Consider the following 55,344-nt stretch of genomic DNA (forward strand, 5'->3'; position numbering starts at 1 on the left):
GCTGGCCCGCCACCGCGTCATGACCACGGCCGTCACGGGATCGCCCTGCACGCCGCAATATTACATCAGCGTGGCGGACGTTTACCTGGGTTACGGCGACTACAGAAACCATTTCGAAGGCCTGGCCCCGGCCTCACGGATTGGTTGGTCGCCGCTATGAAGGCATGGGCGGCCCAGGATGGGGGGCGTGAGGCAATGACCGGTAAAATCAGCGACGGCCTACATTTCGAGGCGGATAGATGATGTCATCGCTCTTTTCCGGGTCAAATCCCCGACACTGCTTACCCGCAACGGGCGATCCCAGGCAGTAGTCCGCATACCCCTCATCAAAGCGGCAATTGTTTTCATCCACCGCCTCTCCAATGCCTTCTATTCTTGGGTCATCAGAGAATATGTAAGTATAAAAGCGACGGCCATTAACGGTTCCACAGACGGCGTCATAACCTTTGAACATGTCAATGTCAGATGCAGCGAACTTAATTTTGGCGGTCAAATTGATTTTCGTCGTATGAAAAGGCGGACAAAACTGACCCGTTTGCCCCGTGCTGTCTGATATCAATTGCAACGCATCAGGCCGATTTGCAAACCGGCTCGCAATCTTCTCGTCAGCTATATAGTCAACCGCTTCCTCACACATATCATAACGCAAAAGCGCATAGGCATAATGCCTTTTGTAGACAAATCCCCCATTTTCAGCCATCTTTTTTAGTAAGGACAGCCGATCAGACTTGTCTATTTTTTTCGGGTTGTAATTTATATACATGAACATTTCATCGTAATATTTTAGGTTGCCCTTTAAAATCTCGTTCTTTAAAAAATCAGGCGTATGATTTACATGTCTGCTCCGCGCAGACAGAATAATATAACCCCCTAAAATGGCGAGACTGATCACGGCGATCACAGCCACCGCATACAATCTGATATCTCGCCTCATCATCATTAGGTTGAGCCCCCATCCATCGCGCGCTTCAGTATATCTCAGTTCCGGCTGACCATACTCACATCATTGCTGGGACCGAATGGACTGCTCACATCCGCACTATTGCGCCGGACTTGCCGATGCAAGGGCGCGACCACGCGGCTTGGCCAGGCCCACCGACAAGGCCCAGAAAAACGATAAGGGTCCAGGTAAACCCGTCAAAGGGCCAATACCAAACAGAAACGTAAATAGTTCGAAACCGCCGGCATCCCCACAGTTGTCATATCCCGTCAGCTGGCATTCCGTTCGCGCACTGATGGCACCGGACGCTATGTATAGGGCCACAACAGTCATTACGGCATAAACCGCCAGCAAAAAAATCACATCATCCCCTGGCCTTCCGGCGTCCCTCAGCCTGCGGACATACATGGAAACCTGCTGCGCCAGCAACGGCAAGCGAAACGGCAAAATCGCCAAGGTTGCAGGAACAATCCCCGCACGGTCCACCACCCAGATCCACAAACCGGCAAGGCAGACAGATATGGCCAAAAGCGCAGTCCAATTGAGCCAGAAACCTATTCGGTTAAGCCGGCCTTTCAGGCTGAAAAGACGTAAAATTGACTGCATGGCCCCCATCCATCGCGCGCCGTCGTATATATCTCAGTTATGGGTGACCATACTCAGATCATCATTACTGGGACCGAATGGACTGCTCACCAGCGCGCCTAGAATCGCATGGCCAAAAAAGAAGATGATCCCGATTGCGACTATCGCGCCTACGGCTCCGAACGCATAGCCGGGCAACATATCCCGGGTTATACGGCGTCGGCTGATGGCATTTTCCCCAAAGGCAGCGTTAAGGATCAATCCCCCAACAAACGCGATGCACCAAAGGGGAATATACAGATGCAACGCCGTCGATTGTAGGGCGTTGAAGTAGCTCAGGCCGCCATGATCAACGTGCGCATAGATGAATTCGCCCCCAGGCGCCCTTGGGGCGCTGACCAGCCATTTGTCTACGAAATGAAAAAGTGCGAACCAACTGGCTATAGCGCCCCCGCAAATCAATCCCCCAACGGCAACCAAAAACCGGTTCGGTGCCTTTTCAGATGCCTCCGTCATAGTCCCCCCTCATTCCCCGGCAAGGCTAGCCATCTACGCCTTTTGGGTCGGAGACTTGATGCTCCAGGCCATAAAAAGCGGGCAAACCCAGATCGCCCTCTTCGAGCGCGTCTTTCCAGTGCAAACCCTTATCGCGGTTATTCCTAATCCCGCTAAGCAGCATTTCGATGGTTTTCATGGCATTAAACAGGGCCTCCAACGGGTCTGAACCGGGCGCCCGCCGAACATTTTCATCGCCAATTTTAAACCAACAAAACATGGGTACACTTGACTCATCCGGCGCCCAAATCTTGACAGGCAACTCCCGGCCGTCTCCGTGATGGTACGTCCTTGTAAAGGTTGGCGGTTCTGACCTATTTTCCACTGTCTTCCTCAACCGAATTAGCTGGCTCACGTTCGGGCATCTGGAGGGTCGCAAGCATGAGGGCAGCCGGGAGTGAAGCGATTTCGATCACGCCCAATAGCAGCCAGTCGCCATCCAAATAGGCGTGAGGGCTCAGAATGCCAACGATCGTCAACATCAATAACGCTAAACCTGCCCGGGAATGCAGCCTGACCTTCCCGCCAATCCATCGCGTCAACTTAACAATGCCAAGCGTCAGGCCAAACCCAACGCCGACAACGACCGGGCTTAATACAATTAAGGCTGCCGCGTTGAGTCCATTTAAGCCGCTAAGGCCCGGCGTCTCTTCGAGGGCGATGAACGCCAACGGTGGCAGAGCGCAGGACAGCCAGCGTCCCTTCAAATAGACGGGCGACTGAAAGAATGACCGAGCCGTCGTTTGTTGAGACATTGCCACTCCGAAAGAGAAACGTGAACTGGGTTAGCCGGCGTTAGAAGCCAAGTTCAGGGCGAGATGGCCGGCAAGGTCAATCTATATGCCAATCACATGTTCAATATGTTCGTCCTAAAGATGATCTCGTCAACTGCTTATGCGCGTCCTAGCTAGAGTGGGTTGGCGTACAAAATAGCGACCCGGGACTGGCCTTTTCAGGCAAATCCGCCATACTTGGCACGGGGATGTGGGGGGATTTATGGAAAACAAACTATACCGTTTCCTTGTGACGGCGGCCCTTGGCCTTGCCACACCCGGTGCGGCGATGGCAGCCATGCCGCCCGACTGCACGCCAACGGATATCGCCACCGCCTTTCGGCCCGCCAGCGCCTCGTTTAGAAACGCGCGCTCTCCCGACGACATAGACAGGGCCTTCTCAGAGCTTGAGCCCTCCAGCGAATTTCCGGCTTTAGAAGGGATCATAACGGACCCTGAGATTTACTACCGGTTCGATACGACGACACAATTCGGCTTTCGGGCACAATTGATTGTTGGCGTAAACGGCCGCGTGCGCTGCTTTGCCCTCGCGCCCACATATGGCCAGACCACCCAGCCGGAATTGACGGCGCAGAGACGAACCTGGGCCAACGAGATATCCAGATGGCGATTTCGCCCCCTTGTCATCGACGGCAAGCCGACCGAGGCTATAGCGGACCTTGACGTCCGCGAATACGAGTTGCCGCAACGGGAAATCCCCATGCCCGACGGCGACGTACACCAGGTCACAATCATCCAGGACATGCCCTACTTCGGTTATCGCATAGAGGTCCACGGCGATGGCAGGGCAATCTACTCAGACACAAGCCCCTATTATTTTCTTGGCCCGCAAGCCTACACGGTGGACCCAAAATCGGTCGCACGGCTCCTGCATGAGGCGCAGGCCGCCGACTTCTGGTCCTTGCGGGACGTCTACCCGCCCCACGCCGAAAACAAGGGCCGATACATTTCCCGTATCGAAATCACATTGGGCGGTAAGACCAAATCCTTGACCGAATACGATCAAAAGACAGGCACCGGTCTGCCACCGGACGGTCACTTCCTGGCCTTTGGCGTGCGGCATGTGATCGATATGGGAAGCTGGTGGGTGCCCACGCTCGCGACCATCGACCAACTCAAACAAAATGGATTTGATTTCAAAACCGAGGCTGCCGGCCGTTTTCTGCTCCAAATCGCGGAAAACAAATACGTGAAAGACGAAGTCGTTCTCGCCGTTTTGGCATTGGGAGCGCCGCAAGATGCGTTTGGCATTTCCCAGGAAGACGGCGAGCCTCGCACCCTCCTTGAGGCGGCGCTAAGCGCCGGGAGAATCGATATTGCCGCGAAATTGGTCGCCGATGGCGCCTTGATAAGCGACGGTAAAATCGACCACGCGAAGGTTGACCGGGCGTTTCAGGCGGCGGTCGAATCCGGTGACTTGGTGGCCTTGGACCTAATCCTGCCGTTCCAACCGGATCTCACCTTCGCTGATCCGAATGCCGGGAATATTCCGGTCTCTGTCCTCTTCAAACTCCCGACCCGATATCCGGACGAGTCCGCACCTATTGATGTCGCGCAACGCCTTTTGGACCTGGGCGCCGACATAAATGCGCGCGACGCCGCCGGCCAGACGCTCCTGCACAGACAGCGGGATAATGAAGCCATGATTACCTTCCTTCTCGACCATGGCGCCGATATCAACGCGCTAGACAAAGACGGGGAAACGCCTTTGGTTTCCGTTTGGGACGAAGATATGACGCTTCTTCTCCTTGAACGCGGCGCAAATCCACGCCTGGGGAATACCCCAAAGACACTCCACCAGTTTTTATCGTCGGGCCAATGGCCACGCGTGGCTACCTGGCTGCGGGCGCACGGCTACGCGGATATCGTGAACCCACCCAAGGCAAGTTAGCAGGGGCAATGACCGCGCCAGGCCCAGAGCATACAGCCCCCTCGCAAATCGGGTTGATTTGTGCCTCACAATCTCTTATGAGGCCGGGTAGCCAGTCCCGGCGTGTCCCTGAATTCGGAAAGGAGAAAATCATGCGAGTACTGTTCCTCAATCTCGAAATCGATTTCCCTATCCATACTATTCAGGAACAAATTGCATGGGCAATTTCCTGTCGGGCGCAAACGCACGCCTGACCCTATTTAGCTGCGCACTAAGCGCTGCTTCTTTTCACCCTTCTGACGATCCGCATATGGGCGGCGACCGCGCCCTCCATTCAACCGATGTGCGCCACGCTCACGCGGGAGGCCACGCATGAAAACATGTTGTGAACTCACCCTGATCGGGCGTGACCGGGCGCGCTTCGACCCCATAGCCCTGGATCAGCTCGATGCCACGGCCCGTCTTGACGGCATGGGCCGGGTGGTTGGCCTGCCCGACCTCCATGCCGGCAACGGTATCGCCGTGGGCGCAGCCTTCTGGTCGCCCGACCGCATATGGCCGCACCTGGTCGGCAGCGATATCGGCTGCGGGATGGCGCTGTGGGAAACCAGCCTGGCGGTGCGCAAGTTCCGCGTGGGCCAGGTGGAACGCAAGCTCCATGGCCTCGACGATCCCTGGGACGGATCGGTCGAAGACGCCCTGGCCGCGGCGGGCCTGCCCATCGACCTGGCCAGTCCGGGTCTCGGCACGATCGGCGGCGGCAACCACTTCGTCGAGTTTCAGCGCATCGAGGACATCCTGGCGCCTGAACGGTTTGCGGCCCTCAATCTCAGCGATGACCGCGTCTGGATGATGGTCCATAGCGGTTCGCGCGGCCTAGGCCAGGCGATCCTCCAGGCGCAGATGGCTCTCACCGGCAAGCTGGGCCTGCTGGCCACCCGCCCGGACGCCAGGGCGTACCTGCTGCGGCACGATCAGGCCGTGGCGTGGGCCGTCGTGAACCGAACCATAATCGCGGAGCGGTTCCTGAACGCCATCGGCCTGTCCGGCCGTCGCTGTCTCGACATCGTCCACAACAGCGTGACCGAACACCGCACCGGCTGGCTCCACCGCAAGGGGGCGGCGCCGGCGGATCGCGGCCTCATCGTCATCCCCGGATCGAGAGGCGATTTCAGCTATCTGGCCGAACCCGTTCTGGACAGCGGCGACAAGGCGCTGTTTTCACTGGCCCATGGCGCCGGGCGAAAATGGAGCCGTAACGACGCCCATGCCCGCCTGTCGCGTCGCTTTCGGGTGGCCGACTTGCAGCGCACAAAGCTGTCCAGTCACGTCATCTGCGAAGACCGCCGCCTCATCTACGAAGAAGCCCCTGAGGCTTACAAGGATATAGCCGGCGTCATCGCCGATCTGGAGGACGCAGGCCTTATCCGTGTCATAGCAAGGCTTCGGCCATTGCTCAGCTACAAAACGAGGGCCCAATGACGGATATCATTCTGCATTTAACCTCCGGCAAGGGCCCGGAAGAGTGCCGATGGGTGGTGGCCCGCCTGGCTCAGGCCTTCACGCGCGAAGGGGCCAAGCAAGGGGTGACCTGCGAGGTTCTGGAGGCAGAGGACGACCTGCCGACGTCTCTGCTGTTGCGGGTGAGCGGCGATGAGGCCCAGGCGTTTGCTCGCGACCGCACGGGCACCATCCTGTGGGTGGGCGACAGCCCATTCCGCCCAGGGCACAAACGGCGTAACTGGTTCGTGGGGGTGGCGCCTGCGCCCTCCCCCGACACCGTGCCCGATTTGCGCGAAGACGATATCGCCTTTCAAACCCTGCGGGCCAGTGGACCGGGCGGACAACATGTTAACAAGACCGACAGCGCGGTACGGGCGACCCACCGCCCCACCGGCTTGGTCACGACGGCGCAGGAACAGCGATCCCAGCATGCAAACCGCAAACTGGCGATACTGAAACTGGCCATACGGCTTGAGGAACGACGTGCCGGGGCGCGTAAGGCGGCGCAGCTTGAGCAATGGTCCGCCCACCAAAACCTGGAACGCGGCAACCCGGTGCGCACCTATACCGGCCCGCTTTTCAAGCTTAAGCTGGCCAGATAGCGCACCGGCTGTCGCGGGACGCACCACCGCCCGCGACAGCCGGTTAGCGCCCCAAAGGCGACATGCACTGGCTAACTTAGGTAATTACTCAAAAGCGGAAGCAAAAAGCGATTACTGTAGCCTGAATAAATTTTGATGACGCCTTAAGCGAAGCTTCAAGCCTTATGAAGAGACTTCAGCGTGTTGGACAGCTTGGCCAGCAGACGCGTTAAATCTGCCTTTTCCGCGTTGGACCAGTCGGCAAGAAACCGGATCATCAGCCTTTCCCTCGCAGCGGTCAAAGCGGCCACCGTATCGGCACCTGTAGGAGTCAGCGCGGCCTCGTTGACACGTTTGTCAAGGCCAGGCTGACGAACGACCAGATGCATTGATTCCAAACGGGCGACTTGCCGACTAACGGTCGAATGGTCGCGGCCGACCTGATCGGCCAGGTCAACCACGCCGATAGACCCGGCCCGACCAATGCACGATATGAGAGGGAAAAGGGCGCGGTCCAGTTCAACTCCAGCCTCTTCAACCAACATAGCATCTTGGCGGGGGCTGTTCATGGCACCGACCACACTCAGCAGCGCCAACGCTAGCTCATCATTATGTGCACTATACACGCTTTACATCGCTCCTAAAGTGGCGCATTAATTACGTGTATTATGCACATACTAAGAGGATTCGCAATGACGTCTCCAGTTCTAATCATAATGGGTAGTGTCCGCGCTAACCGGTTATGCCCGCAAATCACTCGTTGGGTGGCCGGTATCGGTCGCGCTTCCACATCGCTTGAGTACGAGATCATCGACCTGACGCAATGGTCGCTACCCATGGATGATGAACCGCATATTCCGGCCGTCGGCCCCTACGCCAGCGCACTGACGCAGGCCTGGAGCGACAAGGTGACTAACGCATCGGCAGTAGTCTTCGTCACGCCGCAATATAATTGGGGCTATCCCGCAGCCCTAAAAAATGCCGTCGACCATCTATACCGCGAGTGGCATGGCAAGCCGGTGCTCATCGTCACCTACGGCGGCCACGGCGGCGGCAAATGCGCGGCGCAACTTAAGCAGGTGATGGATGGGGTAAAGGCGAAGTCTGTAACCCTGATGCCAGGCCTCGAACTCAGCGACGACATCATGCGCGGCGCCGTACTCAACAGCGATGTCCAATTTGCCGCGAAGGTTCCCATTATTGCCGATGCGTTCGCGCAACTTGCATCAATGATCCGCTGACTCACCAAACGAATGCCTGCAGATGGACATTATCCGTCTTCGGCTCAGCGCGCAGGAACCATCTTCGCCTGTGCGCCCAAGGCAGACATTCGTGTTTGGCCAGCTACGCTAGATCAAAGCGGAAATACAGGTTGTCAGAGCATTTAAAGCAAACGGCTTGGAAATATAGGCCGTGCTTCGTAAGGATTATGTTCTGTTACTTTTCACCGAGAGCTGCCCGCCATTCAGGCGCTTAGACTCGCCGAAAAGTGAGGCCGGAATAGATCATGACGCCTTCGTCGGTAAAGTGCACCAACTCACCCGTCGTCTCGGGTCCGAGACCGCCCGTAAACGCCCTGCTGGGACCGTCGATAACCAACGTATATGCGTAAGTTCCGGTATTATAGGCTAGTTTCATACTCAGCAGGCGCTCTTCAAGAATTTCGATTTCACTGAACAGTATCTGCTCAGCTCCCGGTATCTGATAGCCGAAATGATCATAGCGCCCAACGCGCCTTCGCCAAACGTCATTGAGCGGAGGTGTTGTGACCCGGTATCCCGCCTGATAATCGCCCTCCTCCTGCGATTGTACGAATAACACATGGTACGGACCAACATCAGCGAACCGATAGCGCTCACCGCCTTCCGCCTGAGATGGGGCGCTTTGAGTTTGTTGATAAGGCAGGAAGCTTCCATCTGACATCGGCTGAAGTCTGAGCGTACCCTCCGGCTCATGTAGCCACAGCTCGTTTTGCTCAAACGTGACCCTGGCAAACGTACGCTTGCGCGGATAGTCGCCAACGTGACGGACCAGCGCCGAAGGTGGCATACGAACTTCAACCGCCTTGGGGTCTGCCGGCGCCAGGTGGGAAACTGGACGAATGCTCGTCGGCTTAAGTCCATGGTCCTCAAGCACACGGAACGCAAATTCGCTTGCCAGCGCATTGCCGCCAACACTGTTGACCAGAATCGCCGCGGCAATTCCTAATTGAGGCATCAGGAGCAGTGACGCATTGCCAAAACCAGTGCTGCCAGCATGATACATGGCGAAAGCGTTGCCGTCCTTGAACATGAACCAGCCCAACCCCTTCTTATTGCTCTCTACCATGATGTCTTGGTTGGAGAGACGAAACATGGTTTGCACCGATTTAACGTCGAGCACCGGATTGCTTTTGCCTTGCCACGCCCGCATGAGAGCAAGCGCATAATGCGCCAAATCATCGGTGCAAGAATAGAGGCCGCCGGCAGGTTGATCACGCAATTCCAGGGGGGGCGTGAGACGGCCATCTTGATAGTAAAGCCGCGCGCGTGGCCGAAGGGAAGGATCGGTGACAAATCCCGAGCGTGTCATACCCAGTGGCGCAAGGATTCGCTCTTTTACATACTCTGGATAGGCACGCTGACTGACGCGCTGGATGACATTGCCAAGCAGGCTATAGCCAATATTGGAATAGAGGCCAATCGTTTGCGGCCATGCCGCCAGCGCCGTGTCGTTCAGCAAATTAACCACGTCGACGTAATTAGCGTCTTCAAGGCCTGTATCTTTAAAAATATCGCTTGGCAGTCCAGAGGTGTGGTTCATTATTGCGCGTACCGTCACCAGATTGAGGTCCGCACCGCGTGTCTCAATACGCAGGCGCGGCACATAATCGGTTACGGGACGGTCGATATCGAGCAAGCCGTCCGCCTGCAGTTGCATCAGCGCGAGGGCCGTGAAGGTTTTCGTTACAGAGCCGATTGGAACGAGGGTGTCGGACGCCATGGCAAGACCGTTCTCGCGATCAGCATAGCCAAACCCTTCGGACCAGACGACGCCGCCTGCTTGGACGAGTACGGCACTGGCACCGGTTAAGCGATTGCGGCTCATACTCTCACGGATAAGCTTACGGTAGGTCTCGATAAAAGGATTTTCCGACGCATGGACTGCCGATCCGCCGGAGACGCTAGCGGCCCCGGCAAGTGCGCATTTGATGAAGGAACGGCGAAGCATTATTTATCTCCCCTGACCGAAGGAACACGACTTCCCAGCCTGCATGAAACGCGATCGACGAACGCGATGTCAACAGCAGTGTAAATCGGCGCCTAAAACGGACCTCCAGTCCATTTCCCCCCACACTCAAAAGCAGAAAAGAACGTGATCCAACGATTTGGCGAGGTCTGCCCCCAGGTAGGCGCCTGGTCCCTATCTCACACCGACGTGACGGATCATTTTTCTGCGCTTGACCGCACGATTTGATAGGATAGTGGCATATGCCAAGACCCATAGGTCACAACGCAAGACGCCGAAAATGAAAGCTCTTAATCAGTTCATGACCCGTCCGCCACCTTGGCCCGGAACGGGACCTTACAAAGGCGCAGCCCTTAAGGCGGCTACGATCGTTGGCGTATGGGCGATCATTTTCTTGCTGGTGTCGATACAGATCGATATGGCCGCGCGCGTGAACGGCAAAACGCAACCCTTATCTCAAATCCTGCCAAGCAGTTTTCTGTGGTGCGCCCTTTGGGCCCTGCTAACCCCAACGACCCTATGGCTGGGGCGGCGCTTCAACCTGCTTCAGAGACAGGCATGGCCGCGGAATTTGGCTATCCATATTCTCTGCGGCCCCCTGACCGTCGTCGTCAACGCCCTGCTGTTTGTGGTGATCGGTAGCTGGCTTGCTTACGGCCAACCTGACGGTTCCGAAACGATCCATCTGCTGGCGCTCAAGCTATCCGCCAGCATGCACTTTAACCTGATGATCTACGCTCTTATCGTAGGGCTGGTCGCGTTGAAGGACAGCTACACGGCTCTGCGTGAGCGGGAGTCCAGCGACAACCAGCTTCGGACGCAATTGGCAAACTTGCAAAACACTGCGCCGCCCTCCACCAGCCTCATAGCGCGAGCGCACGGACGCACGCGCATTGTGCCTCTGGACGAGATAGACTGGCTGGGTGCCGCCGGCGCCTATGTTGAGGTCCACATGGGCGAGCGGACCGTATTGATCGATGGCTCATTAACCCGAGTGCTTGCCACGCTGCCAGTCGATCAGTTCGCACGAATCCACAGAACGTCGATTGTGCGGCTTGATCGCGTCATCGAGATTACGGGCACCGGGCGTGGGGACGCGTGGCTCGCGCTGCAAAGCGGACAGCGCCTGAAACTGAGCCGGCGATATCGGGACAATCTGGCCGTCTGGCTGAAAACGCGCCCGCCTGTGGCAAATTAAGTCCCGCTCAATAGACCAGAGTTTGCCGGCAAGGGCGCGCGATGGCTACCAAGGCTCCAAATGAAACAGGAAGCCTGCCATGCGTGCGAGACGTAAATTATGACTGGTCTAAACCCCAATCCCCTACCCCGGCCATTCGCCTCTTCTGCCGAAAATGCGGGATCGGACCAAGAGCAGGCCGAGGCCAGAACACTGACCCGGACGGTGATCGAGGAACTTAAGGAAACCGCCGCCGTCATCGCGATCGCCCTTCTTCTTGTTCTTGTCTTACGTTCCCTACTCTTCCAGCCCTTCACCATTCCTTCGGCATCGATGGAGCCCACTCTGTACGAGGGCGACTACATCATCATATCCAAGTGGAACTACGGCTATTCAAAATATTCCCTGCCGGTGACCTTACCCTTCCTCAAGGGGCGCCTGTTTGGCACGGCCCCCACGCGCGGCGACGTGGTGGTGTTCAAGCTTCCCGGTGACAATAAGAAAGACTTGATCAAGCGGGTCATTGGCTTGCCCGGCGACCGCGTTCAAATGCGACACAACCAGTTGTTCGTTAATGACAGTCCGGTGCCCGCCACCCGCGTCGGCCTGGTTCACGCGAATGACGCCAAGTTTTTCAACGGCACGGACACAGCCACCGAATACAGCGAAACGCTGCCGGGCGGGCGTCCTCATTTGATGCAGGACATGGTCGAGGACGGCGCGGTTGACGATACGGAGGTTTTTGTCGTGCCCGCGCATCATTACTTCATGATGGGTGACAACCGAGACAATTCCGAGGATAGCCGTTTCCCAATGTCCACCGGCGGCGTCGATATGGTGCCGGAGGAAAACCTGGAAGGTCCAGCTAAACTTGTGCTGTTGTCATGGAAGCAAGGCGCCAGCCTGTGGAAACCCTGGACCTGGCTCAACGTCCGACCGGATCGCTTCTTTAAGCCAATCAAGTAACCCATACCCACCAAAACCTGGAACGCGGCAACCCGGTGCGCACCTACACCGGACCGCTGTTCAAGCTTAAGCGGGCCAGAAAGCGCACCTCAGGTCGCTAAAACCCAACCCTACTAAACGCATCGTTTAACAATAAAATTGCCGATACAGTCATGTCAGCCAAAATGCGAACTGATATCCAGTTTCCGTGGCGGAGGCTTTAAAATGTCGACGATCAGCGAAAGAACCGACCTTCCCCGTGTCCTGCTCGTGGAGGATACGGCTGGCGAAGCGACGCTTATGAAGCTTGCCTTCCGCCGCTCGGAATTACCCAGCCAGGTGATTGTCGCCACATCGGCGGAACTCGCCCTTTCGATGCTGAAACGCGAAGGGAAATATGAAGCGCTTGACCTGCCCGACCTGATCCTGACAGATCTCAATCTGCCCAGAATGAGCGGTTTGCATCTGTTGAAGCAGGTCAAGGCGGACCCCACCCTGCGCAACATTCCAATCGTGATCCTAAGTACCACCGGCGAGATGGAAGACCTTCAGACGGCTTATAAAGACTGCGCCAACGGCTACGTCATAAAGCCGATAAGCCTGGACGACTATGACAATCTGATCGGGGTCATCCAGGACTATTGGTTCGGATTGGTGCAGACGATTCCGACCGATACGGGTCCCACAGATACGGGTCTTATCGAGTCAGAGGACGCGCCCCCGCACCGGCGCGCGGCTCAAGCTTAAGCGCGCCAGATAGGGGCGCCAAATGGGGGGCGTAGTCAGACGTTGAAAGCGGCCGGTGAATCGTCCACTGTCCGCCGGACGATTTATGGCTCAAAGTGAAATGGTTTGGTTCGCGTGCGTAAACTGAAGGCAGGGCGATGGATGTTGGCGCTTGGCGCCATGCTGCTGACGGGTCTGGCGGCGGACGCGTTCTGGTTCGAGCCGGAAAGCCTGACGGTCGATAGGTTCGACGTGCAGACGCCCTATTGGCCTCAGAGCACAGCCCCTATACGCGCCGTATTTCTCACCGACCTCCACATTGATCCGCTGCATATGACCCCGGCACGCGTTCGCAAGATTGTGCAGCAGGTGAACGCCTTACATCCGGACATCGTGCTGTTGGGGGGCGATTATGTCGGCACCGATTGGCTGACGGTGCACCGAATGCGCCAGCTTTGGGCGCGCTCAAAGGCGGACACGGCGCGCGAAGATGACGGGTTTCAGGCCTTAAGCCGGCTGTCGGCGCCGCTTGGCGTCTACGGCGTCCTGGGAAATCATGACTGTTGGTGGAGCTGCGACGAAGCGGCGCGTCAACTTCAAAAGGCGGGCGTGCATGTCCTGGTCAATCAGTCGGCCCGCGTCCCGCGCCCCGGTGGCGATATGTGGCTGGCGGGCCTGGCCAACCTGACGACCGGCCATCCGGACTTCGCACAGGCTCTGAACGGGGTGCCTAAGGGGGCCGCCGTGATAACGCTCATCCACGAACCGGACCCGTTTGGCGACCATCCGGAAGCCAAGCTGATCCTGGCCGGGCATACCCACGCTGGTCAGGTTCGCTTTCCGTGGATTGGCGCGCCGGTCCGAAACTCACGCTATTTGGAAGAGACCGCCAAAGGGTGGCTTACGCGCGGCGACCGCATTTTGATTGTCTCGCGCGGCTTAGGAGAAAGCGGCGTGCCCGTGCGTTTCGGAGCCCCGCCGCAGATAATGGTGTTAAATATACACGCCGGAAAAGCCGCAGCGGTATCCATAATCGGGCGGTCCTGATCTAGCGTCTGGGACATATCGATGTTTGGGACAACATAGGACGAAAGACGTGTCAAAAATACGGATCTACCAAATTGCAACACTTGGCGCTTTCTTTGCGTACATGATTTTACGTATTTACAACAAATCTATCGATGCAGCAGTAAGCCCCATGATAGTCGTGCCGATTTATACAATAATATGTGGCGCAATTTACTATATACTTATCGGAAGGAAATCGTAAAACTCATCGACAGTAAATTGCTCCAGAAAATATTATGGTGACTGACGCCAAGATCCTATGCTGTTAGGTCAGCAATCGCCTCAAAACGCGTTGCAGACCGGATAGGCAAAATTCAGCACGTTGACGGCCTCGAACGCGAACACGATAAAGGCAATCGCCGCCAGGCTCAGCCCGAGCCACGTTCGGTTGCGCCCCCATGTGGAGCCTTGTTCTTTTTACCGTTTGGATTGCGCACTTTGCTGCGCAAACCTTTTTCGGATGAGTTGGTCGTAGATTTTTTGGCAGGCTTCGCGGGAGGCGCGCCGTCGGCGAAGGCGCCCTTGGCCGTCGCTCTCGACGCCTTCTCCTCTGCATCCTGCTTATCGGCGGCATCGAGGATCGGCTTTATCACGTGTTGAAGCCGGGTCTGAAGGCGATACTTCGACAACTTGCCTGTAAAAGGTAATCGTCTAGTCAATTCGTCTGATACGGCTTTCAACCATGCCCGCTCCGGCGCCAAGGCATGCCGGATGACATCGTTCTCGTATCGCAGTTTCAACGTGTTGAATATATCTACTTGTGCCTCCCCGCCGACCGAAAGTATCTTTTCAACGAAGTCAATCGGCGCGATCCTAGCAAGGACGGGACGGTCGTAATAGAGGGCGTGCTGGAAGTTGTTGAACACCAGCTGCCGCGTGAACTGGCTAAGGTTTGAATCTATAAGCGCCATTAGGCCGTTGGCGACCTCGGTGAGCCGTTCCTCAGAAATCTTCGCCAGGACCACCTGATAATGGCGAACGATCTCGGCAAACTCAGGCGTTTCGCCGTGGGTATATGCGCGCCCTCCATAGCCCATTTCGGGCAGGAATGCGTCGGCAGAAAAGTCAGGTGCCAGATGGCGGTTATCGGAAAGAAAGTCGATATAAGCCTTGCACTCGCGGACGACGTCATCTGCTGTCTGGGAGATAGATCCGACCTTAACAAAGGCGAGCCTCACCCCGAAGACGTGGAACACCACCCCTGTTTCCACATACTCGCGGTTCTGAAAGGCGGCCTCCACTGCTGCACAATCGGCGTCGAAATCGGCGTCATTCATTGTCCAATAATGGTACAACCGCTCCCAAGGCTGTTCGGCACGCGGGCTCCTATAATGAGGACTGTCGTTCAGCTCGGCACGTAGCTCTTCCCAATCGAGACAACCATCACAAATTAGCGTGGCAAAGGTTTTCGTCGAGGGCACAGTGTTACGAAAGGGGAAGGTCGGGTATTTGGTTTTGAGATACTCATAGGTTTTGAAGTCGGGACGTTTCTTGGTGTCCGACAACATCAAGGACCGGATCGCTACGCCATCCAACTTAGCCATTTCACTCCTAGGCAATTTACCAAGCTTATGCTCCGCTACCAGAATGAAACAAGCACGGAATATTTCCATAACCGCTTTCTGGTTTGCCCAGTGGCAGCTTTCAAATGCGCGAGTCATGCGCTCAAACGTCTTCAGGCCATGCTTCAGTGTTCTCAGATTACCTGTTGCCGTTTCACGTTGTAGGTCGAGGATATCAGTTCTGTGCGCTATCAAGAAGTCCCGCGCCATGCCTTTCGGGAAGCTTTCCAGGACTGGGGCGAGCGTTGCTTCCGCATCGGGTTTAATTTCAAGAGTTTGGCCTATTAGCTTTTCTTTGATGGCGTCGAAGGCCTTGTCGGCAGAGGATTTTCCTCCTTCCTTCTCGTCACTTTCTGACTCGTCGCCCACCCCCCGGATTTTCGCGCTGTTTGCCAAAATGATGGCTTTGGAGCCTTGGTGCTCAACAATGTAATTTATATATCCGAGGACGATCGCCAGGTCGAGGCTGCTGCGCTCCAGGTCGTCGAAGATAAGGATGTAGTCCTTCGGTCGTTTAGCGCCCTTGGCGGCCGAATCCAAATCCGGAAGCGCTAGACTTAGGGTCCCATCGTCTTTACCGTCGGCATCAATGTCTATCTTCAGGGCTCCCTTCAAAAACGCCTTGCCAAACTTTGCGGCTAGCTTCATGCCGTCCGACGCCAGTACAGGGTGCAACTGCCTGAAAAATTCAAAATCAATCTGATCAGTTGAAGACATGCCATAGAGACTGACGAAGAGAGTTTCAGTCTTTAGTGAGGCCTTAAGGCGCTCCCTATACTCTTTGATGAGATAGGTTTTGCCCGCGCCCCAGGGGCCGGTGAGCAAAACCGCGTAGTCCGTCTTGTTGTCTGAGTCGCAGTAATAATCGAGGTACTCGAATATGTGAGCGTTGGGGCTGTTAGTAGACGACAACACAAATCTCCCTATGAGCATTGAAAACGTCAAATACTACGTTTAGTTGAACTGCGGGTAAAAAATTTGCTTGGAACACCGTCCCAGAGAAATAACAGCCAACGGCAATGTCCGCTCGCAGGCAAAGCGGACTTGTGCGTGGTCCATCCTTGCCGCAAAGAGCAGCCGAATGAACATCGCGGCGAATAAGGCTGCATAAACGCCTGCTCCAGTTCGTGAGCCAATTTGAAGTTGATATTATCCGGGTGAACGCCGTTTCCGATGAGGCACGCAAGGTCATTCCCAACGATAGCCGATCACGACGAAACTTAAGCATTTGGTTGACTTTTGCGATCGATATGAATACTTAAGCATATGGTTGAGCTTTCGATATCCCTGGACCGCGCCTTTCACGCCCTGTCGGACGCCACGCGGCGCGGCATGTTGGACCGCCTGTCGCGCGGTCCCGCCTCGGTCAGCGAATTGGCCCGGCCCTATAGTTCGTCGCTGGCGGCGATACACCAACACGTCCATGTGCTGGAATCCAGCGGCCTCATCGTCACCGAAAAGCACGGCCGAACCCGCCAATGCCGCCTCTCCCCTGAGGCTGTGCTGACGGTCGAAACCTGGCTAAGCGACCGGCGGCGCCTGTGGGAAGATCGCTTCGATCACCTGGGCAAGCTGCTTGAAACACCGGAAGATCAGACATGACCACGCCTTTTTTCCACGGCACCTTTACGCTCCGGCGCACCTGGGCGGCCACGCCCCAGCGTATTTTCCGCGCGTGGTCCGATCCCGCGATCAAGCTGCAATGGTTCACGGGCCCCATGACAGACTGGACATTGACCCGGCACACCCTGGACTTTCGTGTCGGGGGCACCGAGCTTGTCACCGGGCGTTTCAATACGAGCGGCATGGTGCCGCGTTTCGAGGCGCGTTTCCACCTGATAGAGCCGGACCAACGTCTGGTCTACGCCTACGACCTGCACCACAACGATCGGTTCCATTCCACCACGTTGGCCAGCCTGATACTTGTGCCCCAGGGCGATAAGACCGAGGTCGCCTATACGGAACAGATCGTTTTCTTCGATGGCCAGGACGGAACCGAAAGCCGCCGCCATGGCACCGCCTTGCAATATGATGCGCTTGACACCCTCCTCCACAATGGAGCCATAGGATGACACTGGACCTCTACGGCCACCCCTTTGCCAGCTTCGTTTGGAAGGCACTGATTGCGCTCTATGAACGCGATGTGGCCTTTACCTTTCGCATGATCGATGGCGACCACCCGGAAAATGCCGCGCGCATCGTCGAATTGTCGCCGACGGGTCAGTTCCCGGCGCTGATCGACGGGTTGCGTCCGGTCGTCGAAAGCAACGCCATCATCGAATATCTCGACCTCTATCACGGCGATGCGCCGCCGATGGTGCCGGCCGATCCGCGTGAGGCGCTGGACGCGCGCATGATGGCGGACATTTTCGATGACTATGTCCATAGCCCGATGCAGCGCATCGTCGGCGACAGCTTGCGGAGCGCCGGCGAACGCGATGCGCGCGGCGTGGCCGATTGGCACGCCATGCTCGAAAAGACCTATGGCTGGCTGGAAACGCGCCTGCACGACGCTTGGGCAACCGGCGACCGGTTTACGATAGCCGATTGTGCCGCAGCGCCTGCGCTCTTTTATGCCGACTGGGTCCACCCGATCGGCGACGCCTACCCGGTGCTGAAGGCCTATCGGGCACGCCTTTTGCGCCGCCCGTCGGTCGCCCGTGTTGTGGACGAAGCGCGTCCCTACCGCCACTTTTTCCCTCTGGGCGCCCCGGATCGCGATTGAGGTCAGGTCAAAGGGCGCGGACCTTAAGCCAGGCCGCGTTTGACCGCCTGCAATGTGGCCTCGGCCCGGGTTGAGATATTCAGTTTCTGGTAGATAGTTCTGACATAGCCCGCAACCGTGGGCGGGCTCAGAAGCAGGTGTCTGGCCACCTCCGCGATCGTCAGGCCACGGGCGAGCAGCGCCAGGGTTTCCGTCTCACGCCCGGTCAGATGGATGTCCGGCTGTTCGGTGACGGTATGCGTACGGAAGTGCTTGAGCAATCGCATGGCGACGGAGGGTGACAAGGGCGGCTCGCCCTGTGAAATGCGCTGAAGATAATGCACGATCATTTCGGGTTCCTGGTTTTTCACCAGATAGCCCCTCGCCCCGGCTGACAGGGCATCGAAGAGATGCACATCGTCGTCATAGATGCTGGACACGACGCAGGTGACGCCCGGATGGCTTTTTGCGATGTCGGAAATCAAATCGACGCCCGAACCGTCCGGAAGGCCCAGGTCGATAACCGCCAGTTCAAAGACGTGACCGGTCCTGGGCTTTTCGTCGCACAACCAACGTCTCGCCTCTTTCAGACTGCCCACAACCACGACCCGGATGCCGGGAAAGGCCGCCGTGAGCGCATGGGTCATCCGCACCTGGTTTGGGGTCTGGTCTTCGACAAGCAGACAAACGGATTGGGGCGTCATGCGTGTGCTTCCCTTTTGGTGGCGGGTACGGAGGTGAGCGGAATATCGAATGCGACGGACGCGCCGACGGTGAGCGTCTCGAAACGGACCTTGCCGCCCATCTGGCCAATCCGGTCCACCATGCTTTTCAGCCCCTGGCCGCCGCCCTGTCCGTCCAGGGCCGCCTTAGGAAATCCGGCGCCGTCGTCGGTCACACAGGCCGCCAACACCTGCCCGTCCAGCCGGAATGCCGCCGTCACGCCGGTTGCGCCCGAATGTTTGATGATGTTGGTGATTGCCTCCCGAACCGTCGAGGCCAGCGCCTTTTTCTGCAAGGCCGTCAGCTCAACAAAGGCTTCGTCTTCCGGCCATAACGGCCAGTCGAGCGCGATGTTCGCCGCATCGAGGCGCCGGACGGTCTCGTGACGCATCTCGGCAAGCGTGCGATCCAAGGGGGCCCGTTCGTTGACAAGGGCCGCCGCTATTTCACGAATGTCGTTCAGGGCGCCATAGATGAAGGGGCGCGACGCCTCGTCCGCCACGATCAGGCCGGAGACCAGCTTGGCGCCGACGTCGTCATGAAGATCCTGGGCCAGTCTTTGACGCTGCTCGGCCGCCCCGCGCTCATAGGCCGTCAGCCCCAACGCCGCCTTATGGGACAAACGCAACAGGTGATCCACCAGCGCGATATGGCGTGGCGCGAAAAGGCCGCGCCCGGACTGAGGATAAGAGATTTGCAGCGACGGCGTGTCGAGATGGGCCGGCACAAACAGGTGGAGGTTGTCCGGGTCGATACAGGTGGCACTGACCGGGACGGGAGACGGGGAGATGCTGAGCGGGACAAAGAGTTTTTGCAGCAAATCGCGCCACTGACCCTGACGTTTCGACATTTCCGGCTCGAACGCCATCTCCAGGACGTGCCCCATAAGTTCGGTGTCGCTAAGCGTTTTCGACCGCACGAACCGGCGCCACAACATGTCGCGAAAGGGCAGATAGCCGAAAGCGGTGATCAGCAAGGCCAAGGCCATGGCGGAGGTGTGCGCCATGCCGGCCAGATAGATGAGCCCCGCATCGAGACAGATGAAAAGAAGCGCCGCGGCCGTAAAGAAAAACACGCGTAACGCCCATTCGCCGACATCGAACAGGCGAAACCGGGCGACGCCCACGGCGATGCCGACGTACAGGATCAGAAAGCTCAGAAATATGAAGCTTTCGGGCATGGTGTCGAACTGCCCCTGAATCGCATAGGCCGCAATGGTTACGCACCAGATGCCGCCGCTGGCAATCACCGCAAGCCCCATCCATATCAGCGATGCCCGTAAATGCGGCGCACCCCGGGTGTTGTGAAACTGAATGGCGACGAGCCCGACAGCCGCAATGACCACCAGAAAGCAAAAGATGAAAAGCCCGGTGGGGATGCCCAGAAGGCGAAGCTGATCCAGGACCAGGAGGGGCACGCCGGCGGCCAGAAAGACCGCGTATTGACGGTCGGAGATGAGCGGCTTTGGAAAGAGGAGGAAGATGCCGAGCAGTGTCAGCCCGAAAAGAACCGTAGCCAGATGGTTGAGCGTAGTGAGTGCGGAAATCAGACCCGACGGCAAAGCCAGCGGCTTGGCAAAGGTCGCACTGCTTGACACCGCCGCGATGAGCATGCCGAACCCATTGACGGCCAGCCCCTGAGTCACCTTCTCGTCCGGCTTGAGACACCACACCCACCCGCCGACCAGAAAGGCCGTCAGGCCGACACAGAGAGACACCCAAAAGCTGCTGTCGAGGTCGGATAGGCACAGCGTTCTGACCGCAACTGCGGTTTCGAAGGCCGGTCTGCCCGCGGTTTGAAGCCCCACCAGGACGGACGGCCCTTTGAGGATATTCACGATCTCGTCCTGGCGTTTGAGATGCGCATCGACCTGCGCATAGGTTTCCAGCCCGTCGATTTGCGTCACCAGATCGGACGGCAGCACGACGAACGGCGTGGCCTGCCCCGCCGCCCTGAGGCTGATCACCGGCAATGGAGGATGGCCCGGCACCGCCAGGCTTAGCGTGTCGGTGCCGCGGATGAGGCCGTCAAGCGTCTTGCCCTGAAAGGCCAATCCGAAACTTAACGCCGCACTGAGAAGGGTGATCGCCAGAACCAGCCATAGTCTCCACGCGCGCGGCCTGCGGGACGCCGGAACGCCGGTCAGGTTCGATATCGAAAAGCGTTGCAAGCTCAGTTCCTGTTTCAGTGGCCCCACCCTCATAACCCTGTTTTTTATTTCATTCATCCCCTCTGTTCAGAGGGTGACGCTGAAAAAGTCCGCCCATAGTGTGCCGCCAATCTTACGGCGGACACCGCTTACGCACATCTATGGGGAACACACTATGAAACGAAGCTGCCAGATGAAACCAAGCGGCTTGCCCGCCCTGGCCGTCCTCACCCTTGCCCTGGCAATGGCCGCCTGCCAGCCGGCCCTGGCGGAAAAAGCCGTCTCGATCCAGAAGCCCGTCGATTTCGACCCCAATGCCTCACACGCCCAGGACGGCAACGCCTTGTTCTGGATGTCTCAGGATAATGGCGCCAGGGGGGTGAAAAAAGTCATCATTCCCTTCTTCCAGATCCAGTTCGTCGTGGATGCACAGGCCAATGCCACCGGCGCCGGCGGCGCCCACGCCAAGACCGTCGTCCATCTCGACGGCCCGACACCGGCGCAGATGCAGGCCATAACCGACGAGCTATATGCCAGCTTTGTCGCCGATCTTAAGGCCGCCGGGCTTGAGGTCGTCTCGCCGGAAGAGGCGCGCACCTACAGCGCCTTCAACGACATCATGGCCGCATCCAAGCCGTCGGGCGAAACCGTCAAGGGGATGAATTCGGTCCGCTCGCTGTTTTTTGCCCCCACCGGCATGAACTATTACTTCCTGCCGACCATGCTGCCTGACCTTGCCGGCGGCGGCTCGATGACGGCGATTGGCAATACCCAGATCGTTCGTAAGGAGGCTGACCTGATGAGCCAGTCGGGCGCGGCGGTGGCCGGGTTCAGAGCTGTCGTCGATTTTGCCTCGCTGTCGGCCAGCGATCGCCGGGGCTTACGCGCCCTCGCCCGCAATGCCAAGACCAAGGCCGAGTTCGGTCTGGTAATCAAACCGGCGGCGACCCAGGTCTTCCTGATTACGCCCAACGCAAAGGCGACCATGATCGACCCGCAAAACCGCCTGCGTCTTGAATTGCAGGCGCCCCTGATGATCGACAGCGACGCAATTCTGGCCGCCGACGACAATCGCACCAAAGGGCAGAAGACCGGCGAAATTCTGGGCAATGCGATAAGCCTTATGGGCGGCGTGGGCATGAGCAAGACCCAGTCTTTCGACGTCGTCGTCGATCCCGCCCTGTGGCAGAAAGATGTAACGGGCGCGCTCAAGGGCGTCTCCCAGGCCGCCACCGCCAGGCTTAAGGCCGGCCTGTGAAACCCTTAGCACGAGCAAATGTCATGCGCTTTTTCGCCCCCGTCCCCGTCATGTTTTTTGTCGCGGCTCTGATCGCCCCAGCCACCCCAACGGCCGCTCAGGACGTCAAGGCGCCACTGGACACACCCGAAGCCCGATCGCGCTGTTTAGGTCTGTCGTATGAAGTCAGCGCGATGATGGATCAAATGGAAAAGGATCTGGCGGCGGCGAGCAAGGCGGCCGGCGAAAACCCGACGCCTGAACAGGCCCAGAAGCTGAAAGACCTTGAGAGAAACTATGAAGGCCTGGCCTATGTATGGGCCAATCTGGCGGATCATTTCGAGGATGCGAAAGAGCCAAGTGACGATGTCAGAGTCGATCTGGCTCTAGCGACGAGTGACGAGCTGTTTGAGGACCTCGATATTTGCGACGCCCTCATGGAGGAAATCGATAAGGCAAGCGACACCAAAGCATCGCCAAACTAACCGCCTGATTTTGCACACGCGCAAAAGCCAGGACAGGTTTCGCCCCCCCCAAAGCTATGTCTTGAAACTGGCGGCAAGGCTTTGCAAAGGCCGCTTGATCAGCTCCGGCAAAACGATGCAGCCAAAGCCGACGACAATGACGTTATTGTTCATATCGCCAATCGACAGATGCTTGAAGGCGTACAGGCACCCAAGAAATATGGCGTAGAGCAATATCTGTTTGACAATAGGATTCATATCTTTTCCCGCCCGTAAAATATCACCCTGTTCGCGACACCCCAAGACCGGGTTTTCTCGATGCGGTGGTCAGATCGCCCAGCCGCACCTAAACGGGACGCGGAATAGGCAGTCAGGCCACATTCAGAGGTTTCAAATTGAAGGTATTGCATTGAATTACTGTTTGTTCTGCGATCGAACAGTTGTTGCATCACAGGTCCAGGTCAGCCAGCAGTTGACCATGGCTACGGATATCCTCGCTCTTAACGCTTGAAGATGCTGCCCCGTAACGACAATCCGAACGCCCGGCATATCGTCCGGCAATTGCTCCGGCCGGGATAAAGCATCGGCATCCCCTTGTATAGTCAGTGTGCCAAGGCCGAAAGGCGGATGATCGTAACTACTGGCTAGCCAATTTGGAAAGCGGTCCTCACCGAGGCTTTCCGAACCCAAAAGATAATACCGTTCAAAAAGCTTGGAATAGGTGGTGGCCGTATCCTTATCACGCATATCTGGTGGCAAATAACGCACCAATGGCGCAGCCAATGCGACACGCCCCGGCTTGTGCTTTAGATGGCGATAGAGTGATGGTGCCCAAGCGCCACCGAAGCTTTCAGCGAGTAGCGAGACACGAGGGTATTTTTTCGATAGCCGATCAATCTGAATGGCGGCTAGACGCGCATCCTTTTCAAGAGAGCGACCGCCCATCCCACTTAATCGACGCGCTTGCGCCACCGAGTTTGTCGAACCGCTAGGATCCACCGTAACGACATCGTAGCCTTGGTCTAACAATTCATTGAGACTTTCCCAAGCGGGATCAAATGATGAGCTGGAGGCTGGCCCACCGTGCAGAAAGACAATAAGGCCATTGGCGCCTGAGCCGTGATAGAGGCGCATGGGAAGCGCCCAGCCTTTTTCCCCACCATCCCAGATAACGGGCGCAGCCGCGCTATGCGAAGAAATATCGGTACAACTTTGCGCCACTGCCAAAGCATCCCCCCCGGAAGTCGCGTCATAAATCTCCGAAGTAATACCCCGACCCAACTGACGCAGGGCAAACGCGGCACGCCCGGAGTGGGAAGAAATACTGATGCTGGCGATCGCGCCATGCAGCCTGTTTACCTCAGACAGGACTTTCTTTTGAATGGCGCGCGACACAGGATCAACGGCAAAAAGTAACACCGTCGTTTCGCTGTGAATGCCGACAAGCAGGCCGGTATCGGTATCTATGATCGGCCAACTGCCATTTTCAAACCGCTCTATTATCCTGCGTTCGGGATCGTTCGCCGGCGCGTCCTGCAATAGTGACACATTGTTTTGGCCAATAAGCCATCGATTTCCTGAGGCTGACCTTAAAACAAATGGTAATGACCCGCCTTCTTGTCCTGTGAACGTCGACAGTATGTCGGCATTTGCCGTGGGCTGATCTTGTGACAAAACAAATAGGCCAAGGTTTTCAGGGCTTTCTCCCACCAAAGTCGGATGGTTGGAGCGATCAACGACGAAATTTGTCTTGCGGAATTCCTGTGCAAATAATCGTGGTCTGGAGAATATTCCCGTCAGCCGTTCAAGTTCGGCGGCTGGCTCTGTCGTGGTGCTGGACGTTGCAATGGTAAAGCTGTGAGGTCCCATCAGGTTATCCGCAACCTTGCCGACGAGCTGCTTCTCCAAGACTTCCCCCGCTGCGATGCGGAACGAAAACAATAGACCGTCACCATTGATGACAAAGAGCGTCTGGCCATCCCCACTCCAATAGACCGAATGGACGGTCGGGCTCGTGACGTAAAACTGGGTACTTTTGCACCCTGCCGTTCTCTTAAGCAGGCAATCGGCGTCAAGCGCGGCTATGGTAAAGTCATCGGCGAGCTCACGCGGGCTGAGGCCTATGTGAGGGTTCGTCGGATGCCAGGCAATGAGGCTATGTCCGCCCGGCGATAAGGCGACGGCATACTTTGCGCAGCTGTGATCGGGCGGCACAATATAGATACCGCCTGATTGCAGAATCGGGCTCCCGATATCTTGCGCGCTCCCGGTAACCACAGAGCCGGATAAGCACAGCGCTCCCACAAAGGCGAAAAGCAATCTACGCATGTTCTCCCCCGTAAGCGCTTCCCAGACCCAAGTTTTCTTACGTCACCCCCATCGCTCTTTCAACCCTGGAGAGAGCCGGCCGTCTGTTGTGCGCCCAAGCCAGACATGTCTACGCCCCCAAGCGTACCGGCACCCAGGCCTTTCGTTGAAGACCATCAGGCGCCCCGAAAATCACGCACCCTGAAAAGACGTCCCCGTAAGCGCTTCGGACATATCCCACAGGCGAGCAGCCGCGGCGAGGTCCAGCCCCTGTGGCGGCACCTTGGCCAGAGTTGGATAGCCGCGCGTTTCGCCCAGGCTATCGGGGCCGTAATAAGCGCCTGACCTGGCCGCAGGAGACGTCGCCGCAAACAGGGTCGGCAGCGCGCCCTGCCACACCGGCTGGAATAAAAACCACAATAGGGAGCGGATGAGCCCCATCGCGCTGCCGCGTCCCGGCGCGTTATGCAGCAATTCCGTGCGGGCAATTCCGGGATGTGCAGCGATGCTGGTGACGCCCCAGCTTTCGGCAACCGAACGTCTGTGCAGTTCGATGGCAAACATCAGGCAGGCCAGCTTGGACTGGCAATAGACCGGCATAGGGCGGTACGTCTGTCTCGCATTAAGGTCGTCAAAGTCGATTTTCCCCTGACGGGCCGCTATGCTGGACAGCGTAACGACACGCCCCCCACCCGTCCTGAGCAAGGGCATAAGTTGGCCGGTCAGGGCAAAATGTCCGAGGTAGTTGGTGCCAATCTGCATCTCAAAGCCATCCTCGGTTTCCTGGCGTTTCGGCGGCACCATGACGCCGGCATTGTTGATGAGTATATCAACCTTATCCGTCTGGTCATGCAGGCGACGGGCAAATGCCGCGACCGAGGCCAGGCTGGCAAGATCGAGCGTTTCATAACGAATCTGGGCCGATGGCACGGATGCGTGAATGCGGGCTACGGCCTCAACCCCTTTCTGCGGATTGCGTCCGGCAATAATCACCTCGGCGCCGGCGCGCGCCAAGGCAAGGGCGTCTTCAAACCCCAGCCCGCCCGTTCCCGTGACAATCGCCAGCCGCCCACGTTGTTGCGGCATGTCAGACGCCATCCACTTAGCCATGATCTCATCCTTTGCAAAAAAGTCGCACTTGGTGTAAAATTAATATTACACTGAGTGTAATTTTACAACCGATAAAATAATGAGCAAAAACAGTACGGCGACGGCAAAGGCCCCGGGTTTGCGTGAACGCAAACGTCGTGAGACCTTGCAACGCATTACGGATGCCGGAATGCGCCTGTTTATCGAAAAGGGGTACGAGGCCACTACCCTTGACGATATCGCGACGGCGGCGGGCATTTCGCGACGAACCTTTTTCTATTATTTCGATTCCAAGGACGAGATCCTGCTGTCGATGCAAAGCACGATGGGGGACATGATCGTTGCGGCCCTACGCAAGCAGCCGGACAATATACGGCCAATCGAGGCCGTACGTAATGCGGTCATCGAAATCTGCGCCCCGTTCTCATCGCAGGAAATGATGGCCATTGACCGGCTGATGCGCGCAAACGCGGTGGTTCAGGCGCGCAAACAGGCGAGCTATATCCACCACGAACGCACACTTTTTGACGCCCTTTGCGAGAAGTGGCCCGGCAAGGACCGTGAGACGGGGCTGCGGATCGTGGCCATGCTGTCGATCGGCGCCATCCGCCTGTCAACGGAGGCCTTGAACCGCGAGGAGGGCAAGCGCAGCCTGGCGGAATTGCTGGCAGACACATTCCATGCCCTGGAGAGGGAGCTTTAATATCGGGCCGATAGCCCGGCAGGCCATAGCCTCTCCCCCTCCAGACCTCGGCCCCATTATGGTGTCAGAAAGCTGATAAGCGCTTCGATTTTGGCGACGTTGCGCCGGTGCGCCGGCACCACCGCCGTGATCGGAATGAGCTTCGTGGTCCAGTGCGGAAGCAGGACGACCATCTCACCGCTGGCGATTTCGGGCGCGAACAACCAATCGGGAACGTAACAAATGCCCATGCCTGCCAGGGCCGCGGCGCGGATGGCTTCCGAACTGTTCGATTGCAGATTTCCGGCGATGCGGACAGGAACGGCCCCACCGTCGGGACCGACAAATTCCCAGCTATTGTTGGTCGGAAGCTCGGTATAGCCAATGCAATTATGGTGTTTCATATCCTGGGGCTGACCCAGTTCGGGCAAGGTGACGCCGATCCGCTCGGCATAGGATCGCGCGCACAGCAGAAGGCGGCGGCTTGAGCCGATACGGCGCGCGATCAGGCTGCTGTCGGACAGGTCGCCCAGTCGTATGGCAAGGTCGATCCCGCTTTCGATCAGATCGATAAAGCCGTCATTCAGGTTGAGGTCGATCTTGACCGCCGGATTGGCCTCAAGGAACGCCGTGACGCGCGGCATAAGAACCCGCCGCCCATAGCCCACGGAGGTCGCAACCCTGAGCCATCCGGTGAGTTGCCGTGTGCCGCTTCGCACCAATTCCTCGGCCGCGCCCAATTCGGCGACCAAACGGCGGGCTTCCTCGAAATAACGCTCCCCGCCCTCCGTCAAGGACAAGGCCCGCGTGGAGCGGCTGAGGAGCTTGACGCCCAGATAGTCTTCGAGGGCCGCGATCTGTTTGCTAATCGTACTCTGCGTCGTCGATCGCTCGCGCGCCACCGCCGAAAATGAGCCGGATTCGACGACCCGGACGAAAACCTGCATCGCGCTCAATCGGTCCATGACCCGCTCATTCATTCTATTTAGGCATATATCTTAGTCGAAAAGATAGGCTACATTCCATTGTGGCACAAGCTATCTTCGTGGCGAGCTTCAGCACAGGAGAGCCCACAATGACAATCTTCACCGTTCCAACCCGCGATGCCGTTTCCCCCGCCAACCAGGCCATATTCGACCAGTTGCAAAAGTCGCTGACCTTCGTTCCCAACCTCTTCGCCACGTTCGCCCTGTCGGAGACGGCATTGGGGACATATCTGACCCTGCAAAATGCCAAATCGTCGCTCAGCGGCAAGGCGCGTGAAGTGGTCAATCTGGTCGTGAGCCAGGTCAATGACTGCGAATATTGCCTGGCCGCGCACACCATGCTGGGCAAGATGGCCGGCTTCAGCGATGCGCAGATTCTCGAAATCCGCCAAGGCCGGGTGTCATTCGACGCCAAGCTTGACGCGCTCGCTCTCTTTGTCCGCGAGACAGCGCTCAAGCGCGGCCATACGGATGCGGCCACGACGCAGGCCTTCCTGGACGCAGGCTGGAGCCAGGGCAACCTGGTCGATGTCGTGATGGCGATTGGCGACAAGACCATCAGCAACTATTTGCACGCGGTCACTCAGATTCCGGTCGACTTCCCCGCCGCTCCGGCCCTCTAAAACCACCCTTGCGGCTCGGTTGCGGCCGCGATAGCCCTGAGTGGCGGCGCGGGCGCGCAAACCGCCGGCATGGATCAATGCCTATGCCAAAGCGGGTTAGGGTCCGGCCTTTCGCGGCGACGGCGAACCTAAATGTGTCCGCGCCTTGCCGGGGGTGACGATCCCTGCAATAGTCGGAGGAATAGACACGTCGCGACACAAATGGACGGCGAAAAATTTGGGGGGATATCCGATGAAATCACTCATACTGTCCGTCGCCGTGGCGCTGGCGGGCGCGGCCAGCCTTCCGGCATTGGCGGCGCCGGCGCCCGGCGTCGCCGCAGACACCGCCCGGCATCGGGTTATCATTCTCACCGACATCGAGAACGAACCGGACGACAGCGAGTCGATGGTGCGCCTCCTGCTCTATGCCAACCAGCTCGATATCGAAGCCCTGATCGCCACGACCTCCGTGCACCTGAAAACGCGGGTCGCGCCCGAAACGCTTCAGGCCGTCATCGCCGCCTATGGCAAGGTTCAGCCCAATCTGCTCAAACACGAAACCGGCTTTCCCGACGCCAAAACCCTTTCGGCGCGCGTGACGCAAGGCCTGCCGGTCTACGGCATGGCGGGGGTTGGAGCGGGTAAGGATTCCGGCGGCTCTGAGCGCATCATCGCCCTGCTCGACGCCCCCGATCCCCGCCCGATCTATGTGTCGGTCTGGGGCGGCGCCAACGTCCTGGCCCAGGCGCTCTATAAGATAAAGGCGACCCGCAGTCCGGCCGAAACCGCGCGCCTGATCGCCAAATTGCGCGTCTATACCATCTCCGACCAGGACGACACCGGCATCTGGATGCGAAAGACCTTCCCCGACCTGTTTTACATCGTAAGCCCCGGCGGCTACGGCAATGCGACATGGGGCGGGATGATGGCGGTCGAACCCGGTCAGGACAATAGCGAGATCAGCAATGCCTGGCTGGCCGAACACATTCAGCAAGGCCACGGTCCGCTCGGCGCCATGTATCCGGACGTCGCCTACGGCATGGAAGGCGACACGCCGTCCTTCCTGTCGCTCATTCCCAACGGGCTCGACGCGCCGGAACACCCCGATTGGGGTGGCTGGGGCGGCCGCTACACCCTCTATACGCCCGACCGGGCCACCACCGATCCGACCGGCTTTACCGGCGGCGTGCCGGTCGAACAGGAGCCGCGGCCCATCTGGACCAATGCGGTGGACGATTACACGCCGACGCTGGCCAATCCCTACGGCCGCACGACCAAAGCCGCCGAAAAGACAGCGACCGGCTACAAAATAACGATCTGGCGCTGGCGCAAAGAGTTCCAGAACGACTTTGCCGCGCGCATGGACTGGACCACCAAACCCTATACCGAAGCCAATCACCCGCCCGTCGCCCGGTTGGGCCACGCCGACCACCTTACCGTAAAGTCCGGCCAGACCTTTGGCCTGAGCGCAAAGGGCAGCAGCGACCCGGATGGCGACAGCCTCAGCTATCAATGGTTCCACTACCCCGAAATCGGCGACTGGAAGACACCCATCCCCATCTCCGGCGCAGACAATACCTACGCCGTCTGGGTCACCGCCCCCACCGTCACCGAACCGAAGACGGCGCATTTCATCCTGAAGGTCACCGACAAAGGCACGCCACCGCTCACCCGCTACAAACGGGTGATCGTTACCATCACGCCCTGAGGGTAAACCCGTCTACACGCGCCGCCCCAAACATTGTCGAGAATGCAGAAAGGTTTTACTACGAAGACTCTATACGGTTTGGGGGCGCTGATGACCGATAATTACGTGACCGTTTTCGATCTTGTCAGTCATCCCGAACGTATCAATCCATCATACGTTTTCTTCGCTTTATTCATCTCAGCTGGCCTTGTCTGTCTCGGGATCACCATCTCTAAAAGCCGTCATGAACGGAAGATTTACTGGGTTTGGGGTATTTTCAGCGTCTTCTTTCTGACTTTCTCCTCAATCGCGGCGATTTATGATGCATCCTGGGCTTTCGATGCGCGTCATAGGGTTGAGAACAAAACATTTCACGAGGTTGAAGGATGCCTGGATGTCTTTCATCCGGGTTCTGAATATTCGTCCCGTTCGGAGGACGGACGTGAATACTGGGCCATAGGCGGACAGCGCTTCGAATACAGTGTGGGCGATGTTCGCAACGGCTATCACAGGCCTGAAGCGGCAGACGGATTTGTACATGCCGATAGCCGAATCCGTGTCGCTTTTGTGCCAAGCTATTTAAGCGGTGGTAAGGAAATCGTCCGACTGGACGTCATTCAGCACGCCTGCCCCGCCGCGCCCGATCCCGGCCCCCCAGGCATTTGAGGTTCTCTGGCATAATCTAATCCGCGCCGTCTGGGTCGTCGCGCTTGACGTGCACACTCCCTGCCAACATTTCCAAAAATACCATGCAGAGAGGCCTATCTCAAGGTCAATTAATTCTCGCGTCCTCCGTCGCGCGGTTGACCAAACTGCAACTTATGATACTCAATGCAGATTGTTCGGGGGAAATATGACAGCTCTTCAAGATCACAGATTAGACGCACAGGCGATCACCGCTTGGATAACCTGCATGACAGCGGCGAGCATTTTAGCGAGTATTGTATTTGAGGTTGGATATTTGAAGGGTCTCCATTTGGATACTAATCAGGTTTCCCTGAGCTTCAGTGATCTGTCGATTGGTACTTTGATCTGGCTGCCTCGAGTCGTTCCTTATGCGATTGTCATATCAAGTACGCTAGCCGACGATCTGACGGGCCGCGCTTCTTCAGGGCTGAGCCGGAAATCTAAAATTATTTTCGTGGCGATCGTGGGCGTGACCATGCTTTTGATTTACGCTGCGCTTGGATCGCAAGCGGACCCCTTCGTGACCTTGTGTTATTTCGTTTTTTTCGTCTTCGCCTTCAATATACTCCTCAATAGCGCATCAGTCGTTGAATTGCTGCCGAAAGGAGTGCGAGTGTTGCTGAATACATTCGTTCCGCTTCTCTGCATGCTCTACATTTTCGCATACAATTCAGCACCCAAGGTGCCAGCCCCACTGACATATTCAACGGTAAGGCTTGAAAAGGGAGAGCTCAAAGGAGCGGTCCTGAGGTCGTATGAGCGGGGCTATATTGTCTACGACGGCACTGCGCATTTCGTTTCCCGAGACAAGGTAACTTCAATCGATTTGACACATCACACATCTGATTTGGTAGGCATTCCATGTCGGTACTTCAATGTATTGTGTCCAGCACGCCACAAGACGCAGAAATGAAAAAGTAAATTTGCTCTTCTTCACCTTTAGCCGGCTGGCTATAGCGACCGCTAACCCCGTAAAGCTTGAAAAGGGATGAACCGCCCAAGATTTTCTAAAGACCAGTTTATAAAAGTTACGCGGCCATCTGTTCAGTGTCGAGAACAAAATAGCACATTTGTTCGGCCTCAGCGGGAGGTGTATTGCCTATAGGCTAAATAAATTTTCGGTTATTTTTTCGCACTCAAACTTCAGATGATAAAAGCATAGATTTCTAGGCATGGATAAATGATAAGACTGCGCATTCGTCGGGCACTGATTAACTTTGGTGCGGCGGTTTTAGCCAAGCTGCCAAAATTGAGTGTTTCTGCGTGGCTGACATTTGTTGTGCCATTCGCCTTAGCGACCAGTTTTATCATTTCCACGGGCCCGTACTTCCAACAAGCGATCCTGTCTTCCGTTAGCAACAAGTCGGCAAATATTTACGCGGCCGTAAATGGAAATGCTATCGCGCTTTCCGCATCGCTGTCAGATTGGCTTCAAGGAGGTTTTTACTGGCCTTATCTAATTTGCGCCGGAGCAGTATCGTTTATTTCAATTTACGCCGGAATTGTAAAACGTTGGCTTTTTCTAATATTCATTTCTGCATTTGTGTCATTAAACATTATGGACGCACTGTCGTCCCTATTGCCCAATCCTCCCGACGTCGAATTTTCGATGAATGTAATATGTAATCTCGTCGGCAGCATACTTATTTCGTTTTTGGCGGGAGCGAATTTCTGGCTCTACCGCCTCGTCAGGCTTCATTCCTCCAGCGTCAAAATTATTTCTCAGTTCGCCGGAGCTGCCTCGCTCATAGCTTTTGGCGTACTCATATCTGCCGGTTGCTATCTTGGCTACGAACAGTTTTTTGCCAATTTACCCATTCAATTCGAGTTTTTGGCTAAGGCGCCGGTGAGCGGGTGGATCGTCGAACCAACAAACGGTAAACCATTTAATAGCCTCATCCCAGGCGTCAAATTCGATGGATACTCTCGCACATCAAGTACCAAAGGAGGTATAGCTGGTAGTTGGACTAGAGCAGCCGCTTCGCGAGACTATCGACTGGAGGCCACGCTATTCTTAGATTGTGCTCAAGACGAACTTTTAAAACTACCGGCTGGCCGTCCTGGCTTTGTGACGGACAATGTTAAATCGTTTCGCTTCGACATTGATAGCGGGACAACTGAAATTGTCGCCAAGCCCGAAGGTCTGTCCAAATTCAATTTAAAAGCCGAAAAAGCGGCTTCATATACGCTTAATCAGGAGGAAGGCGGGAGTCTTGGTATTATCCACTTCTCCGGTGACAGCAGTGAATACGTAGTAGCGGGAAATGATAAACTTCAGCTCTGGGCTCAGGTCTCCCTGTTCGGTCCTAAAAATAAGAGCTTTACAGTGGTTCCCAGGGATATCTCATTTACGAGCAACAGCAGGACCACCAAATTTCGATTCCATAGAACGGGCAAGTGGAACGGAAGTGCTCCGTTAAGGTGCCGGAGGGGGGACGACGAGGATTTGTTTAATGCCTCAAACAAAAATGAGTACGTTAACATATATGTGCCGGACGCAATTCTGGTGACAATAATGTTTAATCTAATACCAGACAATACAATCCCCGTTATGTATTCGGAACCAGAATATAATCTAAAATATAGCGGCTTCGATGGCTGGACGGAGGTTTACATCAAAAAGCCTCAAAATTTGCAGAATGATGGGGAAAAACCGATCGGAACTGTCTCGGCAACTGGAAACATCAATAATCTCTATTTAGATGACATCCAACTCCAAGTGACACCTGCGGACACATTGTTTTTTATTGGCGACTCGAACGCACAACTATTGAAAACGGGAGAATTACATGTCGCGGGCAAAGCAAAGGCGGCCTGGAAAAACAACTCGCGCCTAAACAAAACTAAATGGGAGAAATTACCCACGGAGTGGCAGTTGGCCATAGGGGGAGTTTTGGCGACGCTATTGAGTTGGATCGCTGCTGTAGTGTGGTTTCAACGGGCTAAAATTCTCTTGTTCCTAAATGCTAACCCGAAGCAAATTTTCCAATAGCCGCAAACATCACTAGCCTTCACCTCATTCTACATTCCGACAGACAACTTCACACAGAGCGTTTCGGTGATGACGTGGATGGCTCCACTTCCTGCATTCAGGCGCACCGCACCTCAACCTAGCCGTAAGAAAAGTCAGAGACATATTCTTGCTCGAATGGCATCCAAGGATGAATATGATGAAGCATCACCTCATCGGCCGCATGACCTTCTTCGTAGTTTGATACTACTACTGCCAGCCAGCGCCCCCCCACAACACCGCTTGACTCTATTTCGATGTTTAGCTAAATACAAATCATGAGCCTCGTTTTCAAAGCCCTGTCCGATCCGACCCGCCGCCGTGTGCTGGAGCTGCTCAAGTCCGGCCCGATGAGCGCCGGTGAGTTGGCCGGTCACTTCACCGTGGCCAAGCCGACCCTGTCCGCCCATTTCGCCGTCCTGCGCGAAGCCCGCCTGATCACCTCCGAAAAGAGCGGCAATTCCGTCATCTACCAGATCCAGATGTCGGTGCTGGAAGAAGCCCTGCTCGGCTTCGCCCAGGCCTTCGGCTGGCAACTGAACACACCTGAAACGCCTACCCCCGAAACACCCATAAAGGCGCCCCGCCCATGAGCCCGAACCGTCCTGCCGACACCGCCGTGTGCCACCCTCTCGTAAAGCCCCTCACCCTTGCCTCCGCCCTCGTCGGCCTGACCGTCCTGGGCGTCGGGATCGCCAGCAAGCTCGGTGTCATCGAGGCCGACATGGCCAAACGCATCTGCGGCATCGCCTTTGGCGTCCTGCTCGTGGTGCTCGGCAACTTCCTGCCCAAGGTCGCCCGCCCCATCGGCGCCGATGCCGATCCGCGCCCGATCCGCACCGCCGAACGGATGGCCGGATGGTTGTTCGTCCTGGGCGGGCTGGCCTATATCGCCGCCTGGGTTTTCGTGCCCCCCGGGCTGAACCTTATGGCGTCGTCCGTTGTCGGCCTGGGGGTTTTCGCGGCGGCTTCGGCGGTGTGGCTCACCCTGGCGGGCCTGCCGCGTCACCGCCCCTCCTCGGGAAATCCCCGCGCCTATGCCGCCCGCCGCAGCATGTTCGTCATGCTGCACGCCGTCTTCTGGGCCTTCGCCATGTTCCTGGCTGCCGGTGTATGGGCTCAGCCGGTCGTGACCTACATGATGCTCGGTTTCGTAGCGGCCAATGGCGTGCTGCTGAGCTGCCTGCGCCGCCCGCGCCTCCCCCAAGAGCCTGAATCAGCAGCCTGAAACCTTTCGGTAGACAGCCGCCACAAGTCCACATAAGTTTGGCCGCATAAGCTTCCCTTAGGACAGACCCACGCAGGACCACGATCATGCCCGTAACCGGTATAGGCGGCTTCTTCTTTCGCTCAGACGACCCGGCCCCGCTTTCGGCCTGGTATCAAACCCACCTGGGCATCACGGCCGGGTATGAAGGCTGGCAACAATCGGCGGGGACGACCATCTTCGCCCCCTTCCCCAAGGCCACGGACTATTTCCCGGCGGACAAGAGCTTCATGCTCAATCTGCGGGTCGATGACATCGATGCCCTGATCACCTCGCTTACGGCGGCGGGCATCGCGGTCACCACCAATCCCGAATGGGATACGCCGGAAACCGGCCGCTTCGCCCGCCTCTATGACCCCGAAGGCAACGCCATCGAGCTTTGGCAACCGCCAGAAGACTAAACCTCCCGAGCGGTCATGACACGCATCTCCTTGCCATAAGAAAGAACTTTACAAAATAAAGCTCTTTATGTAGAACCCAGCCATTGCATTGGACCAAGGGAGAGATCGTCATGCGTAACGGAGTCATTGTCCTGAGTGTGTTCGCCGCCATATGGGCGTTCATGGGGCTGCATATAGCGGGTCAGCCGCTGTGGGCGCAGTTCGCACCGCTTGTCGCGTCGTTCATGCTGATCCTTCTGGCCGTGACGGCGGGCCGCAATGTCCCGGCCCCGTCGCCGGAAGAGCGCAAGCGCGTCGGCCGCACGGTCATGATCTGGAGCGCCATCGAAGGCGTGGCCATCTTCGGCGGCATCAATGTGCTGGTCAATATGGGCCACGCCGAATGGGAGGTCGCCTTCATCGCCCTCATCGTCGGCCTGCACTTCTTCCCGCTGGCCATCGGCCTGCGCGCGCCGCTCTATTGGCTGACCGGCCTGGGCCTGATCGGTGCGGCGGCGGCGGGCGTGGCCTTGATGCCGTTCGGCCCGGCCCAAGACACGGCCATCAGCCTCGGTTGCGCGGCGGTGCTGTACGTGACGGCGGTTATCGTCACCGCCCGGATGCGACAGAAGGAGATAGCGGCGAACGGATAAAGCCGCCCGCCCCTGGCCTCGGGGACGCACGTCAGAATGTCACCAGGTCTCCATTCAGCGGCAAGGCATCACGTACCGGCCGCGCCGCTGTCGGCGTCAGATGGAGGTCGGTATCGCGGTTGAGGACATCGCTTTCCGTGCTGCGGCCTTTGAGCGTGAACCCGTCGAATACGAACGGCAGCCCCTGAGATTGGCCAAAGCCCGCTGTGTCCGAGACATGCATATGAAGGTGTGGCGCGCCAGCCCCGCCGGTAAAGCTGAGGTGGCCGAGCACGTCGCCCCGGTGGACTGTGGCGCCGATTTTGACGGTGACGCTGCCCGGCCGCATATGGGCGTAATGCACAAAGACATGCGGCGCGATCTCCAGGATAACGAAATTGCCGTAAAGGGCCTTCGGCGTCATCTCGCTGGCCACCTGTGGCGCCAGCATCTTGTGTTCGGGCACCCCGTCCTGGGCGCCACGTACCACGCCATCGGCCACGGCAAGAATTTCGGCATCGTAGCCCGCCCAATCCGCCGGCTGGCTATCCCCGAGTTTGTCGATGGGCACGGACACGGCGTGGCCGCGTGAATCCAGGCCGAAAAAGTCGATAGCGTAGCGTTGGGGAATGGTCAGCACGCCATTTTCAGCGACCAGACTGCCCCAGTGATGCGACTGGGCATTGCCCGGGCCTTCGTCCGCCAGCCAGAGGCCGCCGCGCAGAGGCGCCCCAAGCCTCACCGGCGGTCGCGTTTCGACGGCCACGGGCACACCATCGACCGTGTCCACGGCACCCGTCGCGGTCCTGAATTCGAGGTGATGATAAAGCCTGGCCGGGACGGGCGTCCCTTTGGGAAGGGTCAGCCAGACAAGAACAAAGGCGTGGCCGCCGCCATTAATCGCAAGCGTCTTGTCGTCGGCCAAAGCTGTCCCCGGCGGCAGAAGGGAGGCCAGCTCATCTCCGGCGAAGCGCGCCAGGGTCCGCCGCCCGTCCGCATCCATCACGTCCACGGCGGCGAGCTTCAGCACACCCGTCGACGTGTAGACATTGGTGATGTCGAGTTCGTAGGCCAGGTGCTGGGCCCCATCGCTGCCGGTAACGGCCTGCGGCGTCGCCAAGGCATGCACTTCCACCTCGGCCGGCGCAGCGAACGCCATCGGGGCGCACATCGCCAGACAGGCGCTCACAACCAGTGACATCACACATCCAGGCTTTGCCATCGCGCCTCGCTTTCACGCCCGACCTTATACACTGGCGCGATCAACGCAAGCCGGCTTACGCCTTCCGTCACCCTCGGTTGCGCGGCAGCGATGCGTCTGGGGCGATGCGTCTGGGGCGATACACTCTCGCTAAAAAAAGGACAGAATTGCGTGCGTCTATGCGCATCATGTGAAGGGTCGGATGAGCCAGATGGCAAATCTCTTTAAGACATGCGCGGCACTCGTCGCCCTGCCCCTGGCCTTCGGCGCCGCCCAGGCAACCCCTGCCATTCCCGGTTCAGATGCGGGCGTCGCCGAACAATGCCTGAAGACGGCGGAGAGCCGTCTCGCTCCCGCCGATCTGCTCCAACGACTGGACGATTTTCGCGACAGCTTATCCGGTGATAAGCGGGCCAAGCTGGACCAGGCCCTGCCCCGCGCCGCCGATGGCGGGATTGCGCGCTGTTCCGCGACAGATACCAGCCGGGCGTCGTGCGAGAACGGCGCGTACCTCAAGGCATTGAAAGTCACGGGCCTGTTGCCTGACTTCGCCACGACAATTTGCCCTGTTCAAACGCATTAGACTACTGAACCTCGCTGTTTGTTGACATCAACCATCGCCTAAGCGCCTGCTCGTCCCACCCTTCACTCTGCGGAATCTGCGCAATCTCTCGGCCCTTAGGACTGAAGATGTAAAAAGGGTAGCCGCACCCTGACGTCTCGTGACACGCATGCTGTCGCGTCAAGATATTGTCGCGATAAGGACCGCTGATGAACACGCGGAGATCTCCGCCGCCGTACGCGATAAAGCGCTCCTTGCCGGTTCGCACATTCACTCTATGGACCGCGCCATCTGTAGGCGTCGCTGACGTAGAAAAGTAGACGAACCGGCCATCACGTGAAAAATGCGGAGCGCCCGGATCACCAAGGTTTCCGCTGGCAGGCTCTAAAGAAAATACCGAAGGCACCAATACGCGCGTCTTAAGATCGCGACAATCGCCCAACCATAGGGCAGACCGCTTGGTGAACATTTCATAGGGCACTTGTTGAACAAGGACACGAACGAAGACCACTGTATGCCCATCCGGAGACAATACCGGCTCTTCGTCTTTTCCCTCACGGGACAAGGTGGACGATTTCGCTCCGTTCGCGCAAACAATATTGCCGTGGACCGCAGAGACGCTCGCCCTACCGCCAGCCTGAGCGCTTCCGGCGATTACCAGCATCCAAGCCAGTCCAACACCTGAGCACCATCGACCAACTATCTGGCGGCAAGCGGCCTCTCTTTTCATGCTAACGCTCCCAGCCCAAAAATCGGCTTTCGCAAGAAACACGGTAATTTTAGGCTGTAAACTCATAAAGGGCCAACGGCAGGGATCGAACCTGCACCCAAGCGCTTGCTTGAGATCGCTGTAGCGATCTGTCTACCAATTCCATCACGCTGGCCGGTTCATTATATTCGGATTTCACCCAAAGAAAAGATTCCGCCGTAAGCTCTTCGCACATCGCTTCCCCGCACAGCATTGCGACCTCCGTTTCATTGCGGCATTCTCAGCCGACGAACCCAGACCCGACAAAACGGACACCCAATGACGAATGACCGCTCCAGATTCATCCCCCGTGGGACGCCTGAATCGGCGGCCATGGTGGCGGCCGTAAGCCGGGCCTGGCAATTGACGGCAGCCATCAATCGGCTGCCTTATGACGATACGGACCAGGTTCGCGCCCTGTTTGGCGAACTGATAGGCACGGAGCTGGATAAGACCGTAACCCTCGTCCCGCCCCTGTACGCGACCGGCGGAGGCAACACCCGCATCGGTCGCAATGTCTTTATCAATCAGAACTGCACGATGTACGACCTGGGCGGCATCGAGATTGCGGATGACGTGATGATCGGCCCGAATGTCAGCCTCATAACCTCAGGCCATCCCGTCGCGCCGTCACAGCGCCGAGCGGGCGTGACGGCCAGCCCCATCGTCATTCAGCGCAATGTATGGATCGCCGCCAACGTGACGATCATAGGCGGCGTGACAATCGGCGAGAATGCCATGGTCGCCGCCGGTTCCGTCGTCACCAAAGACGTAGCGCCAGACACATTGGTCGGCGGCAATCCGGCTCAGCGCATCCGCTCGATCGCCGAAGATTGACCAAGGGGGCGAGACTCAATCATCTGCATCCGTTTTTACCGGCAGGCGTTCTCGGGCAATAGATATTGCCCACTCCACGACTTCGAGCGGCACATCCGGCCCGTAAAGCGTGACAGTCATTTTGTGACTGGCATCCGAATAAAAGATTTCAAGAATTGCGTTAGCGCCATCCGGTTCGTCGCTAACCTCAACATACATCCCATCGCGGATGACATCGCTACCGACGACATAAGCGTATTCTCGACCGTCGTGTTTCACTAGCGGTTCCTCAAATCCAAAAAACCAAGACTGTTCGCCGGAAGTTCTTGAGACGACAGAAACCGCCCCACCACCGTCGGTGGCGTGGCGGTGCAGCACCTGACGGCGGTTATAGTCACCGCCCGGGCTACCAAAGACAGACTGGCTGAAGCCTTATTAGGCTGATTTAAACGGTATGCCGATAATTCCATCAAATTCAATTTATACGAGAGTGTCAATGATGAGAATTTCCGACGCGACTTTGATGAAAGTCATAACAATTTCCGCAAAGTCAACCGATCCACTGACGGATGAAGAGTTGGCGGAAATTAGCGGTCTGGATGGCAAAGGGCTGTCTAACATTTTAGAGACCCATACCGATCAAATAGCACACTATAGAAAGCCCAAAGGTGGTCAGCCATTTATCATTGACGACCAGATGTTTTCTCCAAACCGCGAGGAAGACGACGACTAAATTCTGCCGAAAGTCATTTTCGGGCGGCATCGTAGTGCAAGTCATCCGCACTGGGTTATGTCCTCAAATATGCCGCGTTTGACGCAACGGTTTTGACCTACTCCCTAACGCCAAATTTTTTTATGAGCCTCGCCCTTTCACGCCCAACAAACCAGCATCTTAACAACGAAGATAAGCATATAGCTGAAGTCCCTATAATTAAATAAAGACGAGAATCAGCGGTTAAAGATAGATTTCTGATCAGGACTAAAAAAGCTCCAGATAAAAGGAAACCCCCTACCCCCACCATATTCTGCAACCTATTATTTTCCATCCGCTTGTAAAATTCAGGCCCTGCATTATCGACATTATAATTGATATCTTTACTAAGCTTTATCGCAGCAGCCATGAAAATGATGCCAACCGCAGTAACAATCGGCCCAAATATTATCCCAGACACCCCAAATATAGATGCCACGATACCCAATAAAGCAATTATACAAGACAGAAAGGCTAATGAAATCGAATACCTATTGTGCTCTTTTATGATCATCGTACCTCAGAACGCGCTATATTTATTTTCGATTTGCCAAACGCTCCATCGTACATTGCGTCTAGGGCATTGTCATTTGCAACACCCAAAAGGTCGTTGATAAGGTCTTTCCCAGATGAAACAATAAGATAGGCACTCAGCCAGCGAGTGCGTTTGAAAAATAATAAGACACCGCTCGCGCAGACGATCACAAACCAAACGGGGACGATGAGAAAAAAGATCATGGGTCCACCCTGCCGTGCGAAGCGTGTGTCGTCAACGTGACGATCATAGGCGGCGCGACAATTGGCGAGAACGCCGTAGTCGCCGCCGGTTCCGTCGTCACCAAAGACGTAGCGCCAGACACATTGGTCGGTGGCAACCCGGCTCAGCTCATCCGCTCGATCGCCGAGGACTGACCAAGGGGCAAAGCGCCGATCAGCCTCGGTTGCGCGGCGGTGCGGTATCTTTCGGCGGTTATCTGGATAAACTGACTCAGATTGTTCGTTACTCGGATTGGACCGTGAATTATGGCAAGAGGCTTTAGGGTTGTTTGTTCTCAAAGAAGAAAAATATGAATTTTGAGATTAAGGTAAAGGGTGTCTTGAAGGATAACCTAAAAACGGCCTTTGGTCCAAACGGTGAGTTTACCATAGGGCTTATCAGGTCACAGGTACGTACCGACAATAGAATATACTTCTATATTGATAATAATATTCAATTTTTCTTTGGAACTCATGAATTTCTGGCGGAAGACGGGAGGTGGCACATTTCGTTTACTAGTGCTTCCTATGAGCTTGATGGGGTCTATATCTCAGCATTCCCTCCTAAATACGGCAAAATAGTTCAAAGCAATTTAGAGTGGGCCGCCGACAAGAGGTTTCTTGAGGCTGTAGATGTAGAACGGCCTGACAACACCCAAGAAGTCGAATACGATTTTTTCTATAAGTTCGTGAAATGACAACTATCGCAGCCTCACAAATAGCAGATATTCAGGCTAGTTATAACTCTACTGGTGGCGGCAAGTCCGAGCGGACTGGGACTCATTGGTGCGACGGCGGCGGGGTGGCGGCCGCCTTATGCGCCTTCAGGTAACAAGCATCCATTTCGGCAAAAATACATACGGCCGTTCACAAAACTATACGGCGGCGGGCATCTCGCCTGTAATTCAAAAACAACAATATTATATCGGCTCACGAATAAACGATGAACCTGTACCGAGTCTCAGATGAATGGTGCTGGGGGGACGGGAAAAACCCTTTTGCTCGCGAGAGCCCCAGCTTTTCGCCTTGCCAAGTCATACCTCCCGGCTCGGCTAAGACAGCTTTATGATAACAGCGTCGAGACAGGGCCGCAATTTATGAAGTTTCGGCCGAACACAATCTCATGAAGAAACCATAGGATCTTTCTCACATGCTGGACAACAGTCAACAACGGAAAGAGGTATTACAGGAATATCAAATATAACAGGCACCATGTTTTTGGGTTGAAGTAATCGCTCACCACAATTCTTACATTTCGCCAACAATGCAGGAATACCTAGACACGCACCTAATAATATATAAATCTCCGGCAGCTTAGGCATATTCTGGACATACGATATGAAAAAAATGAATGGAAATCCAACAATTGCTACGTAAGACAAAATTATCGAACATTTAATGATCAAGCGCATCATTATCATCCCAGGCCATCATCAGGCGGTTCATCTACCACAAATACTGGCATTACGTTGACATTACCAGTAGTATTTGGGCCAAATTTTGGGGTTTATGTTCTTTGCGATTATGATTGCGATGGGGGGAGTCATTGAGCGACTTGGCCGCGTCTGTGTTTAGCGCAATGTATGGATCGCCGCCAATGTGACGATCATAGGCGGCGTGACGATTGGCGAGAACGCCGTGGTCGCCGCCGGTTCCGTCGTCACCAAAGACGTAGCGCCGGACACATTGGTCGGCGGCAATCCGGCTCAGCGCATCCGCTCGATAGCCGAGGACTGACCAAGGGGCAAAGCCCGGCCATCGCCTTCGGTTGAGCGGCGGTGCGGTATCTTTCGGCGGTTATCTGGATAAACTGACTTAGATTGTTCGTTACTCGGATTGGACCGTGAATTATGGCAAGAGGCTTTTAGGGTTGTTTGTTCTCAGAGAAGAAAAATATGAATTTTGAGATTAAGGTAAAGGGTGTCTTGAAGGATAAACTAAAGACGGCCGTTGGTCCAAACGGTGAGTTTGGTATAGCGTTTATCAAATCTCATGGAAGCACTGACTACAAGACATACTTTTATATTGATGAGAACACTCAATTTTTCTTTGGAACTCGTGAATATTTGACAGAAGATGAGGTGTGGCACATCTCATTTACAAGCGCGTCCTATGAGTTGGATGGTGGCCATATTTCTGTTTTCCCTCCCCAATGTGGCAAGATGATTAAGAGTAATCTCGAATGGGCCGTGACTAAAAGATTTCTTGACGGCCTAGATTTAGAGCGCCCTGATAATTCACTCAAATTAGAATACGATTTTTTCTATAAGTTCGTGAAATGACGACTATCACAGCTTCGCAAATAGCAGATATTCAGGCTATTTATAATTCTACTGGTGGCGGCAAGGCCGAGCGGACTGGGACTCATTGGTGCGACGACGGCGGGGTGCCGGCCGCCTTGTGCGCCTTCAGGTAACCAGCATCCATTTCGGCAAAAAGACATACAGCCGTTCGCCGGAAGTCCTTGAGACGACAGAAAGCGCCGCCGCGTATCAATTAATGCGAATATTATGGCAGCGTATCGAAGGCTATGGCGCCGGCGTGGCCGTATATTGTAAACAGCCCGTCAGCCTCGACATATGGAACACGGAGGCGCCTGAGAATTGAACCGAACTGATCCGAACAATCGTTTAAGCGCTATATCATTGTCGTGTAATGTAACGGTGAATGACGCTTAACCACAACCATTAGCTGTTACCACACGCTTTCATCGCATACTGCCCGAAATTGATTGGAGGGCTACATGTTCAGCTTCATGCGTAAGGTGAAGGAAAGTTATGAACGCCAGCAAGCTGAACAGCGCGCGGTGCTGACTGAAGACCTGACAACCATCCTTGTGAACGCTACCTACCGAGGCGCAATCACCAATGATCTCAACGAAGATCATCCAGACACACCAGCGCTGATGGAAAAACAAGGTAAGATTGTCATCGGATTTGAGATGTTCAACGCTGGAAAGCACCCGCGTGAAATTCCAGATCATGAACCGATCATCAAAGCCGCAACGGCTTTGGCGTATGATGCCAACAACCAATTGACATTGCGAAAATACGACAAGAGCCAAGCCACCCAAAGAATCCTATTCCTGTTGGGTTTCTCCGAGTAAAGGCTGGTTTAATCACCCCACCAGCGCTTCCAACATGCCCTAAATCCGACTTCGTAACGATGCCGCTGGGATTTGGCGAAGTCGTACAACTCTAGCATTTATAGTTTAAGGCTTATCCTCTTTTAGTCAGCTGTTCCTAGATATTGCGTGCAGTTCGACATTCGGCAACCAAAAGAGGTCTTTAATTAGCAGCCCCCCCAGGAACAACACATGATTAGCGACATCCGTAAAAGCGAAAAAGGCGGTAACACCGCCTATCTCAATGTCGGCGTCTGGTACAACAAAGAAACCGGCCAAATCCACATGACCCTACCTCACTCGGGTTGGTTCCACACAACCGTCAAGGAAGACGAGAAAAGTAAAAGAGGGCATCCCAATCTTTACGGGAAACTGGCCCGTGCCTTAAAGCAGGCAGGCGTACCTGCACCTGAAATAGCCGACTCCGAATAGGCGTAACTCGTAACACCCCGATTCATATCTTAGGATATCAAAGGATTGTTATTGTTTCGCGCGGCGACTCCCGCAAAGCGGTTTGTGCTTGCTGACGAAGTGTTCGACCAAATGCCTTTGCCTGCAACCGAAAGCAAAACTATCACTGCTGGGATATCGACGCCATCGTGGTCAGACTGACGTCGGCGGATCTCGCCTTGCAGTTCAAAAACAACAAGGTCATATCGGCTCACGAATAAATGATGAACCTGTACCGAGTCTAACATGAATGGTGCTGGGGGGACGGGAGAAACCCTTTTGCTCGCGAGAGCCCCAGCTTTTCGCCTCGCCAAGTCATACCTCCCGGCTCGGCTAAGGCATCTTTACGATAACAGCGTCGAGACAAGACCGCAATTATGAGGTCACGGCCGAAGTAGAGCAAGTGCGCCCCTTACGCCGCCTTGTACACCTCCCGCACGGCTTGCGCTCCCTCCGCCAGAAAAGCGATTATATACTGCGCAAACCCGCGGAAAATTCTATCGCCCCTGGGCTACGCCGGAAACGGACTGTTGAGGCCCCCTAGGAGCGCTTCCGTTGAAGGAGTGCACCTAGCAATATTCCCAATGGCCAAATCACCATCATACTGGTTTCCCATACCTTGAATTGGCGGAACTCCGCTTCTGTGTGATTCTGGCCCTGCTTCCCGCAGTATCCATCGGGGTGATTTTTGTAAAAATAATCGTTGTCGCTATCGCATTTTTGTATTGGGGCGTCCGGATATAAAACGACGCCGCCGAATAACATCGCGGACATCACAAAAACAACCGTCCCACCCAAAATAGGCCGCACCAAACCCATTTCTATCCCCCTATTCGTTTGAATGAATCCCTGAGCATTAAGTAGCCGACTCTTCCTCCGGCGGCAAATCAAGCACCGGCTTTGGCGTTGCGATCTTCTGTAGCTTTGCCCCCCTCACGCCGCCTCATACACCTCCCGCACGGCCTTGCGGGCGCGGGGGATGGCGTCGATAAGCTCTTCGCACATCACCTGAAAGCGCACGGTCTGTTTGGCCGGGTCGGCCACCGCCAGTTCGCGTTCGACCAGGGTGCGCCAATCGGGCGGGCGGTCGTCTTCGACCAGAGCCTGCGCAAAGGCCTCGGCCAATTGCCGCGACTTGGCCGTCAGCCGCTCCGCCACCGCCGCCAGCAGGCGCACATAAAAGCGGTGGCGGTCTTCGTGGCTCCAGCCCGCGTCCGGATCGGCAGGTGCGATGCGGCCTTCTTCCGGTGGCCCGTCGAGCCGGTGCGCCGCGGCGTAGATGCCGAGCCAATCCATGCCCGCATGACCTTCGTCACGGCCGATCGTGCCGCGCGTCACCAACACGGTGAAGGGATTGGCCCGCCACACCCCGCGCGGTTTGCCCGCCGCGTCGCGCGTCATCCGCGTGCCGACATGGCGTTTGTAATCGTAGAGCCCGCCGTCGCCATTGAGGCCCCAGTTTTCGACCTTTCGCCCTTCCGCTGCCTGCGCCAAGGCCCGGTCGGCGGCGCGCGCCTGCTGAGCGGCGTCGATGGTGGCGCGGCGGGCGCGCATCTCTTCCGGCGACAACAGGGTGATACGCGCCTTCTTGTTTCGTTTCTTCATCGCGAACTCCGTTGATTTTCCGTGGCGGCCAAAAACCGCGCGGCCTTGCGGGCCAGGGCGCGGCGATAACCGCCGATTTCTTCGCACAGCCCCAGCACGTCGCCCGGCTGAGGCACAAAGGCCGCCTTGGGCCCATTGAGCCAGCGTTGCGCGGCGGCGTGCAACACATCGGCCGGCCATCCGCCCAGGCTGTGCCGCCATTGCGCCACCACCATGGTCTTCACCTGCTCGCCACGCCGTTCGAACCCTTCGTACATGACCAGAAGCCCGAAGATGATCCGCCCGATTTCCGCTTCCGTCGCCGCCGTTTCGGCCAGGATCAGCGCCTGCGCATCGGCGGTCAGGCCTGCCCGCGACTCGGCATTGGCGTCAGCGTCGGCCAGCATCTCAGTCAGGCTCAGCCGCGCCAGGGCCAGGCGGGGCAAAGACGTGGCGGAAAGCCGCGACTGTGCTGTCCTGATGGCGGTCTGATGCGGTTTTTCGGGTACGGCTGCCATGTCGGGTCTCATGAGGCGGGCTGGGTTGCGTGCGGTCGGCGCGGGCGCGGGCGATGGCGGGCGCGAAATAGCGCCAGCTTTGCGGCGGATCGCGCATACGGTGCACGGTGGCGGTAATGCCGGCCACGACATCGCGCCATTCGAAGCGGTCGGTTTCATGCCATCCGGTCAAAATCCCCGCCCCCAGCATGGGCCAGGCGTGGCGGCTGAGGTCGGCGCAGTGCGTCAGCGCAATCAGATCGCCGATCCACCGCCGCCGGTCGGCAGGCCAGCCCAGGCTATCCCGCAAATCATCTCGCAAATCGGGCGCGCTATCATCACCATCTACTGGATTCTGGATTATGGATTCTGGATGGCATGGCTGGGGCATAGGCGCTGGCATAGGCTCTGGCATGGGTTCGGCTATGCTTGGAGCATCGCTTTCAGACGTGTCCGATGCGGTATTCCAACGCAGGCCGGCGGCGCGGCGGGCCTTTGCCTGGTTACGGTTTGACGCCATTTCGATGCGCGCCACCCGGCCATTGATTCCGCCGTGGATATAGCCCGTTTCCGTGACACCGAACTTGGCCGCCAAAACGGCCCTTACCGTGGCCTTTTCGGTGCGCGTTACGGCGCCGCAGATGCGCAGGCACTCCGCTTCGGTCCAGCCGATGCCGCCATCCAGGTAGTATTGGTTGCATAGCCGCAGGTAAGCCCCCTCCTCGGCCAGGCTCATGCGCACCGTGCCGGAGCGCCAGTCGCCGATATGCAACGGATAGGCGTGGATCTTCATGCCACCTCTCCTGCGGCCTCACGCACGGCCTCGCGCACGGCGTGGGGTCCATAGGCCGCGACCAGCCGACCGATCTCGACGCGGACCGGATCGATGACGGTAATCCCGTGGGCGCGGCGCGGATCGCGCACCACCCGCCCCTGCCGTTCCAACCCTTCGACCAACCGCGCCACCCCGGACCGCGACACAATGCCGATGGCCGCGCCGATGGCGGCATAGGACGGCGACAGGCCATCGCGGCTCAATTGGCGGATGGCGCTTAGGCAATCGCGTTCGCGCGGGGTCATAACGCCCCCCGCATCGGACGGCGGCCGCGCAAACCGCGCACAATGATGGGCAAGGCGGCATCGTCGAAATCGGGATCGACGCCGCCCTGGACCTCGGCCCGGGGATAGGGCCCCAGATCGCGGCCATAGGGGTCATTGTACCCTCTGGTATTGGCATAGGGCTCGCCGTATGTGCGGTTAGGTGTGGGTAAGGCGGGACGGTAGGTCATGTTCGGCTCCGGGAAAGTGTCCGATTCCGAAGTTACGTAAGATCGTAACGATTTGCAAGGAATATTACGATACTTAGCAATACGAAATTTCGTAATCGATGCGATAAATAGGCCCATGACCGACTCCGCATTTACCCAGCGCCAGCTCAATTTCGAAAAATGGCGCCAGATGAACGGCCTGACCTTCGTTCAGATCGCCGATGCCTCAGGCGTGCCCTATTCGACGCTCAAATCCTTTACCACCAAGCCGGGGCAAGGGATGATCGATCGCAATATCGAAAAGCTGACCCTGGCCTATCGCATATCGGCGGACGATATCTTCGTCGAACCGCGCCTGATCCGCGACACGCCGCTGACGCCCCTGACGTCTTCTATGACGGCCCAATCCGACGCGCCAAAGGTTACGACCTCGGACGGGCTGGTGCGCATTCCCGCCTACGATATCCGGCTGGCGGCGGGCGGCGGCACGGTGATCGACCGCGAAGAGGTGAAGGAACATTGGGCCGTGCCCCTGCGGTTCATCACCGACGAACTGGGCCTGTCGCCCAGCACCCTGTCCATGGCCGAAGTCACCGGCGACAGCATGTATCCGTTGCTGTGGCACCGCGACCGCATCCTGATCAACCACGCCGACATCAATCCGTCGCCGCCGGGCGTCTTCGCCCTGTGGGACGGCTACGGCCTGGTGGTCAAAAAGGTCCAGCGCATCCACCGTTCCGACCCGGAAAAGGCGATGCTGATCTCCGAAAACCCGACCTATCCGCCGTATGAGGTCTTCCTCGACGAAATCAACATCATCGGCCGCGTCGTGTGGTTTAACCGCCGGATGTAGGGGGCGGGCTTAAGCCAGATGCCCACCACGACGTCACCGCCGCCGAAGCCTGCGCCCCCCTGGGCAACGACAGGTCATTGGGCACGGAGGTCATCCTTCCGCTCTCTGTTGACCGGTCGGAAAGCAGCGCCAATATCAGTCAAATCCCTGCGGTCCATGCGGCGGCAAATCGCGTCTAATCGTCTTCGTGTGGGCGTAACCAAGCACTCGTTGTGGAGTATTTCTCTGCCACAGTATAGACACTCTCGTGATCTGACCGACGTAGCTTACCAGTGTAGCGGTACCCTTTCTTCTTAGCTTGGGTTACCAGAGCATCATAATGTGCAGGTAACACTCTTTCGAATGTGACTTTAATCTTGGGCAACCAGGTTGCATCGCGGATATTGGGATCGACCTTATCTGCAATAATCGCGTCACACATTTTTCCAACTTGAGTAAAGTAGCTATCGCCAGAAGAAGCGAGAGCCAGAAACTCGTCAAAGCTCGGGTCCTGCGATTTTGAATATGTGCTGAGGGCAGCGACATAAGATTTATAGGCATCATCAACTGGAGCGGTCGCGGCTACCGCATTCTCATAGTTTTTTTGAGATACATCGGCACGCTCCTTTTTTGACATGGAAAATCTTCCGAGGAAAATTCCCCCTATGCCACTCGAAAGTGCAGCCACGACGGGCACCCAGACCGGCACATCCGTCATTTGTCCTTGACCTGCCTTAGTAGAAACTCAATCGTGTCGCCTGCTGACGCGTAAGCGCGCGTGCGATAGTCCGAAAACAACTCCTTGGCGGCACCTTCGCCAGCTTGGTCTATACGGAATCCTAGGCGAACCAGTTCCTCGACGCGATCTGCCCAACGTCTTTGAAGTGCAAGAGAGGGATTGGCCGCTAGCCCGAACTTGATCCTTAAATTGTTGCCCGCGTCAGCCACTGGATTTTCTCCGCTCCATGTTGATTCTCAGAACGTTATATCGTGATGATGCAATTACAGATAGTCCTCAGCGTGATGCTTCGTTACAAATTACGTGGATTCACCACCCAAGAGTGCCAACGGCACGGCAACGGTGGGAAGTGGCTGGCGCGGGACTGCATGATGCCCAGCGGCTTTGCGCTTTAGTCTGCACAGGTTCGTCTGCACAGGGGGGGGACAGCCATGACGATAGAGGTCACATACGACGACGACACCATCACCATTGCCGAGCGCCTGGAGGCAGGCAGCAAGGTTTGGGGCGTCCTGTCTCAACTGGTGTTCGCCGCGCTGTGCTGCGGCCTGTTGATGGATATCTGGCACAGGGGACAGTGGCGTCATCCGTCGGTTGATCCGGACGGGCTCGGTGATGCCTTTATGGCGCTACTCTTTCTCGTTTCCCTTATCCTGGCGCCCTTCAGTATTAGAAACACCTTGGGCTACAAGCCCGTTGTCTGGCGGTTCAGCCACGACCGGATCGACTACAGCGGCGGCTATAGCTGGCGGCCGGTTGAGAAAACCTTCGACGGCACAGAGGTGATCGCCATCAAAACCCAGGTGCGCCGTAGCGGCTTCCCGGACTATTTCCGCATCCGATTAGAACTGTCCAAGGCCGGAACGGTAGAATTCCCGTGGAGCCCGAACAAGGCCCGTCATGACGACCTGGTCATGCGCCTGATGGACATGTTTCCGACGGCCAAAACCCATATCGCCAAATGAGGCAATCGCTGCGCCAACCTTAAGCCAGATGCCCCACCACCCCGCCCTTCGGGCGCGGTCCCCCTCCCCACCGTAGGTGGGGAGGTACAAGATATCGTACTTCCCCAACTTATAGTACCTCCCCACCTACGGTGGGGAGGGGGACCGCACGAAACGCGAAGCGTTGAGATGTGGTGGTGGGGGTTCTGGCTTTTCCCCTCACCCCGCTTGCGAAGGTTGACGCAATACGCAAGCAATAATTGTGAACGACATACGCAACTACCGCCCCACTTTCGCCTTGCCACCGCTGCGTGCATCTGGTTCAAGCAAATGACACCACGATTCCTTAGGGGGGACTTATGAAAACGCTGCTGATCACCGCCGCCGTTGCGGCCTTATCTGTCACCGCTGCGCACGCCGCTGATCCGTATGCCGCGCTGGACGCCATGGCCCCCTTCATGGCCGCCACCAACCATTGCGAAGACTTTGATTACGCCGTCGATCTCGACGCCACCACCGCCGAAGTCATGCGCCGCGCCCAGGCTGTGGCCGCCGGCGGCGTCGACCAATCCGCCATCCTCCCGCATTTCCGCGCGACCATGCAAACCGCGACCGATAAGGCCGAAGCGGCCGGCACACTCGGCGCGCTGCGCCAACTGGACGCCAAACCGCAATACGAAGGCATCGAAAAGCTGTTCGGCTATTGGTCGCCCATATGCAGCCGCTACGCCGCCAGCCCCGAATTTGCCTCGCTGATCACCGCGCCCGCCTATGCCAAATCCGGCCAGCCCCAATCCTATTTCGGCCTGATTGAGTTCAAGGCCGCGCACGGCGACGTTTCGGCCATGAAAAATGCCGCCTCCATGTACGACAACGGCTTCCGCCCCGATCCGAACAACGGCAAGGCGCACGCCTGGTGGCTGAAGGCCGCTGAGGCCGGAGACGCCACCGCCGCCGACGCCGTGGCCAGCGACTTTTTCACCGCCCATGGCGCGCCGAAAAACTATGTCGAAGCCGTGAAGTGGGCCGCCATTTCCGCCGCGCGCGGGGGCGATGGCAAGACGCTGAAAACCTTGGAAGAGGTGATCCCCGCCGCCGACCTCAGCAAGGGCAAGGCCGCCGCGCAGGCCTGGCTGGCCCAACATAAATAGACGGCCGAAAACGCGCTCGCCTCCTAATTTGGCGTAAACCTGTTTCGGTATCGACAAACGGCAAGGAGATGAAATGAACATACGCGCAGCGACGATTTGTAGTTTTGCCTGTAGTTTTGCGGTTCTGCTGTTTACAGCGCCGCACGCCTTCGCGGCCGGCTGGACACTCAGCCCACCCCATGACGGCCATCTGGTTCAACTGTCCCTTGGGGCGCCTGAGGCCCCCACCTATCTGTTCAGTTGCACCCCTTCGAACGTCCGCATCACCTATTTCGGCGCGACGGAATTACTCGACATACAGACCGGTCAAAAGATCGACGACGCTCCGGGTGCCACCATCACACCGGGCGCGTCGGTCATGGCGCTTTACACCGGAAAGGGCTCGCCTGACTTTATGGCGGCCGAGGCCGTAGCGAACGCCACGAAAGGCTGGAACCTGACCATAACCCTCGCCAAAGATGACAAGCAGTTGCGCCAGATCGAGAAAAGCAAGATGCTGTCGCTGTTCACAACGGGCACGACCATGGCGGTCGAGTTGTCCAGCGACGACCGCGCCCTTGTCCGCGATTTTCTGAAACAGTGCAGCGCGACTTAGCCGAAACGCGCCCATCAACGCGCCGTAAGGGTGAGACAGGGTCGGGGTTCAGGCGGCGCTGTGCGCCTTAACGATGGCGTCCAATGTGCGTCGCACCTTAAGCCAGATACCCCACCACCCCGCCCTGCGGGCGCGGTCCCCCTACAAGATTGACCTTTAGGTTGGCCCCGCGGCCGTCGCTGGGGCCTACCCCATTGCTGAAATAGGGCTGGCGCCTGTATTACAGATGAAATACACTCATCGCCGAAAGAGAGGTCCGTCATGGCTTCAAGTGAGATGGTTCAGGCACGCATCGATGGTGATATCAAAGAGCGCGCCGGTCTGGTCCTCGGCAAAATGGGGCTGACCGTTTCGGATGCGGTGCGCATTCTTCTGACCCGCATTGCGAACGAAGGGGCCTTACCCGCTGGCCTGACGGTCGATCAGGACGCTTACGATGCCTGGTTTCGCGCAAAGGTGCAGGACGCATTGGATGATCCGCGCCCGCCTATCCCGCACGCAGACGTGAAAGCGCGTATGGCGGAAATCAAGGCCAAAGCTTTGCGTGCGGCGGCGGGGGATGCGTGAAACTTGACTGGACGCCGCTCGCCCTCGAAGACCGGATAAATACCTTTAATCACATCGCTGAAGAGAGCGTGCAGATCGCCGTCAAAATCGACGATGCCATTGACGCGCAAACCGAACGGTTAGTGGATTTTCCAGAAAGCGGCAGACCCGGTCGCTTTCCGGGTACGCGCGAACTGATCGTGACGGGTTATCCCTTCACCGTGGTGTATCGTATTGTCGAGGACACAATCCGCATTATTCGGGTGCTCCATCAGGCGCAGCAATGGCCGGACGATCTTCCCCATTAGAGCGGGTTCCGATCTGATGTTTACGCGCCTTAACGATCGCGTCCAATTTCGCCAAAACCTGAAAGCCGGGGTAATCCGCCTTATCAAACGCGTCCCGGTAATAACAGTCCCAGTAACTCATCACCCGTGCGCGCGTGACTTCGTAAAAATCGGGGTTCTCGGCAATGAGGCGCGCAATGAGCACCGGATCGATGTGCGGCATAGCAGTGTTGATATCGTCGATGATCTGGACGACATAGTCGCCTATCAGCGCGATGACGAACGGAATAGCCCACGGGGTATGTATCGTCAGCACGTCTTGCAATGCGGCCTGGCGCTCGAACCCGTTCGCGCTGCGCGTCAGTATGCAACGGGCCAGTTGGCGGTGCACCGGCGTTTGCCCGCCCAGCGTCGGATTCAACACAGGCGGATATACGCGATACGGTATCGTCACCGGCTCGCCGCAAACCTGTACGTGAAAATATCCCGGCACATGATCCGTGGGCAGACGCAGTGCCCGGATCACCTCTTCGGCAACGCTTCCCAACGCCGCCGGAAACGCCTTGACGAATGCAGAGGTCATGCGGCTTTGCTTTGACATAAACGGATCAGTATCGCTCAACTCCATTACCCATCGCAATAGTTGCGCCGACCTTAAGTCAGATACCCCACCACCCCGCCCTGCGGGCGCGGTCCCCCTCCCCACCGTAGGTGGGGAGGTACAAGATTATAGCACCTCCCTGGCTTGCTTGGGGTTTGGCGTAGCCGAACGTATAGCGTTCGACAAGCCATGGGACCGCACGAAACGCGAAGCGTTGAGATGTGGGGGTGGGGGTTCTTACTTTTTCCCCCGCCCCTACTCTCTTACCCACCGCACAAGACGCGCCGACGCGCCATAGCTGGATAACCAGATCAAACAGTCGGTCGCCGTGGTGACACCCCAATCCAACGCTTTTTGCCAGGCCGTTTGCGCGATGCCGCCGTGCGCTTCGGCAAAGTCCAGATGGGCCAGCTCCTCAACCTGAATGGCGGTAATGGCCTCGGCCACGGCGGCATCGCGGGCCCTTAGCCAGTGAATCTGCTCTTCGAGATGACGATGAACGCAGCGTTCGACGCTGGCGGTGCATAGCAGAATGGCCCGCCGCCCCATCACTGCCGTGACGAAGCCAAGCACCGCCCCGCCCAGTCCCCACGCGCCAAGCAGGCGGCAAGGCCTGACGCCACGCGCCGTCATCAGGGCGTTGAACCGGTCGCGGTGCCCGATTTCGTCGGCCAGGGTACGACTAAGAAAATCGTCAAGGTCCGGCGCGCGCCACCTGGCCACCCAGAGTTGGGCCTGATAGATGCGTATGGCGCCACATTCGCCGGCATGATCGACGCGCAATATGTCCGCAACAATATCACGGTCCAGCGGACGGGCACGCCGGAGGCCGGGCCATTGCCACCCTGACCGCTCCGTGGTGATGTCCTTGCGCGATATGTCCATTGTCCCCCGCATACCCTTTTGTATACCGCAAGTCGAACGGCAAGCGTACCCCTTTCGCCCAAGCTGCGCCGACCTTAAGTCAGATACCCCACCACCCCGCCCTGCGGGCGCGGTCCCATGGCTTGTCGAACGCTATACGTTCGCCTGCGCCAAACCCCAAACAAGTTGGGGAGGTGCTATAATTTTGTACCTCCCCACCTACGGTGGGGAGGGGGACCGCACGAAACGCGAAGCGTTGAGATGCGGTGGTGGGGGTTCTCACTTTCATGCGCTCAAAAATTACGATATGTCGTAATTTATCTTGCGAATTACGATTTAACGTAATATCGTAATCTCACCCTCAGGAGATTACGATGCTGACCAAGCTGATCGAACACACCGCGCCCGCCGACCCTGCCCGCCGTTTCGTGGCCTCGGCCTATACCGTCTTTGACCGCTGGTTCGAAGTGGCCGCGGGCGAAACCCGTGACGCCGCCGAAGCGGGCCTGCGCGCCTGGCTGAGCGCACGCGGCGATCCCTCCGCGCCCATGCCGAACGAAGTCCCTACAGCCCCGTCGCCCGATTTCACCCGCGACATGACGCGCCGCGCCATCGACCGCCTCAACGACGCCGAACGCTATCTGAAGGACGGCGATGCCGATACCGCCGGCGAATGCCTGCAAAGCGCGCGGGACTGGCTGGCGGCGCTGCTCCCTCACGCGGCGGTAGCAGCATGAGCGACCTCCTCCCCTTCCCGTCCATCCGTGAGCCGCGCTTTCGCTGCGTCGGCGACGCCATGGCCCAGCGCACGCCCTTCGGCTGGGAGCACCTGAGCGATCAAGACGCCCTGGATCTCAATCATATTCTGCGATTGCGAGCAGACCG

Annotated in this window: 64 protein-coding genes and 2 pseudogenes (1 of these 66 only partly in view); 40 read left to right on the forward strand and 26 right to left on the reverse strand. The window is 57.1% G+C overall.

Annotation, left to right across the window (positions count from 1 at the left end; translation table 11 throughout):
* Positions 1-208: 208 nt before the first annotated feature.
* From AEAC466_RS40905 to AEAC466_RS40925, 5 genes are all read right to left on the reverse strand, one after another.
* Positions 209-901, reverse strand: coding sequence for a hypothetical protein (locus AEAC466_RS40905; RefSeq protein ID WP_155913821.1), 693 nt, complete (start codon positions 899-901; stop codon positions 209-211).
* Between the two features lie 138 nt (positions 902-1,039).
* Positions 1,040-1,546: a DUF805 domain-containing protein gene (locus AEAC466_RS40910; RefSeq protein WP_162148975.1), complete on the reverse strand. Its 507-nt coding sequence runs from the start codon at positions 1,544-1,546 to the stop codon at positions 1,040-1,042.
* Between the two features lie 33 nt (positions 1,547-1,579).
* Positions 1,580-2,041 (reverse strand): hypothetical protein, encoded by a 462-nt coding sequence (locus tag AEAC466_RS40915; RefSeq protein WP_023459768.1) that lies wholly within the window; start codon positions 2,039-2,041, stop codon positions 1,580-1,582.
* 25 nt (positions 2,042-2,066) lie between these two features.
* Positions 2,067-2,435: a DUF6968 family protein gene (locus AEAC466_RS45315; protein ID WP_444826223.1), complete on the reverse strand. Its 369-nt coding sequence runs from the start codon at positions 2,433-2,435 to the stop codon at positions 2,067-2,069.
* The gene (locus tag AEAC466_RS40925) at positions 2,395-2,835 is read right to left on the reverse strand and encodes a hypothetical protein (RefSeq protein WP_155913825.1); all 441 of its coding nucleotides are present in this window, start codon (positions 2,833-2,835) and stop codon (positions 2,395-2,397) included. The genes AEAC466_RS45315 and AEAC466_RS40925 overlap by 41 nt, the downstream gene beginning before the upstream one ends.
* A gap of 241 nt (positions 2,836-3,076) precedes the next feature.
* Between AEAC466_RS40925 and AEAC466_RS40930 the strand changes: the two genes are divergently transcribed.
* The 3 genes from AEAC466_RS40930 (at position 3,077) to prfH (ending at position 6,849) form a co-directional block, all read left to right on the forward strand.
* Entirely contained in the window at positions 3,077-4,765 is a 1,689-nt protein-coding gene (locus tag AEAC466_RS40930) for an ankyrin repeat domain-containing protein (RefSeq protein WP_023459772.1), read from the forward strand.
* Positions 4,766-5,116: 351 nt separating this feature from the next.
* Complete coding sequence (locus tag AEAC466_RS40935) at positions 5,117-6,226, forward strand: RNA ligase RtcB family protein (protein ID WP_023459774.1); 1,110 nt, start codon at positions 5,117-5,119, stop codon at positions 6,224-6,226.
* Entirely contained in the window at positions 6,223-6,849 is a 627-nt protein-coding gene (gene prfH, locus AEAC466_RS40940) for a peptide chain release factor H (protein ID WP_023459775.1), read from the forward strand. The genes AEAC466_RS40935 and prfH overlap by 4 nt, the downstream gene beginning before the upstream one ends.
* Positions 6,850-7,004: 155 nt before the next feature.
* Here prfH and AEAC466_RS40945 read toward each other — a convergent pair whose 3' ends face one another.
* Positions 7,005-7,454 (reverse strand): MarR family winged helix-turn-helix transcriptional regulator, encoded by a 450-nt coding sequence (locus AEAC466_RS40945; protein WP_031239444.1) that lies wholly within the window; start codon positions 7,452-7,454, stop codon positions 7,005-7,007.
* 66 nt (positions 7,455-7,520) lie between these two features.
* On the opposite strand from AEAC466_RS40945, the gene AEAC466_RS0122825 reads away from it, so the two are divergent.
* Entirely contained in the window at positions 7,521-8,069 is a 549-nt protein-coding gene (locus tag AEAC466_RS0122825) for an NADPH-dependent FMN reductase (RefSeq protein WP_035430401.1), read from the forward strand.
* A 232-nt stretch (positions 8,070-8,301) separates the two neighbouring features.
* Here the strand turns inward: AEAC466_RS0122825 and AEAC466_RS40950 are convergent, their stop codons facing one another.
* On the reverse strand, positions 8,302-10,038 hold the full coding sequence (locus AEAC466_RS40950; protein ID WP_023459778.1) for a serine hydrolase domain-containing protein: 1,737 nt from the start codon (positions 10,036-10,038) through the stop codon (positions 8,302-8,304).
* Between the two features lie 298 nt (positions 10,039-10,336).
* On the opposite strand from AEAC466_RS40950, the gene AEAC466_RS43970 reads away from it, so the two are divergent.
* From AEAC466_RS43970 to AEAC466_RS40965, 4 genes are all read left to right on the forward strand, one after another.
* Entirely contained in the window at positions 10,337-11,254 is a 918-nt protein-coding gene (locus AEAC466_RS43970; protein WP_023459779.1) for a LytR/AlgR family response regulator transcription factor, read from the forward strand.
* 99 nt (positions 11,255-11,353) lie between these two features.
* The gene (gene lepB, locus AEAC466_RS40955) at positions 11,354-12,199 is read left to right on the forward strand and encodes a signal peptidase I (RefSeq protein ID WP_023459780.1); all 846 of its coding nucleotides are present in this window, start codon (positions 11,354-11,356) and stop codon (positions 12,197-12,199) included.
* A gap of 204 nt (positions 12,200-12,403) precedes the next feature.
* Positions 12,404-12,925 (forward strand): response regulator, encoded by a 522-nt coding sequence (locus AEAC466_RS40960; RefSeq protein ID WP_023459781.1) that lies wholly within the window; start codon positions 12,404-12,406, stop codon positions 12,923-12,925.
* A gap of 114 nt (positions 12,926-13,039) precedes the next feature.
* The gene (locus AEAC466_RS40965; RefSeq protein ID WP_235074344.1) at positions 13,040-13,951 is read left to right on the forward strand and encodes a metallophosphoesterase; all 912 of its coding nucleotides are present in this window, start codon (positions 13,040-13,042) and stop codon (positions 13,949-13,951) included.
* A 389-nt stretch (positions 13,952-14,340) separates the two neighbouring features.
* On the opposite strand, the gene AEAC466_RS40970 is transcribed toward AEAC466_RS40965, so the two are convergent.
* Positions 14,341-16,446 carry a P-loop NTPase fold protein gene (locus AEAC466_RS40970; RefSeq protein ID WP_162148976.1) on the reverse strand — a complete coding sequence of 702 codons (2,106 nt, stop codon included), beginning with the start codon at positions 16,444-16,446 and terminating at the stop codon, positions 14,341-14,343.
* A 354-nt stretch (positions 16,447-16,800) separates the two neighbouring features.
* On the opposite strand from AEAC466_RS40970, the gene AEAC466_RS40975 reads away from it, so the two are divergent.
* Genes AEAC466_RS40975 through AEAC466_RS40985 form a run of 3 tightly spaced genes read left to right on the forward strand, consistent with a single transcriptional unit; the run spans position 16,801 to position 18,259 of the window.
* A complete protein-coding gene (locus AEAC466_RS40975) occupies positions 16,801-17,136 on the forward strand; it encodes an ArsR/SmtB family transcription factor (protein ID WP_023459784.1) in 336 nt (111 codons plus the stop codon).
* Positions 17,133-17,606 (forward strand): SRPBCC family protein, encoded by a 474-nt coding sequence (locus tag AEAC466_RS40980; protein WP_023459785.1) that lies wholly within the window; start codon positions 17,133-17,135, stop codon positions 17,604-17,606. The genes AEAC466_RS40975 and AEAC466_RS40980 overlap by 4 nt, the downstream gene beginning before the upstream one ends.
* The gene (locus tag AEAC466_RS40985; protein WP_023459786.1) at positions 17,603-18,259 is read left to right on the forward strand and encodes a glutathione S-transferase family protein; all 657 of its coding nucleotides are present in this window, start codon (positions 17,603-17,605) and stop codon (positions 18,257-18,259) included. The genes AEAC466_RS40980 and AEAC466_RS40985 overlap by 4 nt, the downstream gene beginning before the upstream one ends.
* A 23-nt stretch (positions 18,260-18,282) precedes the next feature.
* Here the strand turns inward: AEAC466_RS40985 and AEAC466_RS40990 are convergent, their stop codons facing one another.
* Positions 18,283-18,942, reverse strand: coding sequence for a response regulator transcription factor (locus AEAC466_RS40990; RefSeq protein ID WP_023459787.1), 660 nt, complete (start codon positions 18,940-18,942; stop codon positions 18,283-18,285).
* Complete coding sequence (locus AEAC466_RS40995; RefSeq protein ID WP_235074346.1) at positions 18,939-21,158, reverse strand: sensor histidine kinase; 2,220 nt, start codon at positions 21,156-21,158, stop codon at positions 18,939-18,941. The genes AEAC466_RS40990 and AEAC466_RS40995 overlap by 4 nt, the downstream gene beginning before the upstream one ends.
* 127 nt (positions 21,159-21,285) lie before the next feature.
* On the opposite strand from AEAC466_RS40995, the gene AEAC466_RS41000 reads away from it, so the two are divergent.
* Both AEAC466_RS41000 and AEAC466_RS41005 read left to right on the forward strand, forming a co-directional pair.
* Positions 21,286-22,368, forward strand: a complete 1,083-nt coding sequence (locus tag AEAC466_RS41000) for a hypothetical protein (protein WP_155913829.1) — start codon at positions 21,286-21,288, stop codon at positions 22,366-22,368.
* Positions 22,369-22,391: 23 nt separating this feature from the next.
* Entirely contained in the window at positions 22,392-22,832 is a 441-nt protein-coding gene (locus tag AEAC466_RS41005; RefSeq protein ID WP_023459790.1) for a hypothetical protein, read from the forward strand.
* Between the two features lie 54 nt (positions 22,833-22,886).
* On the opposite strand, the gene AEAC466_RS41010 is transcribed toward AEAC466_RS41005, so the two are convergent.
* The 3 genes from AEAC466_RS41010 to AEAC466_RS41020 form a co-directional block, all read right to left on the reverse strand.
* Positions 22,887-23,069, reverse strand: a complete 183-nt coding sequence (locus AEAC466_RS41010; protein ID WP_023459791.1) for a hypothetical protein — start codon at positions 23,067-23,069, stop codon at positions 22,887-22,889.
* Between the two features lie 156 nt (positions 23,070-23,225).
* A complete protein-coding gene (locus AEAC466_RS41015) occupies positions 23,226-25,139 on the reverse strand; it encodes an alpha/beta fold hydrolase (protein ID WP_023459792.1) in 1,914 nt (637 codons plus the stop codon).
* Between the two features lie 171 nt (positions 25,140-25,310).
* Positions 25,311-26,228: an SDR family oxidoreductase gene (locus tag AEAC466_RS41020; RefSeq protein ID WP_023459793.1), complete on the reverse strand. Its 918-nt coding sequence runs from the start codon at positions 26,226-26,228 to the stop codon at positions 25,311-25,313.
* 79 nt (positions 26,229-26,307) lie between these two features.
* On the opposite strand from AEAC466_RS41020, the gene AEAC466_RS41025 reads away from it, so the two are divergent.
* Positions 26,308-26,910 (forward strand): TetR/AcrR family transcriptional regulator, encoded by a 603-nt coding sequence (locus AEAC466_RS41025; protein ID WP_023459794.1) that lies wholly within the window; start codon positions 26,308-26,310, stop codon positions 26,908-26,910.
* 56 nt (positions 26,911-26,966) lie between these two features.
* On the opposite strand, the gene AEAC466_RS41030 is transcribed toward AEAC466_RS41025, so the two are convergent.
* On the reverse strand, positions 26,967-27,854 hold the full coding sequence (locus AEAC466_RS41030; protein WP_031239457.1) for a LysR family transcriptional regulator: 888 nt from the start codon (positions 27,852-27,854) through the stop codon (positions 26,967-26,969).
* A gap of 110 nt (positions 27,855-27,964) precedes the next feature.
* Between AEAC466_RS41030 and AEAC466_RS41035 the strand changes: the two genes are divergently transcribed.
* From AEAC466_RS41035 to AEAC466_RS43975, 9 genes are all read left to right on the forward strand, one after another.
* Positions 27,965-28,498 carry a carboxymuconolactone decarboxylase family protein gene (locus AEAC466_RS41035; RefSeq protein WP_023459796.1) on the forward strand — a complete coding sequence of 178 codons (534 nt, stop codon included), beginning with the start codon at positions 27,965-27,967 and terminating at the stop codon, positions 28,496-28,498.
* A gap of 232 nt (positions 28,499-28,730) precedes the next feature.
* Positions 28,731-30,188, forward strand: coding sequence for a DUF1593 domain-containing protein (locus AEAC466_RS41040; protein WP_023459797.1), 1,458 nt, complete (start codon positions 28,731-28,733; stop codon positions 30,186-30,188).
* Between the two features lie 90 nt (positions 30,189-30,278).
* Positions 30,279-30,833 carry a hypothetical protein gene (locus tag AEAC466_RS41045; protein WP_023459798.1) on the forward strand — a complete coding sequence of 185 codons (555 nt, stop codon included), beginning with the start codon at positions 30,279-30,281 and terminating at the stop codon, positions 30,831-30,833.
* Positions 30,834-31,020: 187 nt separating this feature from the next.
* A complete protein-coding gene (locus tag AEAC466_RS41050) occupies positions 31,021-31,767 on the forward strand; it encodes a hypothetical protein (RefSeq protein WP_023459799.1) in 747 nt (248 codons plus the stop codon).
* Positions 31,768-32,034: 267 nt separating this feature from the next.
* Positions 32,035-33,846, forward strand: a complete 1,812-nt coding sequence (locus AEAC466_RS41055) for a hypothetical protein (protein ID WP_023459800.1) — start codon at positions 32,035-32,037, stop codon at positions 33,844-33,846.
* A 296-nt stretch (positions 33,847-34,142) separates the two neighbouring features.
* Entirely contained in the window at positions 34,143-34,457 is a 315-nt protein-coding gene (locus tag AEAC466_RS41060) for an autorepressor SdpR family transcription factor (RefSeq protein ID WP_023459801.1), read from the forward strand.
* Positions 34,454-35,092: a hypothetical protein gene (locus AEAC466_RS41065; RefSeq protein ID WP_023459802.1), complete on the forward strand. Its 639-nt coding sequence runs from the start codon at positions 34,454-34,456 to the stop codon at positions 35,090-35,092. Before AEAC466_RS41060 ends, AEAC466_RS41065 begins: the two co-directional genes overlap by 4 nt.
* 86 nt (positions 35,093-35,178) lie before the next feature.
* Positions 35,179-35,532 carry a VOC family protein gene (locus AEAC466_RS41070; RefSeq protein ID WP_023459803.1) on the forward strand — a complete coding sequence of 118 codons (354 nt, stop codon included), beginning with the start codon at positions 35,179-35,181 and terminating at the stop codon, positions 35,530-35,532.
* 110 nt (positions 35,533-35,642) lie between these two features.
* Positions 35,643-36,164 (forward strand): hypothetical protein, encoded by a 522-nt coding sequence (locus AEAC466_RS43975; protein ID WP_052025191.1) that lies wholly within the window; start codon positions 35,643-35,645, stop codon positions 36,162-36,164.
* A gap of 31 nt (positions 36,165-36,195) precedes the next feature.
* On the opposite strand, the gene AEAC466_RS41075 is transcribed toward AEAC466_RS43975, so the two are convergent.
* Positions 36,196-37,344, reverse strand: a complete 1,149-nt coding sequence (locus tag AEAC466_RS41075; protein WP_023459805.1) for a M23 family metallopeptidase — start codon at positions 37,342-37,344, stop codon at positions 36,196-36,198.
* Positions 37,345-37,555: 211 nt separating this feature from the next.
* On the opposite strand from AEAC466_RS41075, the gene AEAC466_RS43980 reads away from it, so the two are divergent.
* Positions 37,556-37,927, forward strand: a complete 372-nt coding sequence (locus tag AEAC466_RS43980) for a hypothetical protein (protein ID WP_155913831.1) — start codon at positions 37,556-37,558, stop codon at positions 37,925-37,927.
* Position 37,928: 1 nt separating this feature from the next.
* Here AEAC466_RS43980 and AEAC466_RS41080 read toward each other — a convergent pair whose 3' ends face one another.
* A complete protein-coding gene (locus AEAC466_RS41080) occupies positions 37,929-38,636 on the reverse strand; it encodes a PD40 domain-containing protein (RefSeq protein ID WP_162148977.1) in 708 nt (235 codons plus the stop codon).
* A gap of 297 nt (positions 38,637-38,933) precedes the next feature.
* Here AEAC466_RS41080 and AEAC466_RS41085 point away from each other — a divergent pair, with 297 nt between their 5' ends.
* A complete protein-coding gene (locus AEAC466_RS41085) occupies positions 38,934-39,491 on the forward strand; it encodes a sugar O-acetyltransferase (protein WP_023459808.1) in 558 nt (185 codons plus the stop codon).
* A gap of 15 nt (positions 39,492-39,506) precedes the next feature.
* On the opposite strand, the gene AEAC466_RS41090 is transcribed toward AEAC466_RS41085, so the two are convergent.
* Complete coding sequence (locus AEAC466_RS41090; protein WP_023459809.1) at positions 39,507-39,749, reverse strand: hypothetical protein; 243 nt, start codon at positions 39,747-39,749, stop codon at positions 39,507-39,509.
* 217 nt (positions 39,750-39,966) lie between these two features.
* On the opposite strand from AEAC466_RS41090, the gene AEAC466_RS41095 reads away from it, so the two are divergent.
* Positions 39,967-40,203, forward strand: coding sequence for a hypothetical protein (locus AEAC466_RS41095; RefSeq protein ID WP_023459810.1), 237 nt, complete (start codon positions 39,967-39,969; stop codon positions 40,201-40,203).
* A gap of 528 nt (positions 40,204-40,731) precedes the next feature.
* Here the strand turns inward: AEAC466_RS41095 and AEAC466_RS41105 are convergent.
* Entirely contained in the window at positions 40,732-40,959 is a 228-nt protein-coding gene (locus AEAC466_RS41105) for a hypothetical protein (RefSeq protein WP_023459812.1), read from the reverse strand.
* Positions 40,960-40,992: 33 nt separating this feature from the next.
* Here AEAC466_RS41105 and AEAC466_RS44250 point away from each other — a divergent pair.
* The 6 genes and pseudogenes from AEAC466_RS44250 to AEAC466_RS41130 all read left to right on the forward strand — a co-directional run.
* Positions 40,993-41,133, forward strand: a pseudogene (locus AEAC466_RS44250) (sugar O-acetyltransferase); the annotation flags it as partial.
* A gap of 155 nt (positions 41,134-41,288) precedes the next feature.
* A complete protein-coding gene (locus tag AEAC466_RS41110) occupies positions 41,289-41,675 on the forward strand; it encodes a hypothetical protein (RefSeq protein ID WP_023459814.1) in 387 nt (128 codons plus the stop codon).
* Positions 41,676-42,555: 880 nt separating this feature from the next.
* A pseudogene (locus tag AEAC466_RS44255) lies at positions 42,556-42,714 on the forward strand (DapH/DapD/GlmU-related protein); the annotation flags it as partial.
* Between the two features lie 158 nt (positions 42,715-42,872).
* Entirely contained in the window at positions 42,873-43,259 is a 387-nt protein-coding gene (locus AEAC466_RS41115; protein WP_023459816.1) for a hypothetical protein, read from the forward strand.
* 461 nt (positions 43,260-43,720) lie between these two features.
* Positions 43,721-44,083: a hypothetical protein gene (locus AEAC466_RS41125; RefSeq protein WP_023459818.1), complete on the forward strand. Its 363-nt coding sequence runs from the start codon at positions 43,721-43,723 to the stop codon at positions 44,081-44,083.
* A gap of 210 nt (positions 44,084-44,293) precedes the next feature.
* Complete coding sequence (locus tag AEAC466_RS41130) at positions 44,294-44,533, forward strand: hypothetical protein (RefSeq protein WP_023459819.1); 240 nt, start codon at positions 44,294-44,296, stop codon at positions 44,531-44,533.
* A 951-nt stretch (positions 44,534-45,484) separates the two neighbouring features.
* Here AEAC466_RS41130 and AEAC466_RS41140 read toward each other — a convergent pair.
* From AEAC466_RS41140 to AEAC466_RS41160, 5 genes are read right to left on the reverse strand one after another with little or no spacing between them, the layout of a single operon-like run.
* On the reverse strand, positions 45,485-46,156 hold the full coding sequence (locus AEAC466_RS41140; protein ID WP_023459821.1) for a hypothetical protein: 672 nt from the start codon (positions 46,154-46,156) through the stop codon (positions 45,485-45,487).
* Complete coding sequence (locus AEAC466_RS41145; protein ID WP_023459822.1) at positions 46,153-46,581, reverse strand: hypothetical protein; 429 nt, start codon at positions 46,579-46,581, stop codon at positions 46,153-46,155. The genes AEAC466_RS41140 and AEAC466_RS41145 overlap by 4 nt, the downstream gene beginning before the upstream one ends.
* Positions 46,544-47,425: a DUF1376 domain-containing protein gene (locus tag AEAC466_RS41150; protein WP_023459823.1), complete on the reverse strand. Its 882-nt coding sequence runs from the start codon at positions 47,423-47,425 to the stop codon at positions 46,544-46,546. The genes AEAC466_RS41145 and AEAC466_RS41150 overlap by 38 nt, the downstream gene beginning before the upstream one ends.
* Positions 47,422-47,712, reverse strand: coding sequence for a LexA family protein (locus AEAC466_RS41155; RefSeq protein ID WP_023459824.1), 291 nt, complete (start codon positions 47,710-47,712; stop codon positions 47,422-47,424). The genes AEAC466_RS41150 and AEAC466_RS41155 overlap by 4 nt, the downstream gene beginning before the upstream one ends.
* Positions 47,709-47,921, reverse strand: a complete 213-nt coding sequence (locus AEAC466_RS41160; RefSeq protein WP_023459825.1) for a hypothetical protein — start codon at positions 47,919-47,921, stop codon at positions 47,709-47,711. The genes AEAC466_RS41155 and AEAC466_RS41160 overlap by 4 nt, the downstream gene beginning before the upstream one ends.
* A 115-nt stretch (positions 47,922-48,036) precedes the next feature.
* Between AEAC466_RS41160 and AEAC466_RS43985 the strand changes: the two genes are divergently transcribed.
* Positions 48,037-48,753: a S24 family peptidase gene (locus AEAC466_RS43985; RefSeq protein ID WP_023459826.1), complete on the forward strand. Its 717-nt coding sequence runs from the start codon at positions 48,037-48,039 to the stop codon at positions 48,751-48,753.
* 175 nt (positions 48,754-48,928) lie between these two features.
* Here AEAC466_RS43985 and AEAC466_RS41165 read toward each other — a convergent pair whose 3' ends face one another.
* Positions 48,929-49,450, reverse strand: a complete 522-nt coding sequence (locus AEAC466_RS41165; protein ID WP_023459827.1) for a hypothetical protein — start codon at positions 49,448-49,450, stop codon at positions 48,929-48,931.
* A 452-nt stretch (positions 49,451-49,902) separates the two neighbouring features.
* On the opposite strand from AEAC466_RS41165, the gene AEAC466_RS41175 reads away from it, so the two are divergent.
* From AEAC466_RS41175 to AEAC466_RS44260, 5 genes are all read left to right on the forward strand, one after another.
* Positions 49,903-50,436: a hypothetical protein gene (locus AEAC466_RS41175; protein WP_023459830.1), complete on the forward strand. Its 534-nt coding sequence runs from the start codon at positions 49,903-49,905 to the stop codon at positions 50,434-50,436.
* Between the two features lie 338 nt (positions 50,437-50,774).
* Positions 50,775-51,566, forward strand: coding sequence for a hypothetical protein (locus tag AEAC466_RS41180; protein WP_023459831.1), 792 nt, complete (start codon positions 50,775-50,777; stop codon positions 51,564-51,566).
* Positions 51,567-51,639: 73 nt separating this feature from the next.
* A complete protein-coding gene (locus AEAC466_RS41185; RefSeq protein WP_023459832.1) occupies positions 51,640-52,161 on the forward strand; it encodes a hypothetical protein in 522 nt (173 codons plus the stop codon).
* Positions 52,162-52,422: 261 nt separating this feature from the next.
* Positions 52,423-52,728 carry a type II toxin-antitoxin system RelB family antitoxin gene (gene relB / locus AEAC466_RS41190; protein WP_031239465.1) on the forward strand — a complete coding sequence of 102 codons (306 nt, stop codon included), beginning with the start codon at positions 52,423-52,425 and terminating at the stop codon, positions 52,726-52,728.
* Positions 52,725-53,015, forward strand: coding sequence for a type II toxin-antitoxin system RelE/ParE family toxin (locus tag AEAC466_RS44260; protein WP_081714730.1), 291 nt, complete (start codon positions 52,725-52,727; stop codon positions 53,013-53,015). Before relB ends, AEAC466_RS44260 begins: the two co-directional genes overlap by 4 nt.
* Here the strand turns inward: AEAC466_RS44260 and AEAC466_RS41195 are convergent.
* Positions 52,963-53,616 (reverse strand): hypothetical protein, encoded by a 654-nt coding sequence (locus AEAC466_RS41195; protein ID WP_155913837.1) that lies wholly within the window; start codon positions 53,614-53,616, stop codon positions 52,963-52,965. The genes AEAC466_RS44260 and AEAC466_RS41195 overlap by 53 nt on opposite strands.
* 234 nt (positions 53,617-53,850) lie before the next feature.
* Positions 53,851-54,480: a demethoxyubiquinone hydroxylase family protein gene (locus AEAC466_RS41200; RefSeq protein WP_023459835.1), complete on the reverse strand. Its 630-nt coding sequence runs from the start codon at positions 54,478-54,480 to the stop codon at positions 53,851-53,853.
* 353 nt (positions 54,481-54,833) lie between these two features.
* Here AEAC466_RS41200 and AEAC466_RS41205 point away from each other — a divergent pair, with 353 nt between their 5' ends.
* Entirely contained in the window at positions 54,834-55,196 is a 363-nt protein-coding gene (locus AEAC466_RS41205; RefSeq protein WP_023459836.1) for a hypothetical protein, read from the forward strand.
* Positions 55,193-55,344, forward strand: partial view of a hypothetical protein gene (locus AEAC466_RS44650; RefSeq protein WP_155913839.1) — the 5' portion only. The gene runs 148 nt beyond the window's last position; 152 of the gene's 300 nt are visible here — the first part of the coding sequence; it begins with the start codon at positions 55,193-55,195; the stop codon falls past the right edge of the window. The genes AEAC466_RS41205 and AEAC466_RS44650 overlap by 4 nt, the downstream gene beginning before the upstream one ends.

Origin of the sequence: Asticcacaulis sp. AC466, assembly GCF_000495815.1 — a bacterium.
Taxonomy (GTDB): domain Bacteria; phylum Pseudomonadota; class Alphaproteobacteria; order Caulobacterales; family Caulobacteraceae; genus Asticcacaulis.

Coding starts and splice junctions, on each gene's coding strand:
- AEAC466_RS40910 (WP_162148975.1), bottom strand. CDS start 1,546: ATGCAGTCAATTTTACGTCTTTTCAGCCTGAAAGGCCGGCTTAACCGA.
- AEAC466_RS40915 (WP_023459768.1), bottom strand. CDS start 2,041: ATGACGGAGGCATCTGAAAAGGCACCGAACCGGTTTTTGGTTGCCGTT.
- AEAC466_RS40925 (WP_155913825.1), bottom strand. CDS start 2,835: ATGTCTCAACAAACGACGGCTCGGTCATTCTTTCAGTCGCCCGTCTAT.
- AEAC466_RS40930 (WP_023459772.1), top strand. CDS start 3,077: ATGGAAAACAAACTATACCGTTTCCTTGTGACGGCGGCCCTTGGCCTT.
- AEAC466_RS40935 (WP_023459774.1), top strand. CDS start 5,117: ATGAAAACATGTTGTGAACTCACCCTGATCGGGCGTGACCGGGCGCGC.
- prfH (WP_023459775.1), top strand. CDS start 6,223: ATGACGGATATCATTCTGCATTTAACCTCCGGCAAGGGCCCGGAAGAG.
- AEAC466_RS0122825 (WP_035430401.1), top strand. CDS start 7,521: ATGACGTCTCCAGTTCTAATCATAATGGGTAGTGTCCGCGCTAACCGG.
- AEAC466_RS40950 (WP_023459778.1), bottom strand. CDS start 10,038: ATGCTTCGCCGTTCCTTCATCAAATGCGCACTTGCCGGGGCCGCTAGC.
- AEAC466_RS43970 (WP_023459779.1), top strand. CDS start 10,337: ATGAAAGCTCTTAATCAGTTCATGACCCGTCCGCCACCTTGGCCCGGA.
- lepB (WP_023459780.1), top strand. CDS start 11,354: ATGACTGGTCTAAACCCCAATCCCCTACCCCGGCCATTCGCCTCTTCT.
- AEAC466_RS40960 (WP_023459781.1), top strand. CDS start 12,404: ATGTCGACGATCAGCGAAAGAACCGACCTTCCCCGTGTCCTGCTCGTG.
- AEAC466_RS40975 (WP_023459784.1), top strand. CDS start 16,801: ATGGTTGAGCTTTCGATATCCCTGGACCGCGCCTTTCACGCCCTGTCG.
- AEAC466_RS40980 (WP_023459785.1), top strand. CDS start 17,133: ATGACCACGCCTTTTTTCCACGGCACCTTTACGCTCCGGCGCACCTGG.
- AEAC466_RS40985 (WP_023459786.1), top strand. CDS start 17,603: ATGACACTGGACCTCTACGGCCACCCCTTTGCCAGCTTCGTTTGGAAG.
- AEAC466_RS40990 (WP_023459787.1), bottom strand. CDS start 18,942: ATGACGCCCCAATCCGTTTGTCTGCTTGTCGAAGACCAGACCCCAAAC.
- AEAC466_RS41000 (WP_155913829.1), top strand. CDS start 21,286: ATGAAACGAAGCTGCCAGATGAAACCAAGCGGCTTGCCCGCCCTGGCC.
- AEAC466_RS41005 (WP_023459790.1), top strand. CDS start 22,392: ATGCGCTTTTTCGCCCCCGTCCCCGTCATGTTTTTTGTCGCGGCTCTG.
- AEAC466_RS41010 (WP_023459791.1), bottom strand. CDS start 23,069: ATGAATCCTATTGTCAAACAGATATTGCTCTACGCCATATTTCTTGGG.
- AEAC466_RS41015 (WP_023459792.1), bottom strand. CDS start 25,139: ATGCGTAGATTGCTTTTCGCCTTTGTGGGAGCGCTGTGCTTATCCGGC.
- AEAC466_RS41020 (WP_023459793.1), bottom strand. CDS start 26,228: ATGGCTAAGTGGATGGCGTCTGACATGCCGCAACAACGTGGGCGGCTG.
- AEAC466_RS41025 (WP_023459794.1), top strand. CDS start 26,308: ATGAGCAAAAACAGTACGGCGACGGCAAAGGCCCCGGGTTTGCGTGAA.
- AEAC466_RS41030 (WP_031239457.1), bottom strand. CDS start 27,854: ATGGACCGATTGAGCGCGATGCAGGTTTTCGTCCGGGTCGTCGAATCC.
- AEAC466_RS41035 (WP_023459796.1), top strand. CDS start 27,965: ATGACAATCTTCACCGTTCCAACCCGCGATGCCGTTTCCCCCGCCAAC.
- AEAC466_RS41040 (WP_023459797.1), top strand. CDS start 28,731: ATGAAATCACTCATACTGTCCGTCGCCGTGGCGCTGGCGGGCGCGGCC.
- AEAC466_RS41045 (WP_023459798.1), top strand. CDS start 30,279: ATGACCGATAATTACGTGACCGTTTTCGATCTTGTCAGTCATCCCGAA.
- AEAC466_RS41050 (WP_023459799.1), top strand. CDS start 31,021: ATGACAGCTCTTCAAGATCACAGATTAGACGCACAGGCGATCACCGCT.
- AEAC466_RS41055 (WP_023459800.1), top strand. CDS start 32,035: ATGATAAGACTGCGCATTCGTCGGGCACTGATTAACTTTGGTGCGGCG.
- AEAC466_RS41060 (WP_023459801.1), top strand. CDS start 34,143: ATGAGCCTCGTTTTCAAAGCCCTGTCCGATCCGACCCGCCGCCGTGTG.
- AEAC466_RS41065 (WP_023459802.1), top strand. CDS start 34,454: ATGAGCCCGAACCGTCCTGCCGACACCGCCGTGTGCCACCCTCTCGTA.
- AEAC466_RS41070 (WP_023459803.1), top strand. CDS start 35,179: ATGCCCGTAACCGGTATAGGCGGCTTCTTCTTTCGCTCAGACGACCCG.
- AEAC466_RS43975 (WP_052025191.1), top strand. CDS start 35,643: ATGCGTAACGGAGTCATTGTCCTGAGTGTGTTCGCCGCCATATGGGCG.
- AEAC466_RS41075 (WP_023459805.1), bottom strand. CDS start 37,344: ATGTCACTGGTTGTGAGCGCCTGTCTGGCGATGTGCGCCCCGATGGCG.
- AEAC466_RS43980 (WP_155913831.1), top strand. CDS start 37,556: ATGGCAAATCTCTTTAAGACATGCGCGGCACTCGTCGCCCTGCCCCTG.
- AEAC466_RS41080 (WP_162148977.1), bottom strand. CDS start 38,636: ATGAAAAGAGAGGCCGCTTGCCGCCAGATAGTTGGTCGATGGTGCTCA.
- AEAC466_RS41085 (WP_023459808.1), top strand. CDS start 38,934: ATGACGAATGACCGCTCCAGATTCATCCCCCGTGGGACGCCTGAATCG.
- AEAC466_RS41095 (WP_023459810.1), top strand. CDS start 39,967: ATGATGAGAATTTCCGACGCGACTTTGATGAAAGTCATAACAATTTCC.
- AEAC466_RS41105 (WP_023459812.1), bottom strand. CDS start 40,959: ATGATCTTTTTTCTCATCGTCCCCGTTTGGTTTGTGATCGTCTGCGCG.
- AEAC466_RS41110 (WP_023459814.1), top strand. CDS start 41,289: ATGAATTTTGAGATTAAGGTAAAGGGTGTCTTGAAGGATAACCTAAAA.
- AEAC466_RS41115 (WP_023459816.1), top strand. CDS start 42,873: ATGAATTTTGAGATTAAGGTAAAGGGTGTCTTGAAGGATAAACTAAAG.
- AEAC466_RS41125 (WP_023459818.1), top strand. CDS start 43,721: ATGTTCAGCTTCATGCGTAAGGTGAAGGAAAGTTATGAACGCCAGCAA.
- AEAC466_RS41130 (WP_023459819.1), top strand. CDS start 44,294: ATGATTAGCGACATCCGTAAAAGCGAAAAAGGCGGTAACACCGCCTAT.
- AEAC466_RS41140 (WP_023459821.1), bottom strand. CDS start 46,156: ATGAAGAAACGAAACAAGAAGGCGCGTATCACCCTGTTGTCGCCGGAA.
- AEAC466_RS41150 (WP_023459823.1), bottom strand. CDS start 47,425: ATGAAGATCCACGCCTATCCGTTGCATATCGGCGACTGGCGCTCCGGC.
- AEAC466_RS41155 (WP_023459824.1), bottom strand. CDS start 47,712: ATGACCCCGCGCGAACGCGATTGCCTAAGCGCCATCCGCCAATTGAGC.
- AEAC466_RS41160 (WP_023459825.1), bottom strand. CDS start 47,921: ATGACCTACCGTCCCGCCTTACCCACACCTAACCGCACATACGGCGAG.
- AEAC466_RS43985 (WP_023459826.1), top strand. CDS start 48,037: ATGACCGACTCCGCATTTACCCAGCGCCAGCTCAATTTCGAAAAATGG.
- AEAC466_RS41165 (WP_023459827.1), bottom strand. CDS start 49,450: ATGACGGATGTGCCGGTCTGGGTGCCCGTCGTGGCTGCACTTTCGAGT.
- AEAC466_RS41175 (WP_023459830.1), top strand. CDS start 49,903: ATGACGATAGAGGTCACATACGACGACGACACCATCACCATTGCCGAG.
- AEAC466_RS41180 (WP_023459831.1), top strand. CDS start 50,775: ATGAAAACGCTGCTGATCACCGCCGCCGTTGCGGCCTTATCTGTCACC.
- AEAC466_RS41185 (WP_023459832.1), top strand. CDS start 51,640: ATGAACATACGCGCAGCGACGATTTGTAGTTTTGCCTGTAGTTTTGCG.
- relB (WP_031239465.1), top strand. CDS start 52,423: ATGGCTTCAAGTGAGATGGTTCAGGCACGCATCGATGGTGATATCAAA.
- AEAC466_RS41200 (WP_023459835.1), bottom strand. CDS start 54,480: ATGGACATATCGCGCAAGGACATCACCACGGAGCGGTCAGGGTGGCAA.
- AEAC466_RS41205 (WP_023459836.1), top strand. CDS start 54,834: ATGCTGACCAAGCTGATCGAACACACCGCGCCCGCCGACCCTGCCCGC.